Raw genomic sequence first — 57,671 nt, 5'->3', positions numbered from 1 at the left:
ATCGCGTGGAAAGATGACGCGCCAGTCGGCTACGCAGCTTTGCAAACACGCTGGCAGCCAACAGAACCAGGAGACACCGTTTGGGTCTTTCACTTGTTCATCCGCGAACCGCTGCGCGGTCAGGGGATTGGCAAAAAACTGGTCAATGCGTCGCGTGCATGGGCGATGTCGCAGGGGGCTTCGCGCCTATGCATTGGTGCGGCTCCGGATAATCTCGCAGCAGCGGCTGCCTATCGCGCAATGGGCTGGCAAGAAAACACCGGCCCCTTCGGGCCAACGTTTCGCATGATGCTAAACGAATGACCCACCCCGTAGGGTGGATCTTGATCCACCCTACTTAGAAAGGCATTGGATATGCTTTTTGCAGCGCATCAATCTCGGCGTTGATTTCTTCGCTCAACACAACTTCTTTGCCTGCCAGAATTTGCTCCAACTGGGTCGCTGTGGTCGCACCGAAAATAGCGGACACGGGGAATGGGCGCGTGCGCTGCCATGCCATGGACATATGAACCGGATCCAACCCATGTTTCGCAGCCAAATCCAGATAGGCTTGGGTTGCATCAAAGACGCGCTCAGATTTGCGACCACCCAGATCACCGTTGATCGCCATACGGCTCCCCTCTGGCACTGCGCCGTTTTGATATTTGCCCGTCAGCAACCCGCAGGCCAGTGGCGAAAAGGACAAGAGCGTCACATCTTCGTTCACTGACATCTCGGCCATATCGGTGTCGTACAAACGACAAAGGAGCGAATATTCATTCTGCACCGATGCCATCCGTGGCAGACCTGCGTCTTCGGCCAGATCAACCCACTTGGTCATCCCCCACGCACTTTCGTTCGAGGTTCCAATCGCGCGGATTTTGCCTTCTTTGACCAAATCGCCCAGCGTTGTCAGAACGCCCATCATGTGATCCAGGGTTTTCTGGCGGCTCTGCCCAGATGGATCAAAACTCCAGTTCTGACGGAACATGTAGGATCCGCGATCCGGCCAGTGCAGTTGGTACAGATCAATCACATCGGTCTTTAGCCGCTTCAAAGACGCCTCGGCCGTTTCACGAATGTTGTCACCGTCAAAGCCTTTGCCGTCGCGCACCCATCCCGGATTGTTACCCGATACTTTGGTTGCGATGATCACCTCATCACGGCGGCCTGTCTTGGCAAGCCAGTTCCCCACGATCTCCTCTGAATGCCCCACTGTTTCGGCCTTGATCGGGTTCACCGGATAGGCCTCTGCCGTGTCCAGAAAATTGATCCCGGCCTCCAGGGCCATATCAATTTGACGGTGTGCGTCGTCTTCGGGTGTTTGATTGCCATAGGTCATTGTACCCAGGCACCATTCTGTCACGTGAATGTCAGTGCGGCCAAGTGGAAGGGTTTTCATAAAGTCATTCCTGTTTGCAGTGCGTTAGCGCAAACCTAATCACACAATTCGTTTGCGCAACCCCAGCCCCGACGCTGTTCACCTCTGCACAGGGTCTGCGCGCCCACGGCCTGCATAATCGCCAAGATAATCCCCACGTAAGTCATGAATTGATATCAGTTAAAGGAGAGTCAAAATGCCACATGATTTCAACGGGAAAACAGCAATTGTCACGGGTGGCGGCTCTGGTATCGGCAAGGCAATCGTCGAAGGTTTGGTACAGGCAGGCGCAAAGGTTCTGATTGCAGACCTAAACCTTGAACACGCCGACGCTCTCGCCACAGAACTGGGCGACAATGTTAAGGCATTCAAAGTCGATACTTCAAACGCCCAAAACGTAGCAGAGATGGTCGATACTGCGGCTGACTTTGGCGGATCGCTGGATATGCTGGTCAATAATGCCGGGATCGGTGGCGCTGCCGAACCGCTGGGTGCTTATCCGATCGACAGCTGGCAAAAAGTGATCGACGTCAACCTGTCCGGGGTCTTTTATGGCGTGCGCTATGGTATCCCTAAAATGCTTGAAACGGGCGGCGGGTCCATCGTGAACATCGCCTCTGTCTTGGGATCAGTTGGGATCGCAAATTCGGGTGCTTATGTCGCTGCCAAACACGGGGTTGTTGGGCTGACAAAATCCGCCGCTTTGGAGTATGGTGACAAAGGCATCCGCGTTAACGCGGTCGGACCCGGCTTTATCAAAACGCCGCTCTTGGATGACAACCTTGATGAGGCCACAGCCGCTTATCTGGCCAGCCAGCATGCCACAAAACGCCTTGGCACCCCCGAAGAGGTGGCAAAGCTCACGCTATTCTTGCTTTCAGATGACGCCAGCTTTGTCACAGGTAGCTACCATCTGGTCGATGGCGGCTACACGGCCCAATAGCATTGCAGGCAGAGCCCCTATTTGGAGGGGCTCCGCCACACACCATCAAAAATTGTAAAATGCGCCGATCCGTGTCGTCGTCACAGCCGCGGTAGAGTTGTCCTCCATAAAGTCGCGGATAAACTCTGCCCGCAGCGTCACACGATCTGAAAACGCGGTTTCCACACCTACGCCCAGATTGTATCCGCTCGCCGTGCCAGCGTTCAGATCATATTCAGTGATCCCGCCAGCAATCCGCCCCGCGACACGGCCCAAATCGTAAGTACCCCAGCCACGCAAGCGCTGCGTACCATAATCAGCATCGCCCCCTATATGCCCGCCTAGCTCGACCTCGGCACCATACCCATAGCGCCCTTGGCTCCAGCCGATACCGCCCACGAGAGATCCGACTGTCTGTGCGTCACCTGAATGCGGATGAGCATAATCGAGCGTGCCACCTGCATAAAAATCCTGCGCAAGAACACCTGTTCCGGATACAGCGCAAACCGCTGCAAAAATAAACTGCTTCACGTTAAGCCCCAATCTTGTTGTTGTGCGCGAATCATAGCGATGAGACACGTGCAATACCAGTAGATGGCTGCTACATCTGGCATCTGGTGCCAGTCCCCGTTAGATAGGCGCAAATTGATAGGAAAACCACGATGGCCCGTCACCTCATTACGTCTGCAATTCCCTATATCAACGGGATTAAACACCTTGGTAACCTTGTTGGCAGCCAGCTGCCCGCTGACCTTTTTGCCCGCTACCAGCGTGCGCGCGGTCACGAAGTTTTGTTCCTATGCGCGACCGATGAACACGGTACCCCCGCTGAGCTAGCCGCAGCCAAGGCAGGCAAGCCTGTCGCCGAATACTGCGCCGAAATGCACGAGGTACAGGCAAAGATCGCCGATGGATTTGGGCTTTCGTTTGATCACTTTGGCCGCTCATCCAGCCCGCAAAACCAAAAACTGACCCAAGCCTTTGCTGGTCGTTTGGCCGATATGGGCCTAATCCGCGAAGTCACCGAGGAACAGGTCTACTCAAACGCTGACGGTCGTTTCCTACCCGACCGCTACATCGAGGGCACCTGCCCCAACTGTGGTTTTGACTCGGCCCGTGGCGACCAATGCGACAACTGCACCAAGCAGCTGGACCCAACCGACCTGATCGACGCGCACTCCACAATTTCCGGTTCAACCGATCTGGAAGTCCGCGAAACAAAACACCTGTACCTGTGCCAGTCAGAGCTAAAAGGTGACTTGGCAGCTTGGATCGACAGCAAGGCTGACTGGCCGATCCTGACCACATCCATCGCCAAAAAATGGCTGAATGACGGTGACGGCCTGCAAGACCGGGGCATCACCCGCGATCTGGATTGGGGCGTACCCGTCAAACGTGGTGATGCAGAATGGCCCGGCATGGAAGGCAAAGTGTTCTACGTCTGGTTCGACGCGCCCATCGAATACATCGCCTGTGCCCAAGAATGGGAAGACGCAGGTAAAGGCACCGATTGGGAACGCTGGTGGCGCACCGACAAAGGTGCAGATGACGTCACCTACACCCAGTTCATGGGTAAAGATAACGTGCCCTTCCACACGCTATCATTCCCAGCGACGATCCTTGGCTCAAAAGAACCATGGAAATTGGTCGATTACATCAAGTCGTTCAACTACCTGAACTATGATGGCGGTCAGTTCAGCACCTCGCGTGGACGCGGCGTGTTCATGGATCAGGCTCTTGAAATTCTATCTGCCGATTACTGGCGTTGGTGGCTCTTGTCGCACGCACCAGAATCGTCAGACGCTGAATTCACATGGGAAAACTTCCAAACCGATGTGAATAAGGACCTTGCTGATGTGCTTGGTAATTTTGTTAGCCGGATCACTAAGTTTTGCCGTTCCAAATTCTCTGAAGACGTCCCTGCAGGTGGCACCTACGGCCCTGCCGAAGAACAGCTGATCGCCGATCTAACGACCCGCATCCGCACTTACGAGGCCCATATGGAAGCCATCGAAGTCCGCAAAGCATCAGCCGAGCTGCGCGCGATTTGGGTGCTTGGCAACGAATACCTACAGGCCAACGCGCCTTGGACGACATTCAAAACCGACCCAGAAACCGCTGCAATGCAGGTACGGCTCGCACTGAACCTGATCCGGATTTACGCCGTACTTTCTGCGCCGTTCATTCCAGACGCATCTGCAACGATGATCGCGGCAATGCAGACAACTGATGATAGCTGGCCAGCAGATGTCGCAGCAGCCGTCGAAACACTGCCCGCAGGCCACGCATTCACAGTCCCGGAAAACCTGTTCCGCAAAATCACGGATGAAGAGCGCGAAGAATGGGCTGAACGTTTCGCTGGCACACGCGATTAAGGGAGCAAGGCCATGATCATCGGGCATATTGGCGCGCGCGCAGGCAGCAAAGGTGTCCCAGGCAAGAATTTTCGTGACTTGCACGGCAAGCCCCTCATTGATTGGGCGCTAGATCAACTGTTCGAAAATGACCGCGTGGATCACGTGGTGGTGTCGACCGATTGCCCAAAGATGTATGAACATGGCCTCAAACGCGGCACTTTGGATATCGGGTTGCGCCCTGCGCATCTCGCCACCGATACAGCCGCCAAATGGGACGTCTGGCAGCACGCACTGCTTGAGGTCGAAAAGAAAACCGGCCCGGCGGATGCATTCCTCGATCTGGATTGCACATCGCCCCTGCGCCTGCCCGAAGATGTCGATGCTGGGCTGGATCTGTTTTTCAAAGAACAGCCCGATATGGTCATGTCCTGCTGCGAAAGCCGCAAGAACCCCTATTTCAACATGCTGGAAACGGACGAAACCGGTGGGCTACATGTATCGAAACCCCTGCCCCACGGCGTGGTTGCCCGCCAACAGGCTCCAATGGTCTACGATCACGTCGGATTGGTTTATGTGGTCAAACCTTCGTACCTGCGTGTTGCGACCCGCCTATTCGAAGGCCACGTGATCCCGCTCATCGTACCCAATGAACGCAGCCTTGATGTCGATAGCCCGTTTGACTGGGACGTGATCGAATACCTCATGGGAAAACAAATCGCCGAAGGATTGCGTGCGCCAGCAAAATAGAAAGAATTTAGCTAAATTCTTTCGCTGCCCCTAGCGCCACCCCTGCCAAAACTTTAGATTGGCCTGCTTTTCAGCGAAACTTTTGGTCAGCGCGTCAGGATCGTATTCAGTCTTGATCCACTCATCGATCGCGATAGGGGATTGTGCATTTCGTTCTGCATAGACATCCAGGAAATGATCAAGGATCCCAGTCTTAGTTCGGCGAATGTGGAGATACCGAAAGCTGAGCTGCTTACGCGCATCTTCCAAGGACTGCCCCTCGAACAACATCAAATAGATTGCCGCAGCAAGACCAGTTCGGTCTGCACCAGACTTACAATGCATCAAGAATGGCCGTTCAATCGTTTCAAAGGCTGCAATCAATTGGAGCAAACGCTCGACTCTTGGGGCGCTTCGGGCAGCCATATGTGCGGTGACTAAGTGAAGTCCAAGGTCCTCACAACTCTCAACTTCAAATAGATAGTGCGGTTGTTTTGCCACTCCACGCAGGTTGAGCACTGACTTAATTCCCATCTCGGCATATGCTTTGAAACGGACGTGGTTGGGGTGGTTCGATCGATATGCACCCGGAGCAAACTCGCTAAAATTGTGCCATCGTTTACGCAATATCCCATGGTCAAGCCAATTCATATGCCATTCAGAGCGTTTACGCTCCTGCGGGTCGACGATATTGTGCCCAAAAGACTGACGCAGGTCTTTCTCTTTCTGGGCAAGTTTCTGGAATATCCGACGGATCATTACAGGCTCAACATTTCTAATCGCACCTCACTTGGACTATGTGACCGCCCATTGCAATGCAAAGACTACAATTGCTCCGCCACGTCAAAGCCCCTAAAACCATGCCAAGACTATGCGCAGGAGCACGCAAATGGAAATCGCAGGCCGCAAAATCGGACCAGAACACCCGCCTTTGGTTATTGCAGAAATTGGTATCAACCACGGTGGTGACCTTAAGGTCGCCAAAGAAATGGTGCGCCTTGCCGCTGCGTCTGGTTGTGAAATGATCAAACATCAGACTCATATCATCGAAGACGAGATGACCGAAGAGGCCAAGCAAATCTTTCCTCCCAACGCAGACGTTTCAATCTGGGACGTCATGGCTGCCTGTGCGCTATCGCTTGAGGACGAAAAGGCGCTGAAAGACTATACCGAGAGCCTCGGCATGATCTGGATATCGACCCCGTTTTCACGTGCCGCCGCAGATTTTCTAAATGAACTGGATGTTCCTGCGTTCAAAATCGGGTCTGGCGAGGCTGACAACCTACCGCTGATCCGTCACATCGCGCGTATGGGCAAACCCGTCATCATGTCGACAGGCATGCAAAGCATCGACAGCATCCGCGCATCCGTCCAAATTCTCGAAGATGCTGGTATAGACTACGCGCTGCTCGAATGCACAAACCTCTACCCATCGCCGCCTGAAATCGTATCACTGCAAGGGGTTACGGACCTTAAAACAGCATTCCCGAACGCGGTTGTCGGTTTCTCAGACCATTCAATTGGGCCGGAAATGGCGCTCGCGTCCGTTGCTCTTGGTGCCTGCATTCTAGAGCGTCACTACACCGATACCCGCTACCGCAAAGGCCCGGATATCATCAATTCGATGGACCCGTCTGAACTGCGCCATATCATTGACCGTTCCCGCGAAATTCATACGGCGCTGATGAACCCAAAACAGCGTACCAGCGCCGAAGAAGACGTCTATCGCTTTGCGCGCGCCAGTGTCGTAGCTGATCGAGACCTTCCTGCTGGCCATGTCATCACCGAAGCCGACATCTGGGCACGCCGCCCCGGTTCTGGGGAGATTGCAGGTTACGACTTTGACAAAGTGATCGGGAAAACGCTGACACGCGCCGTCACGCGCAACACGCAACTAACCTGGAATGACCTCAATGGCTGAGCCATTAACCCGCGCGGACCTTGGCATTTGGTTGATCAATCTTGATCGCGACTCCGAGCGCCTAACAAAAATGCAAGAACAGCTTAGCGCTTTGGGGCTTTCCTATACGCGGTTCCCTGCGATCTACGGCAAGGACCATGCTGAAGAACTTGCCACACGCGCCGATGCTGACGCCTACGCGCGGAATATGGGCAGCCCGATCCTCCCCGGAAAGATGGGATGCTACGCGAGCCATCTCGCTGTATGGGATGCATTTATTCAATCGGATCATAAAGTCGCCCTGATCCTAGAAGATGATGTCGTTTTTCATGACGACTTCCTCGAAAGCTTAGATGCAGCGCTCGCTGGCAGCGCCCATTGGGATACCGTGAGGTTCAATTGCATCCGTGCGAAACTGCCAATCGCACAAGGGAAGCTTGGGAAATACACACTCAACGCCTATATCGGCCCGTTCACTGGCAACGCGACTTATTTGATTCACAAAGAGGTCGCCGAACGTCTACTTCCGAACCTGTGGCCCCAAACACGTGCTTTTGATCACGAACTCAATCGCTTCTTCAAACATGATTTCCGTCAAATGGGTTTGGAACCCTTCTCAAGCCACGTCGACGATGGTGACGTGAGCTCAATTACCGGAACGAATTTTGGCTTGGTCAATAAATTCAAATGGCACCAGCGTCTTCCTCACTATCGGCTAAAGGCTGCCAACTACTTTCGGCGCGCTTGGTGGCTCCTCAAAAACGGGCGCATCCGCAAGTCAGACAGGAAACTGCCATGAAAATTCACTTTCAGCATTTGCGCGACACACCAAATGTCGGTGATCGCTCCTGTTCGCCTTATGATTACTTTGACTGGGGTGATGCGACAGTTTCTGACCTGCGCAAGGATGACACGCCGAGCTATGATATTGGTATTTATGGTGGTGGTCAGGTGTTTGGCGGGCTGTCGCGGTACGCCGGTGTCATGCGCGAGCAGAGCGCACTTAATATTGCTTGGGGTGTTGGAACAAACCAAACATTTCCGATCTCGCCCCGGCATATGCGTTCCAAGCGCAAAATGGATATCATCGGTTCACGTGATTATGGCGACAATCGATACACCTATGCGCCCTGCCCTAGCTGCATGTCGCCGCTTTTCGACAAAGTTACAGAGCCAACGCACGAAGTTGTATTTTACAGTCATGCTGGAAAATCTCCTAAGATGAAGCTCCAAGTACCAGACCATATCCCAGTGAAAGATAACCTGTGTGGCTCTCTCGACGAAGCTCTCTCGTTCATTGCAAGTGGCCAGACGGTGGTTTCAAATTCATACCATGGTGTTTATTGGGCACTGCTAATGGGGCGCAAAACTATCTGCGTACCATTTTCGAACAAATTTAAGGGCTATCGCCTTGCGCCACACTTTGCGTCACCATCGAACTGGTTCGACGAATTGGACAACGGCAAGTCATATCCTGAGATGCTAGAGATGATGCGAGGCGCGACACTTAGCTTTAAGTCAAAAGTCGACGAGGCAATCGCGGAAAAACGCAAATCAATGCGATAGATGCACCCAAATTCAGCACAACGCCACCAACATGACGTCATTTTAATCATTGCGAAATGCGCTTCAGCGAAACTGCTGGTACGGCTACCCCACCCCGATCAATGTGCTAGTTCATCGCTATGGACGTAGCTCTTAAGATTCTGGTTGTTGAACCTGATGCCACGCGTGCCCAAGATATTATTGACGCACTCAAAGAAGGTGGATGGGGAAACGTGTTTGTTGTATCGGACGTTTCGGCGCTGGCGCCAAAACTGAACGAAGTTGACCCTGACATTGTACTGATTGATCTGGCCCATCCTGATCGGGATACGCTCGAGCATATCGGCAATGTGTCCTCTGCCCAGTCTCGCCCTGTCGCAATGTTCGTTGATAGATCGGACGCCGAATTGACCCATGCGGCTATCTCGGCCGGGGTGAGCGCCTATGTCGTTGACGGACTTCAGAAAAATCGCATTAAACCAGTTCTTGAGACGGCTATCGCACGTTTCAAAATGGTTGAGCGTATGCGGCATGAACTTGATGCCGCGAAACAGGCTCTGACGGATCGCAAGACGATTGACCGCGCCAAAGGGCTTTTGATGAATGCGCGCGGTGTCACCGAAGAAGAGGCCTATAGCCTCTTGCGCAAAACAGCGATGGATCAGGGCCGCAAAGTCATTGATGTGGCGCAGGCGTTGGTTACAGCGGCGGATTTGCTGGGATGAACGAGCACACGGTCACATGCGGCTTTCTGCCCCTTATCGACGCAGCCCCGCTTATCATCGCGCGCGAACTGCTCTTTGCGCAGGATGAAGGCATCAATCTGCAACTGATTAAACAACCGTCATGGTCCGCTTTGCGCGACTTGCTGGCACTGGGTCAGATTGATGTGGCACATATGCTGTCCCCCATGCCAATCGCGATGACATTGGGCCAAAGCGGGATGCCCACGAATGTTGACGCTCTTATGGTTCTTTCGGTGAACGGGACCGTCATTGGTGTCTCTAATGATCTTGCGCGGGATATGGAAAAAACTGGCTGGAGCAGCGATTTCGAGAGCCCAGCAGCGGCGGCTACGGCGTTATTTGCATCGGGGCGCAAAACCATCCGCATTGGTATTCCCTTCCCATTTTCGATGCACCGGATGCTGCTGGAACACTGGTTATCAGTGCACCCTTCATTCCGCAGCAAACGCGTCGAAATTATTACTGTGCCGCCCCCGCGCATGGCTCAGGCGGTGTCCAACGGCACCCTAGACATGTTTTGCGTCGGCGAACCGTGGGGGACTGCCGCAGTGCAGCAAGGTGTAGCCAGCCTGATCCTACCGGGTTCGTCCATTTGGCAATTTGCCCCCGAGAAAGTACTGGGCGCCACGCGCGACTGGATCGAACAGAACCCAACCCTGTGCAACGGTCTGATGCGCGCGATCTATCGCGCGACGCAATGGCTTGATGATCCGGGGAACAAACCGCTGGCCGTCGAGATACTTGCCCGCAGCCAACATATTGACCTTCCGCATGAGGCAATTGACCCCGCGATTTCCGCACAAATCGTACCATGCTTGGGCGCAAAACCTGTCTCGCCCCCACATTTTCTGTTTTTTAACAACAATGCAGCCAACTTTCCGTGGCGCAGTCAGGCCGCGTGGATTTCGGAACGGATCGCTGCGTGGTGTGGACTAGATCAAGACGAAGCAACACGTCGCGGCAAGGCGTGTTTTCGCTCTGATCTGTACCGTGGAAACCTATCAGCGCTGGGTGTCGACATGCCGGGTGCATCAGCCAAGGTAGAGGGTGCCCTCAAGAATCCTCTGGCTGTGAAGTCGACAAAAGGGCAGCTGATTCTGGGTCCAGACGCATTCTTTGATGGCGCGATATTCGACTTCGACGCCGAAGACTGATTAAAAAATGTGCAAATGCTGTACCGCAGCATTTTCGAAACGATCCGTTTACCCATCAGCTTGAATAGCCCTGCCAATCGCCCATGATGGGTCTCAACAAAGGCAATGACGTCTTTTTTAAAATGTCTCCACGGAATGGCGACATCATATTTGAGCAAAGCCGCTCGGTACCTCTGCGCAATCCTCCCTGCGCGGATCTATCGGGCGGCTTTTTTCATTTTGCCGCGAAACTCGGAAAGGACCGCGAAAATGCTAAAGACCCTCCCACTAGCGCTTACAGCCAGTGTTCTTCTTGGCACCACAGCGATTGGTCAAACGCTTGACCTTGAAAAAGAAGACCTGACATTCGGCTTCATCAAGCTGACAGACATGGCGCCTTTGGCTGTGGCCTACGAAAACGGCTACTTCGAAGACGAAGGCCTCTATGTCACGCTGGAAGCGCAAGCAAACTGGAAAGTTTTGCTGGACGGCGTGATTGATGGCCAGCTTGACGGTGCGCATATGCTCGCCGGTCAGCCATTGGCCGCAACGATCGGCTTTGGTACCGAAGCACATATCGTGACACCTTTCTCAATGGACTTGAACGGCAACGGCATCACGGTTTCCAACGAAATCTGGGAGCAGATGAAGCCAAATATTCCTTTGATGGATGACGGTCGTCCGCAGCACCCAATCAGCGCAAGCGCATTGGCCCCTGTTGTCGAAGATTACAAGGACCAAGGTATCCCATTCAACATGGGCATGGTGTTCCCGGTTTCGACACACAACTACGAACTGCGCTACTGGCTGGCCGCTGGCGGGATCGAGCCTGGCTATTATTCGAGCGACGACATTAGCGGGCAAATTGGTGCTGACGTCTTGCTCTCTGTGACACCTCCTCCGCAGATGCCTGCAACGCTCGAAGCGGGTACAATCTTTGGTTACTGCGTGGGTGAGCCATGGAACCAAGCTGCGGTATTCAAAGGCATCGGCGTTCCCGTCATCACTGACTATGAACTGTGGAAAAACAACCCAGAGAAAGTCTTTGGCCTGTCTGCAGAATTTGTCGAGGAAAACCCAAATACCACATTGGCACTGACCAAAGCCCTGATCCGTGCAGCGATGTGGCTGGATGAAAACGACAACGCCAACCGCGAAGAAGCCGTCGAAATTCTGGCGCGGTCTGAATATGTTGGCGCAGATTACGAAGTGATCGCGAACTCTATGACTGGTACTTTCGAGTACGAAAAAGGCGACGTTCGTGAAGTGCCAGACTTTAACGTGTTCTTCCGTTACAACGCGACCTACCCCTACTATTCAGATGCCATCTGGTATCTGACGCAGATGCGCCGCTGGGGCCAAATCGCCGAGCCAAAGTCTGACGAATGGTTCATCGAAACAGCTCAAAATGTGTATCGCCCAGACATCTATCTGCAAGCTGCACGTCTGCTGGTTGACGAAGGTATGGCAAACGAAGCTGACTTCCCTTGGGATACAGACGGCTTCAAGGCCCCAACACCTGCAGAAGATATCATCGACGGCATTCCATACGACGGCCGCACACCAAACGCATATCTGGACAGCCTGCCAATCGGCCTCAAAGGCGAGCAGATCATCGTTGGTAACGAAATCCAAGGCTAACCACCATAAATCCCCACCCCCACGCTTGGGGGTGGGACCCTCTCTTGCCCTTACAGACCACAGGACAACAGCATCATGACCGCAATCGACCCAGATACCCTTGACGCCGAGGCACGCCGCGCTCGCCGTTTTACAAGGATCAACAAGGCAGACGCATGGTTCCAAGTTTTGGGCCTGTCTTGGGTGACCCCTATTCTTAAGGCCATCGCAGGTGATAACCCGCGCGCACAGGTTTCAGAAATCTGGCGTTTGCTTGGGGTTCCGGTCCTTGCGATTGGTATTTTCCTGATTGCTTGGGGCACGCTGGCGCCCAAGGTTCAAACGTCTCTCGGTGCGATCCCCGGCCCTGCCCAAGTTTGGGAACAAGTTGGCAATCTGCACGCCGATGCGATCCGCGAAGGCGAAAAAGAAGCCGCCTTTTACGAGCGCCAAGAAGCCCGCAACGCCGAGCATATCGCGAATGGAGATATGGATAAGGTTCGCGACCGCCCCTACACAGGTAAACCGACTTATTACGACCAAATTTGGACCTCGATCAAAACCGTATTCTTTGGCTTTTTGATTGCCTCTGTCGTTGCGATCCCACTGGGTATCATGGCCGGCCTTAGCCCCACAGCAAACGCTGCGCTGAACCCAATGATCCAAATCTTTAAACCGGTATCACCCCTCGCTTGGTTGCCGATTGTGACGATGGTCGTATCCGCCGTTTACGCGACAAACGACGGGATGTTCTCAAAATCATTCCTTGTCTCGGCGATCACCGTGACCCTTTGTTCACTGTGGCCCACGCTGATCAACACCGCGCTTGGTGTGGCTAGCATCGACAAGGATCTGGTTTCTGTTTCAAAAGTTCTGAAAATGAACACCTACACCAAGATCACTAAGTTGGTTCTGCCTTCTGCGCTGCCACTGATCTTTACAGGTCTGCGCCTGTCGCTGGGTGTTGGCTGGATGGTTTTGATTGCCGCTGAAATGCTGGCGCAGAACCCTGGTCTTGGCAAATTCGTCTGGGATGAATTCCAAAACGGCTCTTCGCAATCGCTTGCTAAAATCATGGTTGCTGTTCTGACCATCGGTATCATCGGGTTCATGCTCGACCGGGTTATGTATGCTCTGCAATCCATGTTCACCTTCTCAGAGAAGCGGTAAGATCATGAGCATTCTCAAGTTCGATAACGTATCCAAAAGCTTTGGAGAAGGTCTGCAACAGGCCGATGTTCTCAAGAACATCAATCTCGAAGTCAAAGAGGGAGAGTTCCTCGTCCTCCTCGGTTTTTCCGGCACAGGGAAAACCACATTGATCAACCTGATGGCTGGGCTAGAACAGCCCACCACCGGCAGCGTAACCTTCAAAGGTGCCCCCATCGCTGGCCCCGGTCCCGAACGTGGCGTGATCTTTCAGAACTACTCTTTGATGCCTTGGCTGACAGTTGGCGGCAACGTGCAACTGGCGCTCGACAGTGTGTTTCCCAACATGCCTAAGGCCGAAAAGGCCGAGAAAGTCGCACACTACGTCAAAATGGTTGGCCTGAGCCACGCGGTGCAGCGCCGTCCCGCCGAACTATCGGGCGGTATGCGTCAGCGCGTCAACGTGGCTCGTGCCTTGGCGATGAACCCAGAAGTTCTGCTGCTCGATGAACCGCTGTCTGCGCTTGATGCGCTGACACGTGCGAACCTTGCTGACGAGATCGAACACATCTGGGAAGCCGACAAAAAGACCTGCGTCCTGATCACCAACGATGTGGACGAGGCTATTGTTCTGGCCGACCGGATCATCGCGCTCAACCCCGATGGGACACTGGGCGAAGAATTCAGCGTTGACATTCCACGTCCACGTGAACGTAGCGAAATGAATAACCACGACGGCTTTAAGAAGCTGCGCGCGGATGTCACGAAATACCTTATGGACAAAGGGATCGCAGCAAAGGTCGAAGGTTCGCGCCTGCTGCCTGACGTGACCCCAATCCACGGTGTGCCCGCAGCGGTCGCAAGGGCCCAAGAAAGCGTCCGTGACGATGGTTTCTTGACCTTTTCAAAGCTGCATAAGATTTACCCAACCCCCAAAGGCCCACTCACGGTGGTCGAAGACTTCGACCTCAAGGTCAACAAAGGCGAATTCATCAGCCTTATTGGCCACTCTGGCTGCGGGAAATCCACGGTTCTGACGATGGCCGCTGGCTTGAACCCAATCTCCAAAGGCGCAATCCGTCTGGACGGTTGGGATGTTCAAGGGGCTGATCCAGAACGCGCCGTTGTGTTCCAGTCGCCCAACCTGTTCCCGTGGCTTACGGCCAAGGAAAACGTCGCGATTGGCGTGGACAAAGTGTACCCCAAGGCTTCGCAAGCCGAACGCCAAGATGTTGTCGAATACTATCTTGAACGCGTCGGACTTGCCGACAGCATGGATAAGTCTGCCGCCAGTATGTCAAACGGCATGAAGCAACGCGTTGGTATCGCACGGGCCTTTGCCCTGTCGCCAAAATTGCTGCTGCTGGATGAACCCTTTGGGATGCTCGACAGTCTGACACGTTGGGAACTTCAAGAAGTTCTGATGGAAGTCTGGTCGCGCACCAAGGTCACCGCGATCTGCGTCACCCACGACGTGGATGAGGCGATTTTGCTGGCCGACCGGGTCGTCATGATGACCAACGGGCCACAGGCCACCATCGGTCAGATCACTGATGTCAAACTGCCGCGCCCACGCACCCGCAAGGCGCTTCTTGAGCACCCAGACTACTACACCTACCGCCAAGAGGTTTTGGATTTCCTTGAGGAATACGAACACGGGGCAAAACCGAAACCAAAGCCACAATCGATTGCAGCGGAGTAAACCGATGACACAGAAACTCGTTATTATCGGTGCCGGCATGGCCTCTGGCCGTGCGCTGGAACACCTGATTGAAGCCGATCCAAATGCCTATGATGTGACCCTGTTCAACGCAGAGCCACGTGGCAACTACAACCGCATCATGCTGTCCCCTGTGCTTTCTGGGGAAAAGACCTACGATGAAATCGTAACGCACACCGCCGAATGGTACGAAGAAAATGGCGTCACCTGCCGATTTGGCGAAAAAGTCGCCAATGTTGATCGCGCACGTAAAGTGGTGATTTCGGAAAACGGTGACGAAGTTCCCTATGACAAATTGATGTTTGGCACGGGCTCTAACCCGTTTATCATTCCGCTGCCCGGTCACGATCTCGAAGGTGTCATTGCCTATCGCGACCTCGAAGACACGGAGCAAATGATGGCAATGGGTGAAGGCAACAAGGTTGTCGTCATCGGTGGCGGTCTGCTGGGCCTAGAGGCCGCAGCCGGTATGGCCGCGCATGGCGTCGATGTGACCGTTGTGCACATCATGGGCCACCTGATGGAACGCCAACTCGACGAGGCCGCAGGTTTCTTGCTGCGCAAAGCGCTCGTTGACAAGGGGATCACGGTCCGCTGCCATGCGAACTCCAAGGAAATCTTGGGCGAAAATGGCAAGGTCAAAGCACTCTTGCTGGATGATGGCACGGAACTGCCCTGCGATCTGCTGGTGATGGCAGTGGGAATCCGTCCAAATGTAAAGCTGGCCCAAGATATCGGGTTGGCTGTGGGCAAAGGCATCCACGTCGATGACCAAATGCTGACATCTGACGGGGACATCATCGCCGTTGGGGAATGCGTCGAACATGATGGCGCGATCTTTGGGCTTGTCGCGCCGCTGTATGACCAAGCAAAGGTCGCTGCAAAAACGCTGCTGGCGGAAGAGGCCAAATTCGTTCAACGCGAGCTGTCCACGAAATTGAAAGTGACAGGGTGTGATTTGTTCAGCGCAGGCGATTTTGCCGAAGGTGACGACCGCGAAGACATCGTTTTCCGCGACCCTGCCCGCGGTGTGTATCGTCGTTTGGTTCTGAAATCTGATAAGGTGATCGGCGCCGTCATGTATGGCGACACGGCCGACAGCAACTGGTTCTATGGCTTGATCAAAGACGCCACAGATGTGTCCGATATGCGTGATACGCTGATCTTTGGGCCTGCCTATCAGGGGGGAACCCCCATGGACCCGTTAGCAGCCGTTGCAGCCTTACCAGATGATGCAGAAATCTGTGGGTGTAACGGCATTTCCAAAGGTCAAATCATCGCGGCCATCAATGGCGGTGCGGATACACTCGATGCGGTAAAGGCAACATCAAAGGCGGGCTCATCCTGTGGGTCTTGCTTGGGGCTAGTGACGCAAGTTCTGGGCATTACCTTGGGCGACGACTTTAAGATGCCCGAGAAAGAAACAGTCTGTAAGTGTACGGATCTGTCCCATGATGATGTGCGCAAACTGATCATCGCCAAAGAACTCAAAACCATCCCGCATGTGATGCAGGAACTAGAGTGGAAATCTCCGGGTGGGTGTCACGTCTGCCGCCCTGCACTGAACTATTATCTGGTTTGCGCATGGCCCGGCGAAGAGGTCGATGACGGCAAGTCGCGCTTTATCAACGAACGTGTCCACGCCAACATCCAAAAAGACGGCACCTACTCTGTCGTTCCACGGATGCTGGGCGGTGTAACCACCCCAGATGAGTTGCGCGCGATTGCTGATGCGGCTGATAAATACAATGTGCCAACGGTCAAAGTGACTGGCGGCCAGCGGATCGACCTTTTGGGCGTCAAAAAAGAAGACCTGCCCGCAATTTGGTATGATCTGGGCGAAGCAGGCATGATGTCTGGCCAAGCCTATGCCAAGGGTCTGCGGACGGTGAAAACCTGCGTTGGTACTGATCACTGCCGCTTTGGAACGCAGGATTCGACCGGACTTGGGATCAAGATTGAATCCGAAATGTGGGGCGCATGGTCACCGCATAAGTTCAAATTGGCGGTAACGGGTTGTCCCCGCAACTGCGCCGAGGCCACCTGTAAAGATCTGGGGATCGTCTGCGTCGACAGCGGCTATCAGATCCTTGTCGGTGGGGCTGCTGGTCTTGACCTGCTAGAAGCGCAGTTGCTTATCCAGGTCGCAACCGAGGAAGAAGCAATTGAAGTCGCTTGCGCCTTCTACCAGCTTTACCGCGAGGGTGCGCAATACCTGCACCGCCCATATAAATGGATCGCGAAGGTCGGTTTGGACTGGGTCAAAGAACAGGTCGCGGACGATCTAGAAAACCGTGCTGCCCTCGCCGCACGATTCCGCTATTCGCAGAAATTCTACCAAGTTGACCCATGGGCCGAACGCGCCCGCAAAGGTGTCGACTCGCACGAATTCAAGCCACTTGCCGACTTTACAAAGGTAGCAGCAGAATGAGTGATTTCATCGACATCGGCGCGGTCTCCGACATCCCAGTTCAAGGCGCACGTATCGTGCGTACCGTTCAAGGTGACATTGCCATTTTCCACACGGCGTCTGGCAATGTCTACGCGGTAGATGAATACCTACCCGGCAAGGCAGGCCCCTTGTCCAACGGCATTCAGCACGGCGAAAAAGTGACCGACCCGATGTATAATTGGGTCTTTGACCTCGCCACAGGTGAAGCCCAAGGCGCCGACGAAGGCTGTGTTGGCACCTACGAGGTCAAGGTCGAAAATGGGCGGCTCTTGCTGTCGAGCGATGCAATCGCCGGCCGGGTGGCCGCAGAATGAGCTGTGTAAAAACAACCTGCCCCTATTGTGGGGTAGGATGTGGTGTCCTGGCGCAACCTGACGGCACAATCAAAGGTGACCCAGATCACCCCGCCAACTTGGGCCGCCTGTGTTCAAAGGGGTCGGCGCTCGGCGAGACCATCGATCTCGATGGTCGTCTTCTCGCACCGCAGATCCTCGGGCGGGACGCAGGTTGGAACGATGCACTTGATCTGGTCGCGAAAAAGTTCAGTGCGGCAATCCGTGAATACGGCCCCGACAGCGTGGCCTTCTATGTTTCAGGGCAACTGCTGACCGAAGACTACTACGTCGCGAACAAACTAATGAAGGGCTACATCGGGTCGGCGAACATCGATACGAATTCCCGCCTTTGCATGGCATCCTCTGTTGCAGGACATAAACGCGCATTTGGCACGGATACGGTTCCCGGCACCTATGAGGACCTCGAAGAGGCTGATCTCATCGTGTTGGTTGGTTCAAACCTGGCATGGTGTCATCCTGTTCTCTATCAACGTATTTCTGCGGCCAAAGCAGCGCGTCCACAGATGAAGGTCGTGAACATCGACCCAAGGATCACTGCAACCAGCGACCTCGCTGATTTGCATTTACAGATCAAAGGTGACGGCGATGTCGCGCTATTCAACGGTCTGTTGACGCATCTTGCTGCAACCGATCAGTTGAACGCCAGCTATCTTGACGCCCATGTCAACGGATTTGAAGCGGCGCTGCAAAGCGCAGCCAAAGACGATCCCGTCGAAAGCGGTCTAACCCCCGATCAAATTGCCGCGTTTTACGCGCTCTGGGCGGGTACAGAAAAAACCGTCACTATCTATTCACAAGGCGTGAACCAATCGCTGTCGGGGACCGACAAAGTCAACGCCATCCTGAACTGTCATCTCGCCACCGGGCGCATCGGCAGGCCCGGTATGGGGCCGTTTTCGGTCACCGGACAGCCCAATGCGATGGGCGGTCGCGAGGTCGGCGGACTGGCCAATATGTTGGCCAACCACCTCGATATTGAGAACCCTGATCACCGTGACGCGGTTCAGGGCGTATGGAATAGCCCAACCATCTGCACCAAACCCGGTCTAAAAGCTGTCGACCTGTTCAAAGCCTGTGCCGACGGCACGATCAAGGCTCTATGGGTGATGTCGACCAATCCTGCGGTCAGTTTGCCGGATGCAGACGGTGTTGCCGAAGCCATCAAGAACGTGCCGTTCACGGTTGTCACCGACATCATGGCAAAAACCGATACAGGCGATTTGGCCGATGTGTTGTTGCCCGCTGCTGGTTGGGGCGAAAAGAACGGAACGGTTACAAACTCCGAGCGACGTATCTCGCGACAACGCGCATTTTTGCCGGTACCGGGTGCGGCACGTCCTGATTGGCAGATCATCTGTGATGTTGCGCAACGTATGGGTTTTGATGGTTTCGCCTACCAAAGCCCCGCCGAGATTTTTGACGAATACGCCGCAACGACAGCGCTTAGCCAACAATTTGGCAAAGACCTTGATCTGACCGAAATGCAGGGCGCAGATTATGAAAATCTAAGGCCTGCTCAATGGCCTGTGGGCAAGAATGCGCGCTTCTTTGCAGACGGACAGTTCTATCACCCCGATGGCAAGGCCCGGATGATTGCAGTCAGCGCACCAGTGCTGCGCACCGGCAAATTCCATCTTAACACCGGACGGAACCGCGACCAGTGGCACACCATGACCCGGACGGGAAAATCGCAGCGGTTGGGGGCGCATCTGGCAGAACCATATGTCGAAATCCACCCGGAAGATGCCCAAGCGATCAATGTCGACACTGCCGAACTCGTCACCATCATCGGGCCCAAAGGCAGGGGAATTTTCCGCGCACTCATTAGTGAAAAAGTGGCGCAAGGTACGCTTTTTGCGCCGCTCCACTGGACGCGGCAGCTTTCGGCGGCGGGTGTTATCAACAGCGCGGTTGAAACGGGCGTCGATCCTGTTTCAGGTCAGCCCGCCACGAAATGCGCCCAAGTGGACATCCAAAAATGTGAGGCCGCGTGGTACGGCTTTGCTGTGAGCGCACAACCCATGCAGCCTAGTCGCCCCTATCACGCGATTGCGAAGACCAGCACCGGTTGGCAAGCTGAATGCGCTGGGATGAAAACGCCATCCGATTGGGAACGCGAAGCACGCAACATCACCAATACCAAAACCGGCAGCGCCGCAGTGATGCAAGACGCCACCACAGGTGACGTGCGCGTAGCGATTATCGAAAATGACGAAATCCAAGCGCTGTTCTTTGCCAGCACAGAGCCAGTCATCGTCGCCCGCCAGCATGCCTCAACGCTGATCGGTTCAGACGTGGCAAGCCTTGCCGCACTCGCCGGTCGGACTGCGGCGGATATGCCCGATCCGGGTGCCACCGTTTGCGCGTGCTTCAATGTCGGCGTAAACACATTGCGAGACGCGATTGGCCAAGGTGCCACCAGCGTCGCCGCATTGGGCGAGGCGACTTGCGCTGGAACCAACTGCGGGTCCTGCAAACCTGAATTGGCGGCATTGCTCGCACAGTTCCAAATACCGGTGGCTGCCGAATGACCCTAACGCGTTTTGTCCAAACAGTAGCTCGCGGCGCAGGCCGTGCCCGCCCTCTGACGCTGGACGAAGCGCGAGACGCCATGACCATCATCCTTGATGGTAAGGCCCAACCCGAAGCACTGGGTGCGTTTCTGATGGTTCTGCGCTTTCGCGGCGAGATACCCGAAGAAATCGCAGGGTTCACTGACGCATTGCGCCAAAAATCTCCTGCACCGATGGGAGCAGACCTTGATTGGCCCTCTTATGCGGCTGGGCGCACGCGTGGCGCTCCGCTGTTTTTGCTCTCGGCCAAGCTAGTGGCGCAAGCGGGGTACAGGGTTGTATTGCACGGCTGGAATTCCCATCAAAGCACGGGCGCCTCAGTGCGTGACGCATTGGGTGCGCTCGATATCCCGATGGACGCGAGCGACGCACCCATTACCTATCTCCCGGTCGAGACCCATGCGCCCGAAGCGTTTGAGGTCTTGCGGCTTCGTGACACTTTTGGCCTGCGGTCCTGCATCAATACGGTCCTGCGGATGTGGAATCCAACGAATGCGCCCGCAACCGTTCAAGGCGTGTTTCACCCGTCTTATCGCGGGCTTCAGGCCCAAGCCGCAGCACTGTTGGGGCAATCCGACCTGACTGTCATCAAAGGCGGCGGCGGCGAATTCGAACGCAACCCTGCCAAAGCCATCCGTATCTTTGGCCTACGTAACGGAGAGCACCACCAAACCGACGCTGCCGCCATCCGCGAAGAAACCCGCCGGATGAACGAACCCGAAGCCCAAGTCGACGCCCCCGCCCTTTGGTCGGGGCAACAAAGCGATCCCTTTGCCGAAGCCACAGTGATTGGCACCGCTGGTATCGCCCTTTGGACCATGGGTGCCGCACAAACAGTTGAACAAGCCGACGCGATGGCCGCCACCCTCTGGGAAGAGCGGCATAGCCAGCAAAGGATATCCGCATGAAAACCTTCCCCATGTTTTTGACCATGGCAGGGCGCCGCGTTGTGATCGCAGGCGGTGGCGAACAGGCCGCGCAAAAATGCCGATTGATCCTCAAGACCGAAGCGCAAATCACAATCCTTGCCACCGCGCTAGATCCAGAGCTCAGCGATCTTCATGCTGCCGGTAAGATCGCATGGGATGACACGCCAATCACCGCACAGCATTTCGCAGATACTGCGCTTGTGTTTATCGCGACTGGGTGCCCGGGAATTGATTCCGCGCTGCATAGTCTCGCCAAATGCGCAGGTGCGACGGTAAATGTTGTTGACCGGCCGGACCTATGTGACGCGATTACACCATCGATCGTTGACCGCGATCCAGTAGTCGTGGCTATCGGCACCGAAGGCACCGCACCCGTCTTGGCCCGCCAAATCAAAACCCGCATGGAAGAACTGCTTGAGCCGCGCTTGGGCGATCTTGCTGCTGTGGTTGGCAGATTGCGCGACAGCGCGGCGATGCGGCTTCAGCCGCGCAAACGGCGCGACCTGTGGCGCTGGGTCTTTAACGGCCCAGTGCGCGATGCCCACAAACGTGGTGCTGAACGCGAGGCTGCGCAGCTTATCAAAGATGCTATCGCGACCGGCGAGTTTGGCCAAGCTGGCCCTGCCCCTGTGGCGCTTGTCGGTGCTGGCCCCGGCTCCAAAGACCTGATCACGTTACGCGGTGTACAGCGGCTCCAAGAGGCGGATATCATCTTTTATGATCGGCTGATTGATCCCGAAATCCTAGATCTCGCGCGCCGTGACGCAGAGCGCGTTTACGTCGGCAAAGCACCAGGCGCACATAGCTGGCCCCAAGATAAAATCAGCGGACTTTTGGTCGCTGCCGCGCGTCAGGGCCAACGGGTCGTACGCCTGAAATGTGGTGATCCGGGCGTCTTTGCTCGTGGCGCAGAAGAAGCCGACGCACTCACCGAGGCGGGCATTCCCTTTGAGGTCGTTCCCGGCGTCACCGCGGCTAGCGCCGCCTCTGCTGCGATGGGCGGTTTCCTGACAGAACGAGGTGAATGTGACACGCTTGTCCTGACAACTGGCCGTGGCGAACATATCGACGATACACCTGATTGGGAGGGGCTGCTAACCGCAGGTCGCCGCGTCGCTGTCTATATGGGTGTGGGCACTGCAGACCGTATTGAAACGGCGTTGAACGTTGCTGGACTTGGCCAAATCGTCGAGGTCGACATCGTTGCAAATGCGCAAATGCCGACCCAAAAGATCGCGCATTGCAAGGCCTCGGACCTGACGCAGACGATTACCGCCAATGAGATCAGCAACCCAGCGATTCTATTCCTAAGCCACCGCAAAACGGCACAAGTGCAACTGGCGCATACCGGGTAAATCTTTCAAATTCCAACGAAAGCCTTGCCCAACCCCGAATGAGAACATAACATGAACAAATAACGACCCTAGCGCTGAGTCCTTTGATGTTCACTGTCCCCCTTCCCCGCATCGGAACTGACATTGCATGGCGTGATGCCGCAAAAAGGCTGATCAGTGCGGGCGTCCCACCCCAAGAGATACTGTGGGATTATTCCGGCAAACTAAGCGCGCTACTCGAAAGCGCTACACCGCTTCCGAATGTGACGCGTCGTGTACAGGCACCGCAAAGCTTTTTGACGCTCGCGCAATCTGTTGTTTGGCACCGCAGCGATGATCGCTTTGCGCTATTATACAATCTGCTGTGGCGGCTACGAAACAACCCGGGCCTCATGAACGACAGCGAAGATGCAGACCTAAATGTGCTGAAACATCATGATGCCGAAGTTCTTAGAGCGCAGACGCGGATGCAAAAATCGATTAGCTTTCGTGACCTTCGCCAAAGTGGGGTACGGCACAGTTTTGCTGCATGGTATAATCCGGCGCACCATATTGTTGAATCCACAGCACCCTATTTCGCAAGGCGTTTGGCAAAGTTGGACTGGATGATCGCCACTCCGGATATCACCGCACAGTTTATCGACGGCAATCTCAGCTTTCATCCTGGCCAGCCAAAACCGGATTGGCATCAGCACACCCCGAAAATTGACCGCTATTTAGGTGATCTCTTTAATCCGTCCGGCGAAATTGGGCTAGGTTAGTCGGCGCTCGGTTCAATCATAATTTCTGAGGAGGCATGGATAAGATCAATGTCCTGCGCGGGCCGTGCAGTTGTCAGCAGTGATCCCAGAACTTATCTGTCAGTTGACCAACAATAGGACCAATGATGCCAACACCGAACCAAGCCGCACTTGATTTTCTGCTCAACCGCCGTTCCCGCCCAGCCAAAACACTGACGACCCCAGTCCCAAACCGCGCCGAGCTGGAGACGATTTTGACCGCTGCTGCGCGCACCCCAGATCATGGTAAGCTCGAACCATGGCGGTTTATCGTGTTGGAGAAACCTGCGCTCAATCGTCTCGCCGCGCTGGTCGATCAACGCGGCAACGACCTAGGGATTGATCCGGACAAAATTACCAAGGCAAACGCGCAATTTGCTACGGCTGACCTTGTTGTCGCCGTGATCAGTGCGCCAGTCGACTCGCCCAAAGTACCGCAAATCGAACAGGTCTATTCTGCTGGCGCCGTTTGTCTGGCGCTAGTGAACGCAGGGCTGGCTGCAGGTTGGGGGGCAAATTGGCTGTCTGGCTGGGCAAGCCATGACCGTGCGTTTGTCACCGAAGGGCTGGGATTGGCCGAGCACGAACATGTCGCGGGCTTTATCCATCTCGGCACCGAAAAAAATGCCCCACCAGAACGCCCTCGCCCCGATCTCGCGGCGATCACAACCTGGGTCGATGCATGATCTTGATGTCATTTATTAAGGCGCTCGCGCAATTGCCCGAGGCACGTTTCCAATCCGTCTTGTGGCGGGGCATTGGCGTGACCATCGGGCTCTTGATCGCCTTCTATTGGGGGTTGATCAGCCTGATCAACTGGCTTGCCTCTGGACCAATAAATCTGCCACTCATCGGCGAAGTGACATGGATCGACGATGCGCTCGGCTGGGGATCGCTATTGCTGGTGTTCCTAATGTCGGTGTTTTTGATGGTGCCGGTAGCCTCTGCAATTACCTCGCTTTTCTTAGACGAGATCGCAGACGCCGTCGAAGAAAAGCACTTTCCTGCGCTCCCCCCTGTCGCTGAAATTAGCTTTGCCGAAGGGCTGCGCGATACGGTTAGCTTTCTCGGGGTCTTGATCACCGCAAATATCGCGGCGTTCGGGCTTTACTTGATCTTTCCCTTTGCAGCGGTGTTCATCTTTTTCGGAATGAACGGGTATCTTCTGGGGCGGGAATATTTTCAGCTCGCGGCGATGCGGCGCGAAGGTCGCGACGGGGCGAAGCGCCTCGCACAGCAGCACCGGGGAACAATCTGGTTTGCAGGTTGCCTGATGGCGGTGCCACTGTCGCTACCCTTGGTGAACCTCGTCATCCCGATCATTGGGGCCGCGACATTTACGCACCTGTATCACGCGATTATTCAGCGTTCAGATCAGGTGTCGCCATACGATTGAACCAATCGATATCGCGCACCGAAATCGCCCCCGAAAGGATCGTTCCCGCAATCACGGCCCAAATCGGCACAGCCCAAAGGGTCGTGATAATCGCCTTGCGCTTGATCTGGGCGTCGGCAGGGGCAGACGCATGTGTGCCGGGAACAACTTCGCCAGCTTCACCCTGAGTTTCGACCCGCAATGGCAGCACAACAAAGAAAACCATCGCCCAAACAACAGCAAACAACACAATTGCAGATGTGATACCCATAGCGGATCCTTTCGTTTCAGGACCTATCTAGCTCTATTGCGGCGGTCTGCAAGCGTCTGATTGTCTCAGGGGCGCGGGCTATACCTGTTCGAGTTCGACCAAACAGCCGTTAAAGTCCTTGGGATGGAGGAACAAAACCGGCTTGCCGTGTGCTCCGATCTTGGGCTCTCCGTTCCCCAAAACGCGTGCACCTTCAGCCTTTAGGTGATCACGTGCAGCAAGGATATCATCGACTTCGTAGCAGACATGATGAATCCCACCCGAAGGGTTTTTCTCGAGGAACCCATTAATCGGGGAATCTTCGCCCAACGGATAGAGCAGCTCAATCTTCGTATTCGGCAGATTGATGAAGACAACGGTCACCCCATGATCTGGTTCATCTTGTGGCGCGCCAACATCGGCCCCCAGCATTGTACGATATTGTAAACTTGCAACATCAAGATCCGGAACTGCGATGGCGACATGATTGAGGCGACCGATCATTTCATTTTCTCCCTATTTTGCGCAATATCGCTAAAGCCCCATCAAAGTGCAATGCGATTCCCACATTAACGTCCCGTTCACCTTGTCCTGCTTTGATAACAGGCAAAGAGCCACATGGGAGAATCGCGATGGATGAATTATTGCTCACACCCGCCCCGACCGCGCGCCGCCCATTATTGGGGCTGACGGTACTCGTGGTCGAGGATAGCCGCTTTGCCTGCGAGGCGCTGCGCCTGTTGTGCCAACGATCGGGTGCACGGATTAGGCGGGCAGATAGCCTGGAAAACGCGCGACGTCACCTTGCTATCTATCGGCCCTCGATCGTGCTTATCGACGTGGGGCTGCCAGACGGTTCAGGCACCCAACTGATTAATCAGCTGGCGCAAGCAACCCCGCGGATTGAGGTCATCATCGGCATTAGCGGTGACAGTGCGGCAGAAACCACCGTTCTGGATGCCGGCGCTGATGGATTTATTGCGAAACCGATTGCCAATCTCGCGGCGTTTCAGTCGGCCATTTTGAAACACCTTCCGGCACATCGCCAACCACCCGGCCCACGCGCAATTAGCGACGAAATGATCAGCCCTGATTTGATCGCCTATCGCGACGACTTGCATCATATTTCTGAAATATTGAACAACACCGACGAAAGCCAAGACATCGCCTATGTCACCCAATTTCTCGATGGGGTCGCACGTAGCGCCCAAGACGATGCTCTGGGTAAAGCAGTGCAAAACCTTGCCACGTTGAAATCAGAGGGTGACGATTTGGCATCGGGCGTTTCAACGTTAAATGAACTGGTCGCAAAACGTATAGCTGCCGGTGGGCCGCTATAGAAAAGCCGCCCCAATTTGGGGCGGCTCAAAAGTTTAGCTATCTGCTGGGATCGTGCGTAGGTGCAGTTCACGCAGCTGTTCATTCATTGGCTCAGACGGCGCATCCATCATCAGATCTTCGGCGCGCTGGTTCATTGGGAACATGATGACTTCGCGGATGTTTGACGCGTCAGCTAGCAGCATCACGATACGGTCGATCCCGGCTGCACAACCACCGTGGGGCGGGGCACCATATTGGAACGCGTTGACCATCCCGCCAAAACGCTTTTCGACCTCATCCTTGCCATAACCTGCCAGTTCAAAGGCCTTGAACATGATCTCTGGCTTGTGGTTCCGGATCGCGCCGGACACCAGTTCGTAGCCATTACAGGCCAGATCGTATTGATAGCCCAGCACTTTCAGCGGATCACCTTCGAGCGCGTCCATCCCACCTTGCGGCATTGAGAATGGGTTGTGTTCAAAGTCGATTTTGCCGGTTTCTTCGTCCTGCTCGTAAATCGGGAAATCCACAATCCAAGCAAAAGCAAAACGGTCCGTATCGGTCAGGCCCAGCTCATCGCCAATCACGGTGCGCGCTTTGCCAGCGACTGTCTCAAACGCCTTGGGTTTACCACCCAAGAAGAACGCCGCATCACCTAGACCAAGACCCAGCTGTTGGCGGATCGCCTCTGTCCGCTCTGGACCGATGTTTTTAGCAAGAGGTCCCGCAGCTTCGTGTTCTCCAAAGAATGCACCAATAAGGAACGTAAGGTGATTTGCATCAAGAACACCGTTAGCATTCGCACGTTCAACTGCCTTACTGAAGGCTTCTACGTGTTCGCCGACCCCATCGAGTAATGGGCTTAGACTATCGAGCAACGCATCCGCCGTATCAAAATTATCATCTTCAGCAAACTTCAGGGCCATTTCTGAAAGCTTGACAATGTCATCTACGTTTTGACGCGGCCTCCAGAAGATATATCCCATACCGGGCAGACCCTCTTGCTGCGCGAATTTGTTCATGCGGTCACAGAACTTGCGCGACCCGCCTGTTGGCGCAGGAATAGCGCGGATTTCAGTGCCTTCTTGCTCAAGCAATTTCGCAAAGATCGCAAAGCCAGAACCACGGAAGTGATCAGACACAACCTGCATCTTAATCGGGTTGCGCAGGTCAGGCTTATCGGTGCCATACCACAGCGCGGCATCACGATAGGAAATCTGCTCCCATGTTTGGTCAACTTTGCGGCCGCCGCCGAATTCTTCGAAGATGCCAGTCAGCACAGGCTGGATGGTGTCGAACACATCCTGCTGCTCAACAAACGACATCTCTAGGTCGAGCTGGTAGAAATCGGTTGGCGAACGGTCAGCGCGCGGATCTTCGTCGCGGAAACATGGCGCGATTTGGAAGTATTTGTCATAGCCCGACACCATGATCAGCTGCTTGAACTGCTGTGGCGCCTGCGGCAGCGCATAGAATTTACCGGGGTGCAAACGTGATGGCACAAGGAAATCGCGCGCACCTTCGGGGCTAGAGGCCGTGATGATCGGTGTCTGATATTCGCGGAACCCGCTGTCCCACATGCGGCGACGCATGGACGCCACAACATCAGAGCGCAGCTTCATGTTGTCCTGCATCGCCTCGCGGCGCAGGTCCAGATAGCGGTACTTGAGGCGCGTTTCTTCGGGGTATTCCTGATCGCCAAACACCATCAGCGGCAGTTCTTTGGATGCGCCCAGCACTTCGATGCCGCGCACGAATACTTCGACTTCGCCAGTTGGCAATTTCGGGTTCACCAGTTCAGGGTCACGCGCCTTCACTTCGCCATCAATGCGGATACACCACTCAGAGCGCACCTTTTCTACATCAGCAAATGCAGCCGAGTCAGGATCGCAAAGAACCTGCGTAATGCCATAGTGGTCGCGCAGGTCGATAAACAGGATGCCACCGTGATCGCGCACCCGATTGACCCATCCAGAAAGGCGGACGGTTTCGCCAACATTGGCGGCAGTCAGATCGGCACAGGTGTGGCTGCGGTAAGCGTGCATAATATCATGTTCCTATGGGTTCACGGAGTTGTTGAGCCGATACACTAGGTTGACGGCCCGATGTCAAGGATGGTCGCCGAATATGATAGGATTTAGCGGGCCAATGGCCCCTGATAGTCTACCGCGATCTTTCCGCGCAGGGAATTTCCCAATGTAATCGCTTTTGCCTGCCGCAAATCATCCAGCGTCAGCACAGCTTCTTGGCAAAGTCCGTGCTCCAACTGATACTCACGATAGATGCCTGGCAACAATCCAGATGACAGTGGTGGCGTCAGCGATTTCCCGTCCTGTGTTTTCACAAAAATATTGGTAATCGTCCCCTCGCAGACCTCATCACGTTCATTGAGAAAGATCAGTTCGTCGACGCCTTCGGGCATCGTGGCCCGCGCCTCATCATATAGCGCACGGTTTGTTGTCTTGTGTCGCAACCATGGGTCAGATGAATCCAAACGTGCTTTCGCGATCTGAACGACCCACGGTCCTTTCGCGGCTGGCATCGGAGCACGCGTCACCTCAATTGAACCGTCAGCGGCCAAGGTCAGCCGACAGCGCATTTCCGCGTCAGCCTGAAATTCGGCTAATTCCGTGGCAACGGACTTGCGATCAAAAGCAAAACCCAAGTCACGCGCGCTGCGCTCCATCCGCCGTAAATGCGGGTCCAACCGCACATACCCCTGCCCCGGCACCCAGCCAAAGGTCTCGATCAGCTTGGTCCCTAGAGGGATGCGTAGCGCGCTTTCCATAGGGCTTCCTCGTATTCTGATTCTGCAGTGCTATCCCAAACGACACCGCCACCGACGTTAAGCGTCGCATGCCCATCTTCAACCATTAACGTACGGATCGCGACATTGAACGATGCACGTCCATCAGGGGCAGCCCAACCAATCGTCCCGCAATAGGCGTCACGTGGCGCGGGTTCGAGGTCTCGAATGATTTCCATCGCGCGAATTTTGGGGGCACCTGTAATCGACCCGCAAGGGTAAATCGCACGAAAAACATCCCCAAGCCCCACATCCGGCAGCAGCGTCGCCGTCACGGTCGAGGTCATCTGGTGTACGGTCGCGTAGGTTTCCACCGTGAATAGCTGTGGCACCTTAACCGACCCAACCTGAGACACCCGACTGATATCATTGCGCAGCAAATCAACAATCATCAGATTCTCTGCACGGTTCTTGGTATCATTCTCTAGAAACCTGCGGTTTTTGGCATCCGCTTGTGGGGTATCGCCACGCGGTACGGTCCCTTTCATCGGGCGCGTCGTGATTTGACGCCCTTCCAATGTAAAGAACAGCTCGGGCGAACGGCAGAGCAAATCAGGCAAATCATCCTGTGTCACCAGCACACCGTAACCGACAGGCTGCGCCTGACACAGGGCTGCATAAACTGCCTCGCTGTGACCTTGGACGGTTGTTTGAATGGGAAAGGTTAGGTTCGCCTGATAGATGTCGCCCGCGCTAATCCAGTCGTGCACCTTCGCGAAAGCGTCAGTATATTCTGTCTCTGTCCATTCTGGAGTAAGTGCGCCGATCTTAGCGGGTCCAGATGCAATGGTTGCAACCGTTGGCGCATCAAAGACACCAAATTTGATCAAAGGCAAACGCCGCCCCTGCGGCATCAGATCATGCAAACACGTCTCAAGCGCATAGCCAAGTTCATAGCTCGCATATCCAGCAACCCATTCACCCGCCGCCAATGCCGCGTCAATCGCCCGCAAGGCAGAATCGACATCAGCGATAGATTCGGCCTGAATGATCCGCTTTGGGTTCTCGAACAGGCCCGCACTATCGGGACCATGATCAAACTGCAGACGCAAAACTGTTACTCCTTAACGATTCACGCCTCAAATACGCGTGCAGAGCAGAAATTTACAGTTCATTTACGACAAGCCTCGCGCATTCAACGAAGACACTTGCGCCTTGGGCGCGGTTGTCTATAACCCACGAAAATTTACCTTCAGAGGGGGCCGCCATGCCAAAGCGTACTGACATCAAGTCAATCATGATCATCGGTGCAGGCCCTATTATTATCGGACAGGCCTGCGAGTTCGACTACTCTGGCGCACAAGCCTGTAAAGCACTGCGCGAAGAAGGTTATCGGGTCATTCTGGTAAACTCGAACCCCGCGACAATCATGACCGATCCGGGTCTGGCAGATGCCACCTATATCGAACCGATCACACCAGAGGTCGTCGCAAAGATCATCGAAAAAGAACGCCCCGACGCGCTGCTGCCAACGATGGGCGGCCAGACAGGTCTGAACACGTCGCTTGCTCTGGCGGACATGGGCGTTTTGGAAAAATTCAACGTCGAAATGATCGGCGCCAAGCGCGAAGCGATCGAAATGGCCGAGGACCGGAAACTGTTCCGCGAAGCCATGGATCGTCTCGGCATCGAAAACCCCAAGGCAACAATCGTGACCGCGCCTGACGGCGATCTGAACGCTGGCGTCAAAATCGCTCTCGATGCTCTCGAAGAAATCGGCCTACCCGCGATTATCCGTCCGGCCTTTACGCTTGGTGGGACTGGCGGTGGTGTTGCGTATAACCGCGAAGAATATGAACATTTCTGCCGCACGGGGATGGATGCCTCCCCTGTTGGGCAAATCCTTGTCGATGAATCCCTACTGGGCTGGAAAGAATACGAAATGGAAGTCGTGCGCGACAACGCCGACAACGCCATCATCGTTTGTGCCATCGAAAACGTGGACCCAATGGGCGTTCACACAGGCGACAGTATCACCGTCGCCCCTGCCCTGACCCTGACCGACAAAGAATATCAGGTCATGCGGACACATTCGATCAACGTGCTGCGCGAAATCGGTGTGGAAACAGGCGGGTCAAACGTACAATGGGCGGTGAACCCAGCGGACGGCCGTATGGTCGTCATCGAAATGAACCCACGCGTGTCGCGCTCTTCCGCGCTGGCATCAAAGGCGACAGGTTTCCCAATCGCGAAAATCGCGGCAAAACTGGCCGTTGGTTATACACTGGATGAATTGGACAACGACATCACAGGCGTCACACCTGCGTCGTTTGAACCGACAATCGACTATGTCGTCACCAAAATTCCGCGCTTTGCCTTTGAGAAATTCGCAGGTTCCGAACCATATCTGACCACCGCGATGAAATCCGTGGGCGAAGCAATGGCGATTGGCCGGACCTTCCACGAGTCAGTGCAAAAAGCGCTAGCCTCGATGGAAACAGGCCTGACCGGTTTCGACGAAATCGAAATTCCCGGTGCACCTGATGCCGCTGCAATCACCAAAGCACTGGCCAAACAAACGCCAGACCGTATTCGCGTCATCGCCCAAGCCATGCGTCACGGTCTGTCAAATGACGACATCCACGCTGTCACGAAATTCGACCCATGGTTCCTTGCCCGCATCCGCGAGATCATCGACGCCGAAGCCGAGATCGCGACTAACGGCCTGCCCGTCACCGAAGACGGCCTGCGCAAGGTTAAGATGATGGGCTTTACCGATGCCCGCCTTGCAAAACTTACCGGCCGCGACGAAGACCAAGTACGCCGCGCACGTCAGAACCTTGGCGTCAAAGCTGTGTTCAAACGGATCGACACCTGCGCCGCGGAATTTGAAGCCCAAACACCCTATATGTATTCCACCTATGAAAACCCTGTCATGGGCGAGGTTGAGTGCGAAGCCCGCCCATCTGACCGTAAAAAGGTTGTCATCCTTGGCGGCGGTCCAAACCGGATCGGCCAAGGGATCGAGTTCGACTATTGCTGCTGCCACGCCTGTTTCTCGCTCACCGATCAGGGCTATGAAACAATCATGATCAACTGCAACCCGGAAACTGTGTCGACCGACTATGACACATCTGACCGGCTGTATTTTGAACCGCTGACATTCGAACACGTCATGGAAATCCTACGAGTAGAGCAGGAAAACGGCACGCTTCACGGTGTGATCGTTCAGTTCGGCGGGCAAACACCGCTGAAATTGGCGAATGCGCTGCACGACGCAGGCATCCCGATCCTTGGCACATCGCCGGACGCGATTGACCTCGCCGAAGACCGCGAACGTTTCCAAGACCTGGTCAACCGCCTCGGCCTGAAACAACCGAAAAACGGCATCGCACATTCTGACGCTGAAGCGCTTGAAATTGCTGAGACCATCGGCTTCCCACTGGTGATCCGCCCATCCTATGTGTTGGGTGGCCGCGCGATGGAAATCGTCCGCGACCAAGCCCAGCTAGAGCGCTACATTTCCGAGGCCGTTGTTGTATCTGGTGACAGCCCCGTCCTGCTCGACAGCTACTTGTCCGGCGCGGTCGAGGTTGACGTGGATTGCCTGTCTGACGGTAAAAACACCCACGTCGCAGGCATCATGCAGCACATCGAAGAAGCCGGCGTGCACTCTGGCGACAGTGCTTGTTCGCTGCCGCCATACTCGCTCTCTGACGCGATGATCGCTGAAATCCGCAAACAGACCGAAGCACTGGCGCTCGCGTTGAACGTGGTCGGCCTGATGAACATCCAGTTCGCCGTCAAAGACGAAACCGTCTACCTGATCGAGGTAAACCCACGCGCATCACGCACCGTGCCATTCGTGGCCAAAGCGACAGACAGCGCCATCGCATCCATCGCGGCGCGCCTGATGGCGGGTGAACCGCTGACGAACTTCCCACTGCGCGAGGCGTACCCGGCGTCGGAAAACCCAATGGATGTGCTGCCGCTTGGCGATGCATTCACATTGGCTGACCCGAACACACCGTGGTTTAGCGTGAAAGAGGCCGTCTTGCCCTTCGCCCGCTTCCCCGGCGTTGATACGATCCTTGGGCCAGAAATGCGCTCAACAGGCGAGGTCATGGGCTGGGACCGGTCCTTCCCACGTGCGTTCCTCAAGGCGCAAATGGGTGCAGGAACCGAATTGCCGACCGAAGGCACTGTGTTCTTCTCGATCAAGGATATGGACAAGACCGCTGAAATGGCCGAAGCCGCCAAAATCATCGTGGACCTTGGGCTGAACATCGTCGCGACGCGCGGCACCGCTGCCTGGCTGACCGAAAACAACGTCGCCTGCGAAGTCGTGAACAAAGTCTACGAGGGCGGACTCACAATCGTTGACCGCCTCAAAGACGGGCACATCGCATTGGTCATGAACACAACCGAAGGCGCCCAAGCCGTAGAAGACAGCCGCGACATCCGCGCCGTCGCCCTCTACGACAAAATCCCCTACTTCACGACAGCCGCCGCGTCCCACGCCGCAGCACTTGCCATGCAAGCCCGTAAAGAAGGTGATGTTGGGGTAAGAAGCCTACAGGGGTGAACATCGGTATGATTGGGTGTCATGCGCAGTCTTGTTAGTGCATGACACTTAGATAAATTGCTCAAGTATCCCTAGATAGCGGTTCATTCGCCGCACGAATTCTTCTCGATGGGGCCACTCGGTAAACTCAGACCGTCTTTCTACTTCTGCACCAATAACTTCCTTGGCATTACGAGCCAACACAGGACTGCAAGTGCCGGAAAACTTGATGTGTCCGAAGGCCAGTGCAAAGTGGATTTTCACCCAATCAATCCGGAATAGTTCGTTTTTTGTGTCTAATTCACTAGCATCCCAACCAAGTTGCAACGCGGCCTGCTTGGGCGACATATCGTTGTAGTCGCCCCAATCAGACAAAATATCTGCCCCTGTGTCATTCCCATGCGGCGAAAACTCATAAGCACAGGACCAGTCTACAGGATCAACTAAGATAGTCCGGGCTTTCGGATGCATCTCCTCCCACTCGATATCCAACTGCTCCCAAGGATCTTCCTGCCCATTACGCATATTTTTGGATTCTATTGCGCGGCGGGCGGCAGCACGAAACGCTTCATCCGTCGAAAATTCGACTGTCCTAAAACGTGCTACCCAAGCCAAGAACGCTGTCGTATCAAAGTCATCTTTTTTCGTTATGCGCGCCCTTAATCCCCATGAAAGGGCATCAATCAAATCGTCGACCGCAGGCGCAAAACTCGTTCTCTCGAGATTGATCAAAAACGTTCCAAATTCTTCGTCCGGAGTGAACCGGTGCGAAGGATAACATATGTCGATACGCTTCTTCTTGCGATAGAATTTTACCGATTCCGTATCATTCAAAGCTGGCAGATTTCGATGATCTTCTTCCAGACTTCCATTGCAAAATAGCGTGACGTTAATGGTATCCACAGCACTACCAAAACTAGGGAGTTCTTCGCTAATAATGTCGGCAACGAAACTCCATGTACCCCCACCAAACGAACGGTGCGTCTTACCAAATCCGAATAGTTCGAGGTAATGTTTGTTTGTTGCAGGTTGTAATACATTCATAGCTTATGGCCCTCATTATCGGCTGAACCCTAGAAACAGTTCTGAAATAGTCAACAATTAGCTTAACTCGGTTGACAAAGGGCATCGCGCGGACCTCGGGATGGGTGCAAAGCGCCCTGCCCATGGGTGAGGGTTTGAGGCGTCTTGGAAACTGTCGAGGAAAGTTTCAGCCGAAAACGGGCGAAGCCCCGAACGGGCGCTGCCCGGCGGAGGATCAATTACTCTCTATCCAGAGCAATCTCTTGCTGAAGCCGCTCGAAGTCCATGTTCTGGGGTCGTGGGGGATACCATAACGTGTCGGGGCGCAACGCGGCATCAGTTGCGCCCAAACATCTGCACGCAACGACGCAATTTTCCCTTAGGTCATAAACCCGCCGCTGTGGACAAATGTTAGCGCTGCACAATAAGGTGGCATAACGCAAAACAGAGGTTGTCATGTATAAAGTCGCCATCACCGGAACTGGGCTTTTCACGCCATCCCAAGTCATCACAAACGACGAATTGGTTGCGGCCTTTAATGCTTATGCTGACCTCTGGAATGCCGAAAACGCCGATGCGATTGAGGCCGGCACTGTTAAGGCCAAGACACATTCTTCGTCGGAATTCATCGTTTCTGCATCGGGGATCGAAAACCGGTATGTGCTAGACAAGGAAGGTCCGCTGGACCCTGCCCGCATGTTTCCACATTTACCAAAGCGCACGGATGACGAACCTGGCTATATGGCCGAAATCGGCGTTGATGCCGCGCAAAAGGCGCTAGCGGCGGCGGGACGATCTGCTGCAGATGTTGATCTGGTAATCTGTGCCGCATCCAATATGGAGCGCGCCTATCCTGCGGTTGGGGTCGAGATTCAGCAACTCTTGGGCGCAGGTGGTTTTGCCTTTGACATGAACGTCGCCTGCTCTAGCGCAACCTTTGGCATTCAAACCGCTGCTGATATGATCCGCGCAGGATCGATCCGTTCCGCGCTTGTCGTGAACCCGGAAATTTGCAGTGCGCATATCGAATGGCGCGACCGCGATTGCCATTTTATCTTTGGCGATGTGGCAACAGCAACCTATCTGGAACGTGATGAGGGCATCGAGAGACCGCACTTTAAGGTGCTATCGACCCGCTGCGCCACACAGTTCAGCAATAACATTCGCAATAACAATGGTTTCTTGCGTCGCACCCATGATGCAATGGACGATCGCCGCGACATGCAATTTATGCAAAACGGCCGCAAAGTGTTCAAAGAGGTGCTGCCTCTTGTCAGTCAACACATTACCGATCATCTGTCAGAAACTGGGGTTGAGCCAACAGAGTTGCGCCGCCTGTGGCTACATCAGGCCAATAAGTCGATGAATGATTACATCGGGAAAAAGGTGCTGGGCCGCCCACCAGAGCCAGACGAACAACCCAATGTGTTGCAGGATTACGCGAATACCTCGTCGGCGGGGTCTATCATCGCATTTACCAAATACTCAGATGACCTTGAAAAAGGTGACAGAGGCTTGATCTGTTCCTTTGGTGCGGGTTATTCCGTGGGTTCCGTCGTAGTTGAACGCGGCTAACCCAAGGAATATCAAAAGATGAACAAAATCGTAATTTTCGCCGCACTCTGCACATTGACAGCTTGCGGCGTACCCTTTGTACCGCTGGTCTAACTGCTGACCCGCTTGTGCACGTCTTCCAGCGTTTCCACACGCTCTGAATAGCGGTCCGTCAGCATTGCTGAGCGACCGCGCGTCATGACGGTAAAGCGGGCGAGCTCCTCCATCACATCAACGATGCGATCATAGAGCGAAGATGGCTTCATACGGCCATTTTCGAACTGCTTCCACGCCATTGGCACAGATGACTGGTTTGGGATCGTGATCAACCGCATCCAGCGCCCCAAGATACGCATCTGGTTGACCGTATTGAACGACTGAGATCCGCCAGTGACTTGCATGAGCGCAAGGGTTTTACCCTGTGTCGGGCGAATACCGCCGATAGGTGACAGAGGAATCCAGTCAATTAGCGTCTTCATGATACCAGTCATCGCGCCGTGACGCTCTGGGCTAGACCAGACCATTCCTTCGCACCACATCACCAGCTCACGCAACTCGGCGACCTTTGGGTGTGTTTCGTCCGCATCATCCGGCAATGGTAAACCGGATGGGTCGAAAAAGCGTGTCTCGCAACCAAGCGCACGCAGGACACGCGCAGCTTCTTCGGCGCAAAGCCGCGAATAGCTAACGTCACGTAAAGACCCATAAAGCAGCAGGATACGCGGCGGATGCCCATCATCATCAGCGGCTGCAAGCGCTGAAAAATCCAGCGGCTCTAGCAATTCTGCTGACAGGTTTGGCATATCGAGATCGGCCATTAGACGATGTTGCTCTCTTCCAGATGGAGCTTCATATCAATGAGAACCTTCTGCAGCGCAGTCGTTTCTTTGAGCAAACGTTTTGCTTCGTTGACAGTGATAATGCCGTCTTCGATCGAGAGGTTATACTCGGCCATTAGCTGGGCAAAACGCTGGCTAAGCTTGATAACATCATTGTTCACGCCACCTTCACTATTGGGGCGATCTGAATCGTAAGACAATGTAATCCCACGCATTTCTGCCAAAGCAGAGGTGATGTGGGGATAGGACGCAGCAGCCTCGAGCTGGGCAACAGCATCTACGGGCATAAACCGATCAGCATGCTCTGGATTGTCAGAATAGTATCGACCCAACGTCGCCTTGGATTTGCCCGTCAACTCACACGCGTTTTCTATGCCAACATCTTTGACCAACGCTTCTGTGTGACGTTTGAGGTAGTTGCTCATGCCCGTACTCCATTTCGTATACCCCACGCGGGGAAAACAGCCGTTCTATTCCCATTAATTGTTAAGTTGTCATATGTCATTGATAAATTGTCCCGAGTTGGGGGATAAGTAACGAGTTTTGGTGCCGACGGTCATCAAATGTTTTGGATCGCGATCCATCGGGCTATTGTTTTGCCCAAAGCGCTGGTTGATTTCACCTTTGCCTTGCCAAGGTAATTCAGCAAGCGTTAATCAGCGCCTATGGCCAAATTGTACTTTAACTACTCTACGATGAACGCTGGCAAATCGACAGTGCTTCTACAAGCGTCCCACAACTACATCGAACGTGGGATGAAAACCTATCTGATGATTGCGCAACTTGATAACCGCGCTGGCGAAGGCCGCGTGGGAAGCCGTATTGGCATTGGCGCAGATGCAGATACTTTCGCCCCTTCGGAAAACCTATTCGACAAGATCAAAGCGCGTCTTGATCAGGGGCCTTGTGCCTGTGTTTTTGTGGACGAAGCACAATTTCTTGAACGTGAACAGGTTTGGCAGCTCGCGCAGGCGGTTGATGATCTAAAGGTACCTGTGATGACCTATGGGCTGCGCGTTGATTTTCTGGGCAAGCTGTTTCCCGGCTCTGCCGCGTTGTTAGCACTGGCTGATGAAATGCGCGAAGTGCGCACCATTTGTCACTGCGGGAAAAAGGCGACGATGGTCGTCCGCAAGGACGAATACGGGCAGGTCATGACCTCTGGCGATCAGATCGTCATTGGCGGCAATGACCGCTATGTGTCGCTGTGCCGTCGTCATTGGCGGCAAGAAATGGGCGACACGCCCGAGAGCTAGTAGAAACTCTGCGGATCAATATCAATCGTCAGCCTTAGGTTATTGGCCAAACGGAATTGCCCTGCCCATTGCGCCAGGGCGCGTTGCAAGGGCGCCGTTTTTTCGGCTTTGACCAATAGTCGAACTCTATGCCGCCCGCGTACCCGTGCAATTGGTGCAGGTGCGGGGCCAAAGACCTGCGCACCGATCCGGCGAAGCGGCTCATCACGTCGTGCCATCTCGCCACCCAGATCGAATACATCCTGCGCATTTGGACTGCTCAAGATGATACCCGCCATCCGCCCATAAGGCGGCACCCCTGCGGCTTTACGCTCGGCCGCTTCGGCGGCCCAAAATGCTTCTTCATCGCCGGCCAGAATTGACCGAATGACTGCGTGCTCTGGCTGATAGGTCTGCAACATCGCCTCGCCCGGCGCTTCGGCACGACCAGCGCGCCCAGCAACCTGCCGCATCAATTGAAACGTCCGCTCGGCCGCTCGCAAATCGGAACCCTGCAAACCTAAATCCGCGTCGATCACCCCAACAAGCGTCAGTTTTGGAAAATTATGCCCCTTCGCGACCAACTGTGTACCGATGATAATATCGGTCCCACCTTGGGCTATTTCTTCGATATGGGCCTTCATCGCGCGAGCAGAGCCATAGAGATCCGATGACAGCACAGCGACCCGCGCATCGGGGAACAGCTCTGTCACCTCTTCGCCCATGCGTTCAACACCGGGGCCAACGGCGCTCAGGCGATCCTCAGCTTCGCAATGTGGGCAAACGGTGGGCATAGGTTTTGTCTCACCGCATTGGTGACACATCAGCCGTTTCAGAAAACGATGCTCGACCATACGCGCGTCGCATTGATCGCAGGCAATCTGATGCCCACAGGCCCTGCAAATGGTGACCGGCGCGTATCCACGACGGTTCAAAAATACGAGTGACTGTTCCCCCTTGTCCAATCGCTGCGCGATGGCATCGCGTAACGACGGCGACACCCATTTGCCTCCCGGCAAATCCTCGGCACGCATATCAATTGCGGACATTTTTGGCAGGACAGACGCGCCAAAGCGAGATTTCAACTCGAGCCGCTGATATTTCCCAGCCTCAGCATTGGCCCAGCTTTCCAGGCTCGGTGTGGCCGAGGCCAAGACCACCTGCGCCCCATTGATTGCCGCGCGCAGCACCGTCATATCCCGCGCGTTATAAAGCACCCCGTCTTCTTGCTTGTAGGATGTATCATGTTCCTCATCGACGACGATCAGCCCGAGGTTTTGAAACGGGAGGAATAGCGCCGAACGCGCACCAACCACCAATTGTGCATCTCCCTGCCCGACCATCCGCCAGCAGCGGCGGCGTTCCGTCATAGTGACGCCGGAATGCCATTCTGCGGGCTTCATGCCAAAACGGGCCTCGACCCGATTGATGAACTCACCTGACAAAGCAATTTCAGGAAGCAGCACCAGCGCCTGCCGCCCCATCCGCAGACATTCCGCGACAGCCTCAAGGTAGACTTCTGTCTTGCCAGACCCGGTCACCCCTTTCAGCAAAGTCGTCCCGTATTTGTCGCTGCGCAACGCGGCGCGCAGTGCTTCGGCACCTACCGCTTGATCAGTGCTAAGCTCTTTACCGCCGTAATCTGGGTCCAGCATGGGATAGGGCGTATCACGCGGCGCTTCTTCCTCGCGGATAGCGCCATGTTTGACCAATCCTTTCACGACCGAGGTCCCCACCCCCGCCATTTCTGCCAGCTCGCCAAGAGTAAAGGATAACCCACCATAATCACGCAGTACCCCGAGCACCTTTTCACGCGCGTCCGTCATGCGATCAGGCACACCGTCGGCAAGGCGATAAACCTTGCGCATCGACTGCCCATCGCCCAGCCCGGGCGCGCGTGTTGCCAAACGCAACATCGCGTGCATCGGTGTGAGCGTGTAATCCGCAGCACGTTTCAAAAACACCCGCATTTCATCGCGCATAGGGGCAACATCCAGCACACGAATAACCGAACGGATCTTGCTGCGGTCGTAATCACCCTTACCGCGCGACCAAACAACCCCTAGCACCTTGCGGGGGCCCAGCGGCACCTCGACATAGGCGCCAATGTGACAACCACCCTCTGGTGCCTTATAATCCAACAGGCGATCCAAAGGCTGTGCCGTCAACACGCCCACCAATTCGCCTTCGTGGAAATAGCTATCTGTCATATCAACCTTTTGCGGGTTCACGCTGTGCCTGACTTCAGGTAAACGCTGAGACAACAAACACCAACCCATGCCTGGAGTGAAGACATGAAGTTTTTCGTAGATACCGCCGAGATCGACCAGATCAAAGAACTCAACGACCTTGGGATGGTGGATGGCGTCACCACAAACCCATCGTTGATTGCAAAATCTGGCCGTGACATTCTCGAAGTGACCAAAGAAATCTGTGACATCGTTGACGGCCCTGTTTCGGCCGAAGTCGTTGCATTAGACGCGGAAACCATGCTGGCCGAGGGCCGTAAACTAGCAAAAATCGCTGATAACATTGCGGTAAAGGTGCCTCTGACTTGGGCTGGCCTGCAAACATGTAAGGCCCTGTCTGACGAAGGCACCATGGTCAACGTGACCTTGTGTTTCTCTGCAAACCAAGCACTGCTGGCCGCCAAAGCAGGTGCCACATTCATCAGCCCATTCATCGGTCGCTTGGATGACATCAACATCGACGGTCTGGAGCTGATCGAAGACATCCGCACCATCTATGACAACTACGGTTTCGACACACAGATCCTTGCCGCGTCGATCCGCTCTGCCAACCACATGTCAGAATGCGCAAAAATCGGCGCAGACGTCGCTACAGCGCCACCAGCCGTGATCAAGAACATGGCCAACCACGTACTGACCGACAAAGGTCTGGCTGGCTTCATGGCTGACATCGAAAAAGCAGGCATCAAAATCCTGTAAGGTACGAATGCCGCCAAGCTCATTCTTTAGCTTGGCGGCAACCCTCCTAAGGCCAAAAAATCCTATGCCTTGGAGATCGGATTAGATCGGCGGCCCCGGTATGGTTTGCTTAGAGCCGGAACAAGCGCAAGAAGCGCATTATCATCGCGACACCAAATCCCCTGATACGGTGCACTGACCGTTAGGTATGATACAGGCCAGCAAGCACTTATCTGCTCACAAAGTGAACGCTATTCAGTGGGAAACAATGCTTCATTGACCATTTGTTGGTGTCTTTGCTGTAGGCGGGACACCAGTCTATTCAGCTCCGCCTCATTGTGCCGATATTGCGCAAGGTGCTGAACCGTAAACTCTCGGACGGACTGGTGCTGATCAAGTATTTCAGCAAAACGTCCATAATTCTTGAAACGTGGATCAAAGGCTGTTTGCACGATCAACTCAAGGCGGCGATCGACCTCCACGCCTTGCTGCACTTGGTACAAGAACTCGTTCACCACAAAGGCTTCAGTGGGTGAAAAGCTTGATCTTTTCTGACTGTCTTGAGGTGTATTCGATATGATACTGCTCAACTTGGTATCAATGACATCAGGGGAATTGATCGTGGTCCCTTCTCCAGTTTCCGCAGTCAACAGCCCCAACACAGTAAGCTCGCTTTCCAACGTACGCTCTGGGTCAGCTAAATTAACAATGCGACGTTTCTTAACAAGTGAGAAGTTCGCGGGACCGTCTCTTTCCATCCCCACAAACAGCCAAGAAATGAGTTCTGGCCCAAGAACGACTGCGGCGATATTACGTGACAAGATCTCACCCTGACGATTATCCTGCACAGTAAATCCCTCTGGACCAGTATCCATTTCCCAAAGCGCGAATGTCGAATTGGGCGGGCGTCCCCGGCGGCCGTTATATTCCTGAACAGTTATATCTGCCGAACCCGAAAACGCGCTGGTCGAATGCATGAAACCATCCTCGCGTTTGAAGACATGCTCACTGCCAGTGATGTCCTGTAACCGCACCCAATCCAAATTCGTATCCTGTAAAATGCGCAGACAATCACCCTCGCACGGCCTGAAGTCATTCTCTGAAAATCGGTCATCCAGAATGAACTCGATAGACATAACGCCCGAATGGGCTTCAGCGGAAATCTGCGGTTGCAACATCGGATGATACTTTTGAGTAAGATACCCTAGAATGCCGGGGCCGAGGCTCGCAGCTAGAACCGTCGATCCGCTCAGAATTACCCCCGCAAGCAGTGAACGCTGACTTATCAAGACCGCCGGCAAGATCAGGATCGCTAAGACAAACAAATTGATGACCACCTGACTTGCCAGAAAGGCGAGCCCAAGCGTTAAAAACGTCAACGTGAGCAACAACGATGGCACGCACATTAGCAGCACAAGCAGCGACAAGACGCCAGTCGCGATCAAATAGCTCCTCATTGGAAAATTCCTGAATGCAAATATATGGCCCTGTGGCAAGATTACTTGACTATATGAAACTGTCAAAAATAATTGCAGAACCTTGCAGCTCAGTCTGCTAAAGTTCGGAAAAACGATAGAGCAGGCTTATGAGTAAACCCGAAATGGACGCAGAAATCCGCGAGCAGATTATCGCGAACCCGAACCTTTTGCTGGAAGATCATGATCTCATGCGCGCCCTTGTGGGTGGCAATGACGAAAAGATGGGTGGCAATATCGTCGATTTGCGTGGGATCGCTTTGGCCCGACTCGAAGAGCGGTTTGATCGGCTCGAAGATACGCATCGCAACGTGATCGCCGCAGCTTACGATAATCTAGCAGGCACCAATCAGGTACACCGCGCCATTCTACGCATGATGGATTCACAAACCTTCACTGCGTTTCTCGAGGACCTCACAGGCGATGTCGCAAATACGCTGCGCATTGATGCAATCAGATTGGTCCTAGAAAGCGACGAGCCCGAGGCAGACCCTGACATGGGGCCCGCGATGGCTGTCGTACCCGAGGGGTTCATCGACGACTACATTACACTGGGCCGCAACATGCCTGTGCGTCAGATCACCCTGCGCAAATTCGATAGCGAAGGTGCAAGCCTCTATGGGGATCGCGCAGGTTACATCCAGTCAGAGGCCTGTCTAAAATTGGACCTTGGCGAAGGGAACCGACCCGGCATGTTGATTATGGGCTCCGAAGACCCGCAACAATTCACTGCCCAACAAGGTACAGATTTGCTGACCTTCTTTGCCGAAGTGTTTGAACGCGTCATGCGCCGCTGGTTGGCTTAATCCCATGATCTCGCCTGCCCTGACCGATGCGCTGAACAGGTGGCTCGACCATCAACGTGCGCTGAGCGGAGCAGCAGAGAACACGATCAAGGCCTACCAAGCAGACGTTTTGGGTTTTCTGGCCTTCATGACCCAGCACAATGGCGCCCCCCAAGGGCTTGGCCCTGTTGCCGCGATTGGGGTTCGCGATATGCGGTCATGGATGGCGCATGAACGCGGGCGGGGCGTTGGCGCAAGGTCATTGGCCCGATCGCTGTCGGCGGTGAAGTCATTCTATCGCTGGCTGGCTGAGCGTGAAGGCTTTGAACCTACCGCTGTGCTCTCAACCCGTTCACCAAAATTCCAAAAGAAGCTTCCGCGCCCGCTGACCGAAGACGCCGCGACCGCCATGATTGATAGGGTCGAATTCCAATCAAGCGAGCCGTGGATCGCTGCACGCGATAGTGCCGTGGTGACACTGCTATATGGCTGCGGGCTTCGTATCTCTGAGGCGCTTGGCCTCACAGGTGCTGACGCACCGCTGCCTGCCGTACTGCGCATCACGGGTAAAGGCGGCAAAGAACGGATCGTGCCAGTCATTGATGCCGCCCGCGAGGCGGTCGATAGCTATCTCGCGCTTTGCCCCTACCCAAAAGAAAATGACAAGCCACTGTTCAAAGCCGTCCGAGGTGGTGCGCTTTCGCCGCGGGCCATTCAAAAAGTGATGGCACAGACACGGATGCAATTGGGCCTTCCTGCGACGGCGACACCCCATGCAATGCGTCATTCCTTTGCGACGCATCTGCTATCAGCTGGTGGCGACCTGCGTGCGATCCAAGAATTATTGGGCCACGCGTCGCTATCCACCACCCAAGCCTATACTGCTGTTGATGCTGCCCGCCTCATGGAAGTATACGACAAGGCCCATCCAAAGGCATGACTAACGGATTGCCCTGCCCCCAATTTTCCCGCATGAAGACCCCATGACATTACAATCCAAAGCTCTTGCCGTTCACTTATTGACTGCCTCTGGTGCCGTATTCGCAATGCTTGCGATGTTGGCAGCAGTCGAAGAAAACTGGAACTTGATGTTCCTCTGGCTGGTCGTTGCCTTTTTCGTTGATGGCATTGATGGCCCGCTTGCCCGGCGGTACGACGTCAAAAAGAACGCTCCTATTTTCGATGGCGTTCTGCTTGATCTGATCATTGATTATCTGACCTACGTGTTTGTACCAGCCTATGCGCTGTTCAAATCTGGGCTATTGCCCGGCTGGACCGGATGGTTTGCGATTATCATCATCACCTATACCTCGGCGATGTATTTCGCGGACACGCGGATGAAGACCAAGGACAACTCCTTTTCAGGCTTTCCGGGCTGCTGGAACATGCTGGTCCTCGTGATTTTCGCGCTATCACCAAATTTCTGGGTCTCGCTGTTCCTCGTGGCCAGCTTGGCTATCGCGATGTTCTTGCCACTGAAGTTCGTACATCCGGTGCGTACACAGCGCTGGCGGATGGTGACATTGCCAATGGCCTTGGCATGGACGTTCTTTGCAGGATGGGCAGCATGGGTCGATTTCCACCCAGAAAGCCTCGCCCACTGGGGATTGGTGATTTCGTCGGTTTACTTGCTGCTCGCAGGCGTGATGCAGCAAATCATCCCCGAAAAACAAGCGGCTTAAATCAGCAGCCCAGCTGCCTTTTCCAGCCGAAGCAGCGTGACCTTTGCCTCTACACCGCCAGCCCCGGAATAGCCGCCCAAGCCATTCGCCCCCAAGACGCGGTGGCACGGAATAAGAATGGCAATTGGATTTGCACCGCAGGCCTGACCGATCGCTTGGGCGGAAACCTCTAGCACCTTCGCAAGATCGCCGTAGGTCCGCGTTTCACCGTATGGGATCGCGCATAGTGCATCATAGAACCGCTGTTGAAAGGCGCTTGCCCTTGGTGCCAATGGCAGATCGAATTCGGTCAGCTCTTGGGCGAAATAGGCGTGCATCTGGGATGCAAGATCACGAAACAGATCACCGCCTTTCAGGGTTCCAGCGCGGCCCCAAACGAGCCCCGTGATGCCGTTCTCATCGGCATCCGCGCCAAGCGGCCCCACAGGCGAAGTGCTACAGATCAAGCCATCCATTCCCCTACCCTAAAGCACAGCGCGCAAAAGCAAAAGCCGCCCCTTGGATTGCGACGATGGCGTGACTACCTAGCCCCGTAAGGAGCCAAAGATGCAACATTTCTCACTACTTGATCTCGCCCCAGTGCCCGAGGGTCAAAGCACCGCACAAGCACTAGCGAACACGGTTGCGCTTGCCCAAGCGGCAGAAACCCATGGGTATCATCGCTACTGGTTGGCCGAACACCACAATATGCCCGGTATCGCTTCGGCTGCGACGTCAATTGTGATCGGCCAAGTCGCGGCCGCCACCAAATCCATGCGCGTTGGTGCGGGTGGGGTCATGTTGCCCAATCACGCGCCTTTGGTCGTTGCTGAACAATTTGGCACTTTGGCCACGCTATTTCCTGACCGGATCGACCTAGGCCTTGGTCGCGCGCCCGGCACAGATATGAAAACCGCCCGCGCCTTGCGCAGGCATATGGCGCCTGAAGACGGGTTTGCGACAGATGTGCAGGAATTGATGGCCTATCTCGGGGATGAACCCACACCCGTGCAGGCCATACCCGGCGCTGGCACGCATGTGCCAATCTGGATTCTGGGATCGAGCCTCTATGGTGCGCAACTCGCAGCGCAGCTTGGGCTGCCTTATGCGTTTGCGTCACACTTTGCCCCTGCGATGCTTGAGCAAGCCATTGTAACCTATCGGCATAATTTCCGACCTTCGGATACCTTGGAGCGCCCGTATTTCATGATGGCTGCTGGCGTCTGTGCTGCCCCAACTGATGCCGAGGCACATTATCACCGGACGTCGCAACAGCTGGCGTTTGCGCGGCTACGCTCTGGGATGCCTGGCAAACTTCCCCATCCTGTTGATCGGATCGAGGATCACGTGCACCCGCATATCCTAGATGGGGTGAATGCGGCCCTGTCATGTGCGGCCGTCGGATCGCCCGCGACAATACGCAAACAATTTGAAACCTTGATCGCAACCTATCAACCAGATGAATTGATGGTAACCGGCATGATCCACGACCATACCGCACGCATGAAATCATTTGAAATTGCCGCAGAGGTTCTCAGCGATTTATCTGAGAACTAAGCCAAACGCCCGCCAATTTGGCGGGCGTTTATTTGTTGGGTTAGCTCAGGGCCTCGTCACAGCGGCCACAGACACCCGGATGGCTATGGGTGCCAACATCTGGCAGGATCTTCCAGCAGCGCTGGCACTTGTCACCATCGGCACGGGCAAAGACGACAGCCACATCCGCGATATCGTCGATCTTGAACGCGTCCTGAGGTGCAGCATCAGTGCTTACCGTGATACCCGAGGTGATGCATAGATCGTCAAAGCTGACAGTTTCCAGAACCTTCGCGACATCCGCCGTCACGTAAACCGTTGGTGCCGCCTCGAGCGAGGCGCCGATGACTTTGTTGGTGCGTTCGATCTCTAGCGCACCTGTCACCACCCGACGCACTTTGCGCACGACGGCCCATTTCGCAGCCAGTTCATCGTCGCGCCACGCGGAAGGGGTGTCGGTGAAATCTTCAAGGTGCACAGAACTGTCATCTCCGGGGAAGCGTTCTAGCCAGACTTCTTCCATCGTAAAGCACAGCATCGGCGCCAACCATTTGGTCAAACGGTGGAACAGGATGTCCAATACTGTACGCGACGCACGACGGCGCAGCGTATCGCCATCGCAGTAAAGCGCGTCTTTGCGAATATCGAAATAGAACGCGGAGAGTTCGAGCGTGGCAAAGTTAAAGACCGCCTGATAGACACCTTGGAAGTCGTATTTGGCATAGCCCGCGCGGACTTGCTCATCCAGCTCTGACAGACGATGCAGCACCCAGCGCTCTAGCTCGGGCATATCGGCGGGCGCAACCCGGTCAGTTTCCGTAAAGTCCGACAAAGATCCCAACATAAAGCGCAGCGTGTTCCGCAAGCGGCGATAGCTGTCTGCCACACCTTTGAGGATCTCATTCCCGATCCGCAAATCAGCCGTGTAATCAGACTGTGCCACCCACAAACGTAGGATATCAGCACCGTACTGTTGCACCACCTTGTCAGGGGCGACTGTATTGCCAACTGATTTGGACATCTTCATGCCCTTTTCATCCAGCGTAAACCCGTGGGTCAAAACCCCGCGATACGGCGCGTGGCCGCGTGTTCCGCAAGACTGCAACATTGATGAATGGAACCAACCACGGTGTTGGTCTGTCCCTTCAAGATAGAGATCAGCCAAACCATCCTTGGAACCGTCTTCTCGGTCGCGCAGGACAAATGCGTGGGTCGAACCTGAATCAAACCACACGTCGAGAATGTCAAAGACTTGCTCGTATTCGTCATGGTTCACGGCATTGCCCAAGAACCGTTCCTTGGCCCCGTCAGCATACCATGCGTCTGCGCCCTCTTCTTCAAAGGCGGCCAGAATGCGCGCGTTTACATCTTCGTTGCGCAATAGGAAATCTTGATCGGTCGGCAGCACGCCTTTTTTGACAAAGCAAGTCAGCGGTACGCCCCACGCGCGTTGACGTGATAGCACCCAATCGGGACGCGCTTCGATCATAGAATACAATCGGTTCCGGCCGGTCTGTGGAGTCCAAGTCACCAATTCATCAATGGACGTCAGCGCGCGTTCGCGGATGGTCTTACCGTAGGTATCTTGACCATCGCCAACGGCGCGGTCGATGGCTGCAAACCACTGCGGCGTGTTGCGGAAGATTACGGGCGCTTTGGACCGCCAAGAATGCGGATAGCTGTGCTTGACCTGCCCACGCGCGATGATGCCGCCCGCCTCGACCAGTTTGGCGATGACAGCGTTGTTCGCTTTGCCTTCTTTGCCCTTACGATCAAAGACCTGAAGCCCAGCAAAGAACGGTACATGCGGCAAGAATTCAGATTCCTCGCCCACGTTATGGGTCATGCGGTCCAACCAGTTGCGCTTCATAAAGCATTCATAGTCGTCGCCACCGTGGCTCGGCGCAGTGTGAACAAAGCCCGTACCCGCATCATCGGTTACGTGGTCACCGTCGATCATCGGCACGTCGTAGTCCCAATAACCGTCTGCGCCGTCGATCCCTGCAAATGGGTGTTTGGCAACAAGACCGCCCAGTTCGTCTGCGGTGACATCACGCATCCGCGTAAACGCCGTGGCGCGCGATTTTGTCAGCGCGTCCTCTGCCAATGCATCCGCAAAGAGATATAGATCGCCAGTGCTGGTCCAGCTTTCCTCTTGGGTTTCATCGACGCGATAAAGACCGTAAGCCAGCTTGGGGTTGTAGGCGACTGCCTTGTTTGACGGGATTGTCCAAGGTGTCGTTGTCCAGATCACAACCCGCGCATTTTCAAGATCGCCTGTCGCGTTCTGGAAACCAAACGGCACCCAGATCGTGTGGCTTTTGTGATCATGGTATTCGATCTCGGCCTCGGCCAGCGCAGTCTTTTCGACTGGCGACCACATCACGGGTTTTGACCCTTGGTACAGCGTGCCGTTCATCAGGAATTTCTGGAACTCTTCGGCGATGACCTTTTCCGCGTGGAAATTCATCGTCAGATATGGATCGTCCCAGTTACCTTGAACACCAAGGCGTTTGAACTCTTCACGCTGGATATCAACCCAGCCTTCGGCGAACTTGCGGCATTCCTGACGGAAGTCCACGACGTTCACGTCGTCTTTGTTCTGGCCTTTTTGGCGGTATTTCTCTTCGATCTTCCATTCGATTGGCAGACCGTGACAATCCCATCCGGGGATGTAACGTGCGTCGCGGCCCATCATTTGTTGGGAACGGACAACCATATCTTTCAGGATTTTATTCAGCGCGTGACCGATGTGCAGGTGACCATTGGCATAGGGCGGACCATCGTGCAGGGTGAACGGCTTGCGCCCTTCGGCCTTTGCGCGCAGTTTTTCGTAGACGCCGATTTGCGCCCAGCGGGCCAGCCAATCGGGTTCGCGTTTTGGTAATCCAGCCCGCATTGGGAAATCAGTGCGTGGCAGGTTCAATGTATCTTTGTAGTCAGTGGTTTCGGCGCACATCTGGAGCGTCCTTCAAATATTCAAGAAGTCATAGGGGTACAGAGCGGTGCGCAAGCGCAGACACCTTTTCCCGGCCGGTTTGGGTTACTCAAACCGCCGGGCAAATAATGCGTATGATCATCAGGCCCATCATGGCGCTGCTTATAGAACCCCTGCCCGCCAGCGTAAAGCGGTGATCCGCGTCTTCTCTTGCTCGCGAATGCGCCTCAAACGACATAAAATTTCAAACCACTTGCCAGCCGCGCATCTCTTTGCTACCCAGCCCGCCATGAGCAACATGATGACGAAAACCATGACGAAGATGACCACCGCGCAGGCGGGGGAATGTTTGGCATGGGCGCATCGCAGCTAACCTAAGCTAAACAAAAACCCCGCCGGATCGGACGGGGTTTTGTTTTACTTGGCCCCGTCTTCCACAACACAAAAAGGAAGACCCCCATGAATGCCCACGCACAACCCCAAGCCCAACCTGTCGTTGCGATTGTCGGTGCCACCGGCGCTGTTGGCCTTGCGCTGATCCACAGCCTTGAACGCCGTGATTTCCCTGTTGGCGAATTGCGCTTGCTGGCCTCTGCCCGATCCGCTGGGAAAACCATGTCGTTTCGCGGCAATAAGATCGCGATCACTGAACTGACCGAAGATAGCTTTGCAGGTGTAGATGTGGCATTCTTTTCTGCGGGCGCTACGATTTCACGTAAATTTGCACCGCTGGCCGTCGCTGCCGGCGCGCAAGTGATCGACAATTCATCTGCCTTCCGGATGCAAGAGGACGTCCCCCTGATCGTGCCAGAGGCAAATGGCCACGCGCTCCGGTCTGCGCCCGACATTATCGCAAACCCAAACTGCATTGCCGCGATCCTGACAACTGCACTGGCACCGCTGCACCAACGCTGGTCAATCACACGCCTGTCCATGTCCACCTATCAGGCTGCGTCCGGCGGCGGCGCTGAAATGATGGAAGAACTACGCGAAAGCACACGCGCGCACCTTGATGGAGAAGCGTTTGAGCCAAAGGTTCTGCCGCATTCCTACGCCTTCAACATCTTTAGCCACAATTCTGATATTGACCCGGAAACGGGTTACAACGGCGAAGAGCTTAAGGTCATTGCCGAGACACGCCGCATCCTCGAACGCCCCCAACTGCCCGTTAGTGTCACATGCATCCGCGTGCCAATTCTACGCGCCCACGGCATCGCGCTGACTGTGCGTTTCGATGAACATGTGACTGTGGACAGCATTCGTCTTGCGCTTGGCGATGCGCCGGGTGTTCGACTGGTGGATGATCGTGCGGCCAACCATTTCCCAATGCCGATTGAGGCCTCTGGCGAAGAGGACGTATTGGTCGGGCGTATTCGAAATGATCTGGGCGACCCATCAGGCCGGACTGTGACAATGTTCATCGTCGGTGATCAGTTGCTCAAAGGTGCTGCGCAAAATGCGGTCCAAATTGCCGAACAGTTGCGCGCGCAGGCAGCAGCCTAACGACAATATGGCCCGCTGCGATACCGCGCGGTATCAAAGTGGAAATGATCGAGATGAAAACGGTTTGCTTCGGGGCCCAAAACGGTCCCGAATGGACCGCAGGCGGCGCGCCACATTTGCCGCAGTTGCGCGCCGTCATCCGCACTATTCCACCCTGTCAGAACAGTGATTTCGCTCCCGTCTTTGAGGCGAATGCCCGCAATATCAATGGCACGACCATTAGCGTGTTCGGATAACCGACCATTTGCTGCGTTATTCCGGTTGCGGCAGGCGTAATGAGATACTACACGCAGGCTGGCGATACCGCCCCCGTCGTTTCCAACCGCGGGAATTGCGCCCCGATTAACCCAACGTTTTAGCGCCTCTGCCGTCCGACAATCCATTGTTGCCGCAGGCCGCAGCGCCACCCCTGCGACGGATCGCACACGCACTGCGTTCGAAACACCACAAGCGCCCGGCCCTTCAACACGTCCCAATGCGCTGCCCTGAATAGCTACGTCATTGCAAACCTGCCCCCGCAACAAGGCAAGACGCCGTTCGGTTGCAGCTGCCTCAATCGCGTCGGGGCGTTTAAGTGGCCGCAGGGAACCAAACACAGCAAACGGGCTAATTGCAAACATGCCGATTTCAGCGCGCGCCTCGGCACGGGTATGGGCCCCATAGGACAAATCTGGCCTGTCATAAGGGCGAACAACTGGGCGTAAAACGGGCGGCGGCACATAAGTGCCACGCGCCACAGGCCGCAAAGTTGGTTCGCTATCTTGTGCTGCCGCAACGCTGGTCCATAGTCCCAGCAAGAGCGCAGCAAGCCGGATCATTTTGATGCCGCTGACCCGCGCCCAAAGTCCGGCGCGTCTGTATCCTGCCCCGCCTCAATAATAGAGCGGCGGATTGCACGTGTATGCGTGAAGTAGTCGAACAAATGATCACCATCACCTTGGCGAATGGCACGCTGTAGCGCGAACAATTCTTCGGTGAAGCGTCCAAGAATTTCGAGCGTTGCTTCTTTGTTGTTCAAGAACACATCGCGCCACATTGTCGGATCTGATGCCGCGATGCGGGTAAAATCCCGAAAACCTGCGGCAGAGTATTTGATCACTTCGCTATCGGTCACCCGGCTTAAATCGTCGGCGACACCGACCATCGTATAGGCAATCAGGTGCGGTGTGTGGCTGGTAACGGCCAAAACCAAATCGTGATGGTCTGGATCCATCTCATCAACATTGCTGCCCATACCGCGCCAAAGATTTGAAACGCGTTCGACGGCATCACGGTCAGAACCTTCAACAGGCACAATGATACAAAAGCGATTGTCAAAAAGCTCTGTAAACCCGGAACGTGGACCTGAATGTTCGGTCCCTGCCAGCGGGTGTGCGGGAATAAAGTGAACCCCATCTGGAATATGCGGGGAAACAGCGTCAATCACCGTACGCTTAACCGAACCGACATCGCTGACAGTTGCACCAGGCTTGAGCGCAGGACCAATTTCAGCGGCAACCGCGCCCATCGCACCAACTGGCACACACAGCACGACCAAGTCGGCACCGTCTACAGCCTCAGCGGCGCTGTCACAAATCCGATCGCAAAGTGCGATTTCGCGTGCGATGTCACGGGTCTCTTGGGAACGTGCATAGCCTACGATTTCACCAGCAAGCCCTGCACGGCGCATGGCATGGCACATCGAAGACGCGATTAACCCCAGCCCAATCAGGGCAACCCGACCGTAAACTTGTGTCATTTACGTACACCTTTGAACTGGGCAATGGCATGTACGACACGCCTGCACGCGGCCTCATCACCAACAGTGATACGCAGGCAGTTCGGCAGACCGTATCCCGCAACTTTTCTTACGATAATACCAGCCTTGCGCAGCGCCTCGTCACAGGCATTTGCTTCGGTCTCATCAGCAAAACGCGCCAATATGAAATTGGCGGTAGAGGTATCCGAAGGCACGCCAAGCTCTGCCAACGCCCCCGCCATCCAATCGCGACAACGCGCATTTTCGATCCGGCATTTTTCTGTGTGCGCTGTGTCACGCACAGCTGCCTCAGCTGCTGCCAAAGCAACAGTGGACAAGTTGAACGGACCACGAATACGGTTGAGCACGTCGATAACAGCCTGCGGGCCATAGCCCCAACCAACACGCATCCCACCCAGACCGTAAATCTTGGAAAACGTGCGCGTCATGACGACATTCTCACGACTGTCGACAAGCGCTTTGCCTGCGTCGAAACCTTCGACAAATTCTGCATAGGCTCCATCAAGCGCAAGCAGGGTCTGTGGTGGCAAACCTTCGGCTAGACGCGCAACCTCGGCAGCGCCAATCATGGTACCGGTTGGGTTGCCGGGGTTCGCGATAAACACAAGCTTTGTCTTTGGTCCACAAGCGGCCAATATCGCATCGACATCGACGACCCGCTCACGCTCTGGCACGACGACAGGTGTCGCACCAACCGCATGGGCGTAGATCGGGTACATTGAAAATCCGTGTTCGGTGAACACAATTTCATCGCCCGGACCAGCGTATGCTTCGGCAAGGAGCTTCAGAACGTCGCCAGAACCGACCCCGCAAAAGACACGATCCGCATCAACACCCCAGACATCAGATATCGCGGAACGCAATGCTGCATGGTCGGTCGTTGGATAGCGGTTCAGCCCATGCAACGCACGTGCTGCGGCCTCTTTTGCTGCATCCGAAGGCCCCAAAGGGTTTTCGTTTGATGACAGCTTGAGAACATTGCTCACCCCATCCAATTTGGATTCACCGCCTTTATAGAGTGCGATCTCCAAGATACCCGGTTGCGGTTCGATACCGTCAGCCATTTTGCTCCATCCTTATCATGTCGCATGTTTCTAGCGTCATGTTTTCACGCTGACCAGAGACAAGGATCACCGATCTGCGCCGATGCTCAAAAATGTCGGCGCGATGCGGTAATAGGTCCACACAGTTTGCACAGGCGGGTGGTATTCTGGTTGGTTCGGTGGTCCCGGATCAAATCCGGGACGGCGTTACGTGTTAAACAAGAAATGCATGATATCGCCATCTTTGACGATGTAGCCTTTGCCCTCTGCACGCATTTTGCCGGCCTCTTTGGCGGGCTGTTCACCACCAAGCAAGACAAAATCGTCATAGGCAATTGTCTCGGCCCGGATAAACCCGCGTTCGAAATCACCATGGATGACGCCCGCAGCCTGCGGAGCAGATGTGCCTTGCTTGATGGTCCATGCGCGGGCCTCTTTGGGGCCGACGGTGAAATAAGTCTGCAATTGCAGCAATTCGTACCCTGCACGGATCAAACGATCGAGCCCTGCTTCTTCGAGGCCCATTTCACCAAGGAACATTTCTGCTTCCTCGGCATCGAGCTGGCTGATTTCTTCTTCGATCTTAGCCGAGATGACGACATGGCTATTGCCTTGCGCCGCGGCCATTTCTGCCACACGCGCAGATTGGCTGTTGCCGCTGCCTGCTTTGTCTTCTTCGACGTTACAAACATAAAGAACGGGCTTGGTCGTCAAAAGCTGAAGCATCTTCCAAGCTTTGGCGTCGTCTTCGTCGACCTCAACAGTTCGGGCAGGTTTACCGTTTTCAAGCGCCTCTTTGGCTGTTTCCAACAAACGCACCTGTTGCACGGCTTCTTTATCGCCACCGCGCACCTTGCGAACGAGGTTCTGCAGGCGCTTCTCAATGCTTTCCAGATCGGCCAACATCAGTTCGGTTTCGATGACTTCGGCGTCTTCGACGGGATCTACGCGCCCTTCAACGTGGGTGATGTCATCGTCTTCGAAACAGCGCAAGACATGCGCAATGGAGTCGCATTCGCGGATATTGGCCAGGAACTGGTTGCCCAAGCCTTCACCCTTTGAGGCACCTTTAACCAGGCCTGCGATATCAACAAAGGTCATCCGCGTTGGAATTATCTGCTTGGACCCGGCAATCGCTGCCAATTTATCAAGACGCGCATCAGGAACACCCACCTCGCCCACGTTGGGTTCGATCGTGCAAAATGGAAAGTTCGCCGCCTGCGCAGCAGCAGTTTTTGTCAGCGCATTGAACAGGGTCGATTTACCAACGTTTGGCAAACCCACGATACCCATCTTAAAACCCATAGCGGCTCTCCTTTATCGTTGCAGCGCTAATAGGGCGCAGCCGGGTTGGGTGCAAGCTAATCGCTACCCCATATCACTTGTTGCAAATCATAATTGCGATTAAGCTCCCGGTTGATGCGATAGTATCCGCGCTGCTCAAGCAATGTTGGGCCTTCGTCCACCAAAGACACCCCCAGACCTCCGCGCCCGTCAGAAATAATTCCGGCCATTGAAAGGATCGTCGGGAACACATCCATCATTGACCCAAGCCGATCATTCACTTCGCCTCGTGGGATGTGTGGTAGATCGTACCCCATAGCGAAAAACGTATTGCTTCGCCCCTCCTGCGCCTCTTCACTGTCATACAGCCAAAGATGATTCAAATGGTCTGACACGAGCAAAACCAGTGCTGGGCGATCGCGCCTTACGCTTTCCCACCAACTGAGGAACGACCTGACATTCTGAATGGTACAACGAACGGTTTCGGTAAGGTCTTCGGTTTCATAGGCGCGCCCTGTTTGCGAACAGTTTGAGGCCACAGTTCCCGATTTACCGTGGGGCCCATAAGTCAAAATAGTCAACAAAAGCGGATCATCGATCGGAGCCATTTCCTGGTAAATGTCCTTTGCGGTATCCAACGTGAGTGCATCATCATAGCGACGCACCGCAGCGCCAAGCTCGAGCCTTTCTTCAGAGTAGCGCTCGGCCAATTGGTCACGGCCAATAGCTGTATCGTACCCATGTGACTTGATGAATAAGTCTATCCCGCCAAACTCAATGACACCGCCCATAATATACGCCGTCTGATAGCCGACTTCCGACATCACATCGCTAAGGCACCTATGATCCCCCAAAAAGGCTTCTTGGTCCCCCCAGCGATACATATTGCGCAGCCCATTTGGGAGCAGTGGCAACCCACAATGAGACGCAACAATTCCAGCCAAGGACCAACCCGTGCCTTCGACCTGCTTAATCTGTGTGAATGTTAGTCCCTGTGGCGCAAGTTCTGCGATACCATCATATGAATCCCCAAATCTACTTCGATCCAAGAACTCTCGATCCAATCCTTCAAGGTAAATCAGCAATACGTCAGGCGCCACGCCGTTCATTTCAACTCCGGGATCGTGAACGCGTACCGCTAGATCGTTCTCGACACGCGGTGTCATAACCATGTTCATCGCATTAATGCTAAGTGGATTGATCATAGCGATTAAAAGCGCTGCGAAATAATACCCCTTGAACGACATCTGCAGAAGATTGCTAAGCCAATAAACGCACACGACATATACTAGCAGTACAGAAACCAGTGGCCGAAGTGCGCGAATGATAATCCCGTAATCGGCACCCACCATACCAAAACTCAGATGATGTACAGCCGCTAGGAGGTCAAATTCACCAAATCCGGCTGTCACCGTCAAGGCTGGCATGATTAACAATCCAACAATTAATGGCACCATGACCCAATACGAGGGGCGGCGCCACGCATTCGGATAACCCGCTGCACCAATAGCGATCAACCCAATGGTCACCAGTGTCCAGTTAATCAAGGGATACACATAAGGGAGCACGAAAACGAGACATGAGGCCAACGCTAGCCCCAATGACCCTATCAGTGCGAAGTAAAAGCGTAGCAAATTCAGGGTCATCTCTCTGTCATGGGTAATCAGTTTTTCTTCCTATTCGATGAGTCTTAAATGTAGTCCAAATTGTCAATCTGTCCTACGAACAGTAAACTGTCCCCATTGATTTCCGACAACGAATAAAGCAAACCGTGATCCGTATAGATACGCCGGGGATCAAGATGAGCAGAATCGACGCTAAATTTGCAGAACTACGTGCCGCGAACAAAAAGGCATTCGTAGCCTATGTGATGGCTGGCGATACAGACTATGACACCGGGCTTGAGGTCGTCAAAGGACTGCCCGCTGCTGGCGTCGATATTATTGAGCTTGGCATTCCATTCACTGACCCGATGGCGGATGGCTCGACCATTCAATTGGCGGGGCAACGTGCACTGGATGGCGGGCAGACGCTGGAAAAAACGCTGGAATATGCGCGCGAGTTCCGCAAATCTGACGATACGACCCCGATCGTTATGATGGGCTACTACAACCCGATTTATTCACGCGGCGTTGATGCTTTCCTAAAGGATGCAGTTGCGGCGGGTATTGACGGGCTGATCATCGTGGATCTTCCCCCCGAAGAAGACGAAGAACTATGCATTCCTGCCCAGGCGGCTGGCATAAACTTTAT

51 protein-coding genes (2 of these 51 cut by a window edge) are annotated in these 57,671 nt (G+C 54.7%); 31 read left to right on the top strand and 20 right to left on the bottom strand.

All coding sequences use genetic code 11. The features are described from left to right. Positions 1-303, top strand: partial view of a GNAT family N-acetyltransferase gene (locus TW80_RS17550; protein ID WP_052700863.1) — the 3' portion only. 147 nt of this gene lie to the left of the window's left edge; the window shows 303 of its 450 coding nt (coding positions 148-450); its start codon lies beyond the left edge, outside the window; the stop codon is at positions 301-303. 34 nt (positions 304-337) lie between these two features. Here the strand turns inward: TW80_RS17550 and TW80_RS01865 are convergent, their stop codons facing one another. After that, positions 338-1,381 carry an aldo/keto reductase gene (locus TW80_RS01865; protein ID WP_045995670.1) on the bottom strand — a complete coding sequence of 348 codons (1,044 nt, stop codon included), beginning with the start codon at positions 1,379-1,381 and terminating at the stop codon, positions 338-340. Between the two features lie 175 nt (positions 1,382-1,556). Here TW80_RS01865 and TW80_RS01860 point away from each other — a divergent pair, with 175 nt between their 5' ends. After that, positions 1,557-2,303 (top strand): SDR family NAD(P)-dependent oxidoreductase, encoded by a 747-nt coding sequence (locus tag TW80_RS01860; protein WP_045995669.1) that lies wholly within the window; start codon positions 1,557-1,559, stop codon positions 2,301-2,303. A gap of 45 nt (positions 2,304-2,348) precedes the next feature. On the opposite strand, the gene TW80_RS17545 is transcribed toward TW80_RS01860, so the two are convergent. Beyond that, the gene (locus TW80_RS17545; RefSeq protein WP_157033187.1) at positions 2,349-2,813 is read right to left on the bottom strand and encodes a hypothetical protein; all 465 of its coding nucleotides are present in this window, start codon (positions 2,811-2,813) and stop codon (positions 2,349-2,351) included. Positions 2,814-2,944: 131 nt separating this feature from the next. Here TW80_RS17545 and metG point away from each other — a divergent pair, with 131 nt between their 5' ends. After that, positions 2,945-4,657 carry a methionine--tRNA ligase gene (gene metG, locus TW80_RS01850; RefSeq protein WP_045995668.1) on the top strand — a complete coding sequence of 571 codons (1,713 nt, stop codon included), beginning with the start codon at positions 2,945-2,947 and terminating at the stop codon, positions 4,655-4,657. A gap of 12 nt (positions 4,658-4,669) precedes the next feature. Continuing rightward, on the top strand, positions 4,670-5,386 hold the full coding sequence (locus tag TW80_RS01845) for an acylneuraminate cytidylyltransferase family protein (protein ID WP_045995667.1): 717 nt from the start codon (positions 4,670-4,672) through the stop codon (positions 5,384-5,386). Between the two features lie 30 nt (positions 5,387-5,416). Here TW80_RS01845 and TW80_RS01840 read toward each other — a convergent pair whose 3' ends face one another. Further along, a complete protein-coding gene (locus TW80_RS01840) occupies positions 5,417-6,124 on the bottom strand; it encodes a tyrosine-protein phosphatase (protein ID WP_045995666.1) in 708 nt (235 codons plus the stop codon). Positions 6,125-6,254: 130 nt separating this feature from the next. Here TW80_RS01840 and TW80_RS01835 point away from each other — a divergent pair, with 130 nt between their 5' ends. The 16 genes from TW80_RS01835 (at position 6,255) to TW80_RS01760 (ending at position 24,997) form a co-directional block, all read left to right on the top strand. After that, positions 6,255-7,286 (top strand): N-acetylneuraminate synthase family protein, encoded by a 1,032-nt coding sequence (locus TW80_RS01835; protein ID WP_045995665.1) that lies wholly within the window; start codon positions 6,255-6,257, stop codon positions 7,284-7,286. Beyond that, positions 7,279-8,064 carry a glycosyltransferase family 25 protein gene (locus tag TW80_RS01830; RefSeq protein WP_045995664.1) on the top strand — a complete coding sequence of 262 codons (786 nt, stop codon included), beginning with the start codon at positions 7,279-7,281 and terminating at the stop codon, positions 8,062-8,064. Before TW80_RS01835 ends, TW80_RS01830 begins: the two co-directional genes overlap by 8 nt. Continuing rightward, positions 8,061-8,831: a polysaccharide pyruvyl transferase family protein gene (locus tag TW80_RS01825; protein WP_045995663.1), complete on the top strand. Its 771-nt coding sequence runs from the start codon at positions 8,061-8,063 to the stop codon at positions 8,829-8,831. Before TW80_RS01830 ends, TW80_RS01825 begins: the two co-directional genes overlap by 4 nt. A gap of 119 nt (positions 8,832-8,950) precedes the next feature. Next, positions 8,951-9,535, top strand: a complete 585-nt coding sequence (locus TW80_RS01820; RefSeq protein ID WP_045995662.1) for an ANTAR domain-containing response regulator — start codon at positions 8,951-8,953, stop codon at positions 9,533-9,535. Then, a complete protein-coding gene (locus TW80_RS01815; RefSeq protein WP_045995661.1) occupies positions 9,532-10,710 on the top strand; it encodes a CmpA/NrtA family ABC transporter substrate-binding protein in 1,179 nt (392 codons plus the stop codon). The genes TW80_RS01820 and TW80_RS01815 overlap by 4 nt, the downstream gene beginning before the upstream one ends. A gap of 249 nt (positions 10,711-10,959) precedes the next feature. Next, the gene (locus TW80_RS01810; RefSeq protein ID WP_045996942.1) at positions 10,960-12,330 is read left to right on the top strand and encodes a CmpA/NrtA family ABC transporter substrate-binding protein; all 1,371 of its coding nucleotides are present in this window, start codon (positions 10,960-10,962) and stop codon (positions 12,328-12,330) included. A gap of 75 nt (positions 12,331-12,405) precedes the next feature. Next, positions 12,406-13,479: an ABC transporter permease gene (locus TW80_RS01805; protein WP_045995660.1), complete on the top strand. Its 1,074-nt coding sequence runs from the start codon at positions 12,406-12,408 to the stop codon at positions 13,477-13,479. 4 nt (positions 13,480-13,483) lie between these two features. Beyond that, complete coding sequence (locus tag TW80_RS01800; RefSeq protein ID WP_045995659.1) at positions 13,484-15,160, top strand: ABC transporter ATP-binding protein; 1,677 nt, start codon at positions 13,484-13,486, stop codon at positions 15,158-15,160. A 4-nt stretch (positions 15,161-15,164) separates the two neighbouring features. Next, positions 15,165-17,609 (top strand): nitrite reductase large subunit NirB, encoded by a 2,445-nt coding sequence (gene nirB / locus TW80_RS01795; RefSeq protein ID WP_045995658.1) that lies wholly within the window; start codon positions 15,165-15,167, stop codon positions 17,607-17,609. Beyond that, positions 17,606-17,944, top strand: a complete 339-nt coding sequence (nirD, locus tag TW80_RS01790; protein ID WP_045995657.1) for a nitrite reductase small subunit NirD — start codon at positions 17,606-17,608, stop codon at positions 17,942-17,944. The genes nirB and nirD overlap by 4 nt, the downstream gene beginning before the upstream one ends. After that, positions 17,941-20,517, top strand: coding sequence for a nitrate reductase (locus TW80_RS01785; RefSeq protein WP_045995656.1), 2,577 nt, complete (start codon positions 17,941-17,943; stop codon positions 20,515-20,517). The genes nirD and TW80_RS01785 overlap by 4 nt, the downstream gene beginning before the upstream one ends. Continuing rightward, entirely contained in the window at positions 20,514-21,467 is a 954-nt protein-coding gene (locus TW80_RS01780; protein ID WP_045995655.1) for a glycosyl transferase family protein, read from the top strand. Before TW80_RS01785 ends, TW80_RS01780 begins: the two co-directional genes overlap by 4 nt. Continuing rightward, positions 21,464-22,843 (top strand): siroheme synthase CysG, encoded by a 1,380-nt coding sequence (gene cysG, locus TW80_RS01775; RefSeq protein ID WP_045995654.1) that lies wholly within the window; start codon positions 21,464-21,466, stop codon positions 22,841-22,843. Before TW80_RS01780 ends, cysG begins: the two co-directional genes overlap by 4 nt. 86 nt (positions 22,844-22,929) lie before the next feature. Continuing rightward, a complete protein-coding gene (locus TW80_RS01770; protein ID WP_045996941.1) occupies positions 22,930-23,583 on the top strand; it encodes a DUF4130 domain-containing protein in 654 nt (217 codons plus the stop codon). 125 nt (positions 23,584-23,708) lie between these two features. Next, positions 23,709-24,287 (top strand): nitroreductase family protein, encoded by a 579-nt coding sequence (locus TW80_RS01765; protein WP_045996940.1) that lies wholly within the window; start codon positions 23,709-23,711, stop codon positions 24,285-24,287. Continuing rightward, positions 24,284-24,997: an EI24 domain-containing protein gene (locus TW80_RS01760; RefSeq protein ID WP_045995653.1), complete on the top strand. Its 714-nt coding sequence runs from the start codon at positions 24,284-24,286 to the stop codon at positions 24,995-24,997. The genes TW80_RS01765 and TW80_RS01760 overlap by 4 nt, the downstream gene beginning before the upstream one ends. On the opposite strand, the gene TW80_RS01755 is transcribed toward TW80_RS01760, so the two are convergent. Then, positions 24,960-25,247 carry a DUF1467 family protein gene (locus TW80_RS01755; protein ID WP_045995652.1) on the bottom strand — a complete coding sequence of 96 codons (288 nt, stop codon included), beginning with the start codon at positions 25,245-25,247 and terminating at the stop codon, positions 24,960-24,962. The two genes, TW80_RS01760 and TW80_RS01755, sit on opposite strands and share 38 nt — an antisense overlap. Positions 25,248-25,325: 78 nt before the next feature. Further along, positions 25,326-25,730: a methylmalonyl-CoA epimerase gene (mce, locus tag TW80_RS01750; protein WP_045995651.1), complete on the bottom strand. Its 405-nt coding sequence runs from the start codon at positions 25,728-25,730 to the stop codon at positions 25,326-25,328. A 128-nt stretch (positions 25,731-25,858) separates the two neighbouring features. Between mce and TW80_RS01745 the strand changes: the two genes are divergently transcribed. Then, positions 25,859-26,566, top strand: a complete 708-nt coding sequence (locus TW80_RS01745) for a response regulator (protein ID WP_045995650.1) — start codon at positions 25,859-25,861, stop codon at positions 26,564-26,566. Between the two features lie 33 nt (positions 26,567-26,599). On the opposite strand, the gene aspS is transcribed toward TW80_RS01745, so the two are convergent. The 3 genes from aspS to TW80_RS01730 form a co-directional block, all read right to left on the bottom strand. Next, the gene (aspS, locus tag TW80_RS01740) at positions 26,600-28,591 is read right to left on the bottom strand and encodes an aspartate--tRNA ligase (protein ID WP_045995649.1); all 1,992 of its coding nucleotides are present in this window, start codon (positions 28,589-28,591) and stop codon (positions 26,600-26,602) included. A gap of 92 nt (positions 28,592-28,683) precedes the next feature. Beyond that, positions 28,684-29,334 (bottom strand): aminotransferase class IV family protein, encoded by a 651-nt coding sequence (locus TW80_RS01735; RefSeq protein WP_045995648.1) that lies wholly within the window; start codon positions 29,332-29,334, stop codon positions 28,684-28,686. Continuing rightward, positions 29,307-30,404: an aminodeoxychorismate synthase component I gene (locus tag TW80_RS01730; RefSeq protein WP_045995647.1), complete on the bottom strand. Its 1,098-nt coding sequence runs from the start codon at positions 30,402-30,404 to the stop codon at positions 29,307-29,309. Before TW80_RS01730 ends, TW80_RS01735 begins: the two co-directional genes overlap by 28 nt. Positions 30,405-30,559: 155 nt before the next feature. Between TW80_RS01730 and carB the strand changes: the two genes are divergently transcribed. Beyond that, positions 30,560-33,877, top strand: coding sequence for a carbamoyl-phosphate synthase large subunit (carB, locus tag TW80_RS01725; protein ID WP_045995646.1), 3,318 nt, complete (start codon positions 30,560-30,562; stop codon positions 33,875-33,877). A 48-nt stretch (positions 33,878-33,925) separates the two neighbouring features. Here carB and TW80_RS01720 read toward each other — a convergent pair whose 3' ends face one another. Next, positions 33,926-34,900: a hypothetical protein gene (locus TW80_RS01720; RefSeq protein WP_045995645.1), complete on the bottom strand. Its 975-nt coding sequence runs from the start codon at positions 34,898-34,900 to the stop codon at positions 33,926-33,928. Positions 34,901-35,335: 435 nt separating this feature from the next. Here TW80_RS01720 and TW80_RS01715 point away from each other — a divergent pair, with 435 nt between their 5' ends. Next, positions 35,336-36,454 carry a beta-ketoacyl-ACP synthase III gene (locus TW80_RS01715; protein ID WP_045995644.1) on the top strand — a complete coding sequence of 373 codons (1,119 nt, stop codon included), beginning with the start codon at positions 35,336-35,338 and terminating at the stop codon, positions 36,452-36,454. Between the two features lie 89 nt (positions 36,455-36,543). On the opposite strand, the gene arsH is transcribed toward TW80_RS01715, so the two are convergent. Continuing rightward, positions 36,544-37,251 (bottom strand): arsenical resistance protein ArsH, encoded by a 708-nt coding sequence (gene arsH / locus TW80_RS01710; RefSeq protein WP_045995643.1) that lies wholly within the window; start codon positions 37,249-37,251, stop codon positions 36,544-36,546. After that, positions 37,251-37,697, bottom strand: coding sequence for a phage regulatory CII family protein (locus TW80_RS01705; protein WP_045995642.1), 447 nt, complete (start codon positions 37,695-37,697; stop codon positions 37,251-37,253). Before TW80_RS01705 ends, arsH begins: the two co-directional genes overlap by 1 nt. A 240-nt stretch (positions 37,698-37,937) precedes the next feature. On the opposite strand from TW80_RS01705, the gene TW80_RS01700 reads away from it, so the two are divergent. Beyond that, positions 37,938-38,528: a thymidine kinase gene (locus TW80_RS01700; protein ID WP_045995641.1), complete on the top strand. Its 591-nt coding sequence runs from the start codon at positions 37,938-37,940 to the stop codon at positions 38,526-38,528. Here the strand turns inward: TW80_RS01700 and TW80_RS01695 are convergent. Continuing rightward, entirely contained in the window at positions 38,525-40,717 is a 2,193-nt protein-coding gene (locus TW80_RS01695; protein ID WP_045996939.1) for a primosomal protein N', read from the bottom strand. The genes TW80_RS01700 and TW80_RS01695 overlap by 4 nt on opposite strands. Positions 40,718-40,801: 84 nt before the next feature. Here TW80_RS01695 and fsa point away from each other — a divergent pair, with 84 nt between their 5' ends. Continuing rightward, positions 40,802-41,455: a fructose-6-phosphate aldolase gene (gene fsa / locus TW80_RS01690; RefSeq protein ID WP_045995640.1), complete on the top strand. Its 654-nt coding sequence runs from the start codon at positions 40,802-40,804 to the stop codon at positions 41,453-41,455. Positions 41,456-41,685: 230 nt separating this feature from the next. Here the strand turns inward: fsa and TW80_RS01685 are convergent, their stop codons facing one another. After that, positions 41,686-42,891, bottom strand: coding sequence for a hypothetical protein (locus TW80_RS01685; protein WP_045995639.1), 1,206 nt, complete (start codon positions 42,889-42,891; stop codon positions 41,686-41,688). Between the two features lie 128 nt (positions 42,892-43,019). Between TW80_RS01685 and TW80_RS01680 the strand changes: the two genes are divergently transcribed. From TW80_RS01680 to TW80_RS01670, 3 genes are read left to right on the top strand one after another with little or no spacing between them, the layout of a single operon-like run. Next, positions 43,020-43,715, top strand: coding sequence for a DUF484 family protein (locus tag TW80_RS01680; RefSeq protein ID WP_045995638.1), 696 nt, complete (start codon positions 43,020-43,022; stop codon positions 43,713-43,715). Between the two features lie 4 nt (positions 43,716-43,719). Further along, complete coding sequence (locus TW80_RS01675; RefSeq protein ID WP_045995637.1) at positions 43,720-44,634, top strand: tyrosine recombinase XerC; 915 nt, start codon at positions 43,720-43,722, stop codon at positions 44,632-44,634. A gap of 43 nt (positions 44,635-44,677) precedes the next feature. Next, the gene (locus TW80_RS01670; RefSeq protein WP_045995636.1) at positions 44,678-45,376 is read left to right on the top strand and encodes a CDP-alcohol phosphatidyltransferase family protein; all 699 of its coding nucleotides are present in this window, start codon (positions 44,678-44,680) and stop codon (positions 45,374-45,376) included. Here the strand turns inward: TW80_RS01670 and TW80_RS01665 are convergent. Continuing rightward, positions 45,373-45,831, bottom strand: coding sequence for a methylated-DNA--[protein]-cysteine S-methyltransferase (locus TW80_RS01665; protein WP_045995635.1), 459 nt, complete (start codon positions 45,829-45,831; stop codon positions 45,373-45,375). The genes TW80_RS01670 and TW80_RS01665 overlap by 4 nt on opposite strands. A gap of 91 nt (positions 45,832-45,922) precedes the next feature. Here TW80_RS01665 and TW80_RS01660 point away from each other — a divergent pair, with 91 nt between their 5' ends. Further along, positions 45,923-46,912 (top strand): LLM class flavin-dependent oxidoreductase, encoded by a 990-nt coding sequence (locus tag TW80_RS01660; RefSeq protein WP_045995634.1) that lies wholly within the window; start codon positions 45,923-45,925, stop codon positions 46,910-46,912. A gap of 40 nt (positions 46,913-46,952) precedes the next feature. On the opposite strand, the gene ileS is transcribed toward TW80_RS01660, so the two are convergent. After that, positions 46,953-49,850, bottom strand: coding sequence for an isoleucine--tRNA ligase (gene ileS, locus TW80_RS01655; RefSeq protein ID WP_045995633.1), 2,898 nt, complete (start codon positions 49,848-49,850; stop codon positions 46,953-46,955). Positions 49,851-50,288: 438 nt separating this feature from the next. On the opposite strand from ileS, the gene TW80_RS01650 reads away from it, so the two are divergent. Beyond that, complete coding sequence (locus tag TW80_RS01650) at positions 50,289-51,332, top strand: aspartate-semialdehyde dehydrogenase (RefSeq protein WP_045995632.1); 1,044 nt, start codon at positions 50,289-50,291, stop codon at positions 51,330-51,332. Here TW80_RS01650 and TW80_RS01645 read toward each other — a convergent pair. The 5 genes from TW80_RS01645 to TW80_RS01625 all read right to left on the bottom strand — a co-directional run bounded on the left by TW80_RS01645 (position 51,329) and on the right by TW80_RS01625 (position 56,965). Further along, positions 51,329-52,150, bottom strand: a complete 822-nt coding sequence (locus TW80_RS01645) for an extensin-like domain-containing protein (RefSeq protein ID WP_045995631.1) — start codon at positions 52,148-52,150, stop codon at positions 51,329-51,331. The genes TW80_RS01650 and TW80_RS01645 overlap by 4 nt on opposite strands. Beyond that, on the bottom strand, positions 52,147-53,070 hold the full coding sequence (locus TW80_RS01640; protein WP_045995630.1) for a prephenate/arogenate dehydrogenase family protein: 924 nt from the start codon (positions 53,068-53,070) through the stop codon (positions 52,147-52,149). The genes TW80_RS01645 and TW80_RS01640 overlap by 4 nt, the downstream gene beginning before the upstream one ends. Then, positions 53,067-54,155, bottom strand: coding sequence for a histidinol-phosphate transaminase (gene hisC, locus TW80_RS01635; RefSeq protein ID WP_045995629.1), 1,089 nt, complete (start codon positions 54,153-54,155; stop codon positions 53,067-53,069). Before hisC ends, TW80_RS01640 begins: the two co-directional genes overlap by 4 nt. Before the next feature lie 186 nt (positions 54,156-54,341). Then, positions 54,342-55,439, bottom strand: coding sequence for a redox-regulated ATPase YchF (gene ychF / locus TW80_RS01630; protein WP_045995628.1), 1,098 nt, complete (start codon positions 55,437-55,439; stop codon positions 54,342-54,344). Between the two features lie 56 nt (positions 55,440-55,495). After that, a complete protein-coding gene (locus tag TW80_RS01625; RefSeq protein WP_162197145.1) occupies positions 55,496-56,965 on the bottom strand; it encodes a sulfatase-like hydrolase/transferase in 1,470 nt (489 codons plus the stop codon). Between the two features lie 254 nt (positions 56,966-57,219). Here TW80_RS01625 and trpA point away from each other — a divergent pair, with 254 nt between their 5' ends. Continuing rightward, positions 57,220-57,671, top strand: partial view of a tryptophan synthase subunit alpha gene (gene trpA, locus TW80_RS01620; RefSeq protein WP_045995626.1) — the 5' portion only. 340 nt of this gene lie beyond the right edge of the window; 452 of the gene's 792 nt are visible here — the first part of the coding sequence; its start codon is at positions 57,220-57,222; its stop codon lies off the right edge, out of view.

The sequence above is a fragment of the Loktanella sp. S4079 genome (assembly GCF_000967725.1).
In the GTDB taxonomy this organism is placed as follows: domain Bacteria; phylum Pseudomonadota; class Alphaproteobacteria; order Rhodobacterales; family Rhodobacteraceae; genus Yoonia.
Note: the sequence above shows the minus strand (reverse complement) of the source record. Positions and strands in the feature narration are given on the sequence as shown.

Bases quoted from the DNA above. Each gene is read 5' to 3' on its own strand.
- TW80_RS01820 (WP_045995662.1), top strand. From the start codon at position 8,951: ATGGACGTAGCTCTTAAGATTCTGGTTGTTGAACCTGATGCCACGCGT.
- nirB (WP_045995658.1), top strand. From the start codon at position 15,165: ATGACACAGAAACTCGTTATTATCGGTGCCGGCATGGCCTCTGGCCGT.
- TW80_RS01840 (WP_045995666.1), bottom strand. From the start codon at position 6,124: ATGATCCGTCGGATATTCCAGAAACTTGCCCAGAAAGAGAAAGACCTG.
- mce (WP_045995651.1), bottom strand. From the start codon at position 25,730: ATGATCGGTCGCCTCAATCATGTCGCCATCGCAGTTCCGGATCTTGAT.
- TW80_RS01825 (WP_045995663.1), top strand. From the start codon at position 8,061: ATGAAAATTCACTTTCAGCATTTGCGCGACACACCAAATGTCGGTGAT.
- TW80_RS01645 (WP_045995631.1), bottom strand. From the start codon at position 52,150: ATGATCCGGCTTGCTGCGCTCTTGCTGGGACTATGGACCAGCGTTGCG.
- TW80_RS01860 (WP_045995669.1), top strand. From the start codon at position 1,557: ATGCCACATGATTTCAACGGGAAAACAGCAATTGTCACGGGTGGCGGC.
- TW80_RS01670 (WP_045995636.1), top strand. From the start codon at position 44,678: ATGACATTACAATCCAAAGCTCTTGCCGTTCACTTATTGACTGCCTCT.
- TW80_RS01760 (WP_045995653.1), top strand. From the start codon at position 24,284: ATGATCTTGATGTCATTTATTAAGGCGCTCGCGCAATTGCCCGAGGCA.
- arsH (WP_045995643.1), bottom strand. From the start codon at position 37,251: ATGGCCGATCTCGATATGCCAAACCTGTCAGCAGAATTGCTAGAGCCG.
- TW80_RS01800 (WP_045995659.1), top strand. From the start codon at position 13,484: ATGAGCATTCTCAAGTTCGATAACGTATCCAAAAGCTTTGGAGAAGGT.
- TW80_RS01695 (WP_045996939.1), bottom strand. From the start codon at position 40,717: ATGACAGATAGCTATTTCCACGAAGGCGAATTGGTGGGCGTGTTGACG.
- TW80_RS01845 (WP_045995667.1), top strand. From the start codon at position 4,670: ATGATCATCGGGCATATTGGCGCGCGCGCAGGCAGCAAAGGTGTCCCA.
- TW80_RS01660 (WP_045995634.1), top strand. From the start codon at position 45,923: ATGCAACATTTCTCACTACTTGATCTCGCCCCAGTGCCCGAGGGTCAA.
- TW80_RS01715 (WP_045995644.1), top strand. From the start codon at position 35,336: ATGTATAAAGTCGCCATCACCGGAACTGGGCTTTTCACGCCATCCCAA.
- TW80_RS01720 (WP_045995645.1), bottom strand. From the start codon at position 34,900: ATGAATGTATTACAACCTGCAACAAACAAACATTACCTCGAACTATTC.
- TW80_RS01755 (WP_045995652.1), bottom strand. From the start codon at position 25,247: ATGGGTATCACATCTGCAATTGTGTTGTTTGCTGTTGTTTGGGCGATG.
- TW80_RS01765 (WP_045996940.1), top strand. From the start codon at position 23,709: ATGCCAACACCGAACCAAGCCGCACTTGATTTTCTGCTCAACCGCCGT.
- TW80_RS01640 (WP_045995630.1), bottom strand. From the start codon at position 53,070: ATGACACAAGTTTACGGTCGGGTTGCCCTGATTGGGCTGGGGTTAATC.
- TW80_RS01805 (WP_045995660.1), top strand. From the start codon at position 12,406: ATGACCGCAATCGACCCAGATACCCTTGACGCCGAGGCACGCCGCGCT.
- fsa (WP_045995640.1), top strand. From the start codon at position 40,802: ATGAAGTTTTTCGTAGATACCGCCGAGATCGACCAGATCAAAGAACTC.
- TW80_RS01745 (WP_045995650.1), top strand. From the start codon at position 25,859: ATGGATGAATTATTGCTCACACCCGCCCCGACCGCGCGCCGCCCATTA.
- carB (WP_045995646.1), top strand. From the start codon at position 30,560: ATGCCAAAGCGTACTGACATCAAGTCAATCATGATCATCGGTGCAGGC.
- TW80_RS01675 (WP_045995637.1), top strand. From the start codon at position 43,720: ATGATCTCGCCTGCCCTGACCGATGCGCTGAACAGGTGGCTCGACCAT.
- TW80_RS01785 (WP_045995656.1), top strand. From the start codon at position 17,941: ATGAGCTGTGTAAAAACAACCTGCCCCTATTGTGGGGTAGGATGTGGT.
- TW80_RS01700 (WP_045995641.1), top strand. From the start codon at position 37,938: ATGGCCAAATTGTACTTTAACTACTCTACGATGAACGCTGGCAAATCG.
- TW80_RS01810 (WP_045996942.1), top strand. From the start codon at position 10,960: ATGCTAAAGACCCTCCCACTAGCGCTTACAGCCAGTGTTCTTCTTGGC.
- TW80_RS01665 (WP_045995635.1), bottom strand. From the start codon at position 45,831: ATGGATGGCTTGATCTGTAGCACTTCGCCTGTGGGGCCGCTTGGCGCG.
- ileS (WP_045995633.1), bottom strand. From the start codon at position 49,850: ATGTGCGCCGAAACCACTGACTACAAAGATACATTGAACCTGCCACGC.
- metG (WP_045995668.1), top strand. From the start codon at position 2,945: ATGGCCCGTCACCTCATTACGTCTGCAATTCCCTATATCAACGGGATT.
- aspS (WP_045995649.1), bottom strand. From the start codon at position 28,591: ATGCACGCTTACCGCAGCCACACCTGTGCCGATCTGACTGCCGCCAAT.
- TW80_RS01770 (WP_045996941.1), top strand. From the start codon at position 22,930: ATGTTCACTGTCCCCCTTCCCCGCATCGGAACTGACATTGCATGGCGT.
- cysG (WP_045995654.1), top strand. From the start codon at position 21,464: ATGAAAACCTTCCCCATGTTTTTGACCATGGCAGGGCGCCGCGTTGTG.
- hisC (WP_045995629.1), bottom strand. From the start codon at position 54,155: ATGGCTGACGGTATCGAACCGCAACCGGGTATCTTGGAGATCGCACTC.
- TW80_RS01680 (WP_045995638.1), top strand. From the start codon at position 43,020: ATGAGTAAACCCGAAATGGACGCAGAAATCCGCGAGCAGATTATCGCG.
- TW80_RS01830 (WP_045995664.1), top strand. From the start codon at position 7,279: ATGGCTGAGCCATTAACCCGCGCGGACCTTGGCATTTGGTTGATCAAT.
- TW80_RS01685 (WP_045995639.1), bottom strand. From the start codon at position 42,891: ATGAGGAGCTATTTGATCGCGACTGGCGTCTTGTCGCTGCTTGTGCTG.
- ychF (WP_045995628.1), bottom strand. From the start codon at position 55,439: ATGGGTTTTAAGATGGGTATCGTGGGTTTGCCAAACGTTGGTAAATCG.
- TW80_RS01835 (WP_045995665.1), top strand. From the start codon at position 6,255: ATGGAAATCGCAGGCCGCAAAATCGGACCAGAACACCCGCCTTTGGTT.
- TW80_RS01735 (WP_045995648.1), bottom strand. From the start codon at position 29,334: ATGGAAAGCGCGCTACGCATCCCTCTAGGGACCAAGCTGATCGAGACC.
- TW80_RS01650 (WP_045995632.1), top strand. From the start codon at position 50,289: ATGAATGCCCACGCACAACCCCAAGCCCAACCTGTCGTTGCGATTGTC.
- TW80_RS01815 (WP_045995661.1), top strand. From the start codon at position 9,532: ATGAACGAGCACACGGTCACATGCGGCTTTCTGCCCCTTATCGACGCA.
- TW80_RS01865 (WP_045995670.1), bottom strand. From the start codon at position 1,381: ATGAAAACCCTTCCACTTGGCCGCACTGACATTCACGTGACAGAATGG.
- TW80_RS01780 (WP_045995655.1), top strand. From the start codon at position 20,514: ATGACCCTAACGCGTTTTGTCCAAACAGTAGCTCGCGGCGCAGGCCGT.
- TW80_RS01705 (WP_045995642.1), bottom strand. From the start codon at position 37,697: ATGAGCAACTACCTCAAACGTCACACAGAAGCGTTGGTCAAAGATGTT.
- nirD (WP_045995657.1), top strand. From the start codon at position 17,606: ATGAGTGATTTCATCGACATCGGCGCGGTCTCCGACATCCCAGTTCAA.